This is a genomic window from Hyphomonas sp. KY3 (assembly GCF_017309975.1).
In the GTDB taxonomy this organism is placed as follows: Bacteria; Pseudomonadota; Alphaproteobacteria; order Caulobacterales; family Hyphomonadaceae; genus Hyphomonas.
Genome location: NZ_CP022271.1, coordinates 840,388 through 897,617, shown reverse-complemented (window position 1 = coordinate 897,617; position 57,230 = coordinate 840,388). Strand labels below are relative to the sequence as shown.

Annotated in this window: 54 protein-coding genes (2 of these 54 only partly in view); 21 read left to right on the top strand and 33 right to left on the bottom strand. The window is 59.6% G+C overall.

Going from position 1 to position 57,230, the window contains the following annotated elements:
- Together CFA77_RS04585 and CFA77_RS04580 are read left to right on the top strand one after the other, a co-directional pair.
- On the top strand, positions 1-267 hold the 3' portion of the coding sequence (locus tag CFA77_RS04585; protein ID WP_206992455.1) for an NUDIX domain-containing protein. Its footprint begins 159 nt before the window's first position; only the last 267 of its 426 coding nucleotides appear in the window; its start codon lies off the left edge, out of view; its stop codon occupies positions 265-267.
- 71 nt (positions 268-338) lie between these two features.
- Positions 339-959 carry an ElyC/SanA/YdcF family protein gene (locus tag CFA77_RS04580; RefSeq protein ID WP_206992454.1) on the top strand — a complete coding sequence of 207 codons (621 nt, stop codon included), beginning with the start codon at positions 339-341 and terminating at the stop codon, positions 957-959.
- Here the strand turns inward: CFA77_RS04580 and CFA77_RS04575 are convergent.
- Positions 956-1,936 (bottom strand): M48 family metallopeptidase, encoded by a 981-nt coding sequence (locus CFA77_RS04575; protein ID WP_206992453.1) that lies wholly within the window; start codon positions 1,934-1,936, stop codon positions 956-958. The genes CFA77_RS04580 and CFA77_RS04575 overlap by 4 nt on opposite strands.
- A gap of 109 nt (positions 1,937-2,045) precedes the next feature.
- Here CFA77_RS04575 and CFA77_RS04570 point away from each other — a divergent pair, with 109 nt between their 5' ends.
- The 7 genes from CFA77_RS04570 (at position 2,046) to CFA77_RS04540 (ending at position 9,745) form a co-directional block, all read left to right on the top strand.
- Positions 2,046-2,780 (top strand): MBL fold metallo-hydrolase, encoded by a 735-nt coding sequence (locus tag CFA77_RS04570; RefSeq protein ID WP_206992452.1) that lies wholly within the window; start codon positions 2,046-2,048, stop codon positions 2,778-2,780.
- Positions 2,781-2,880: 100 nt separating this feature from the next.
- Positions 2,881-3,219, top strand: a complete 339-nt coding sequence (locus tag CFA77_RS04565; RefSeq protein WP_206992451.1) for a YMGG-like glycine zipper-containing protein — start codon at positions 2,881-2,883, stop codon at positions 3,217-3,219.
- Between the two features lie 170 nt (positions 3,220-3,389).
- On the top strand, positions 3,390-3,851 hold the full coding sequence (locus CFA77_RS04560) for a nuclear transport factor 2 family protein (protein ID WP_206992450.1): 462 nt from the start codon (positions 3,390-3,392) through the stop codon (positions 3,849-3,851).
- 126 nt (positions 3,852-3,977) lie between these two features.
- Positions 3,978-7,250, top strand: coding sequence for a carbamoyl-phosphate synthase large subunit (carB, locus tag CFA77_RS04555; protein ID WP_206992449.1), 3,273 nt, complete (start codon positions 3,978-3,980; stop codon positions 7,248-7,250).
- Positions 7,251-7,317: 67 nt separating this feature from the next.
- A complete protein-coding gene (gene greA / locus CFA77_RS04550) occupies positions 7,318-7,791 on the top strand; it encodes a transcription elongation factor GreA (protein WP_206992448.1) in 474 nt (157 codons plus the stop codon).
- Complete coding sequence (locus tag CFA77_RS04545; protein WP_206992447.1) at positions 7,792-8,871, top strand: mitochondrial fission ELM1 family protein; 1,080 nt, start codon at positions 7,792-7,794, stop codon at positions 8,869-8,871.
- Between the two features lie 31 nt (positions 8,872-8,902).
- A complete protein-coding gene (locus CFA77_RS04540; protein ID WP_206992446.1) occupies positions 8,903-9,745 on the top strand; it encodes a DMT family transporter in 843 nt (280 codons plus the stop codon).
- Here CFA77_RS04540 and mnmA read toward each other — a convergent pair.
- The 8 genes from mnmA to CFA77_RS04500 form a co-directional block, all read right to left on the bottom strand.
- A complete protein-coding gene (gene mnmA / locus CFA77_RS04535) occupies positions 9,742-10,926 on the bottom strand; it encodes a tRNA 2-thiouridine(34) synthase MnmA (protein WP_034812624.1) in 1,185 nt (394 codons plus the stop codon). The genes CFA77_RS04540 and mnmA overlap by 4 nt on opposite strands.
- 83 nt (positions 10,927-11,009) lie before the next feature.
- Positions 11,010-11,852: a protein-glutamate O-methyltransferase CheR gene (locus CFA77_RS04530; protein WP_206992445.1), complete on the bottom strand. Its 843-nt coding sequence runs from the start codon at positions 11,850-11,852 to the stop codon at positions 11,010-11,012.
- A gap of 68 nt (positions 11,853-11,920) precedes the next feature.
- Positions 11,921-12,286 (bottom strand): PleD family two-component system response regulator, encoded by a 366-nt coding sequence (locus CFA77_RS04525; protein WP_034812625.1) that lies wholly within the window; start codon positions 12,284-12,286, stop codon positions 11,921-11,923.
- Positions 12,287-12,373: 87 nt separating this feature from the next.
- Complete coding sequence (locus tag CFA77_RS04520) at positions 12,374-13,015, bottom strand: histidine phosphotransferase family protein (RefSeq protein WP_206992444.1); 642 nt, start codon at positions 13,013-13,015, stop codon at positions 12,374-12,376.
- 82 nt (positions 13,016-13,097) lie between these two features.
- A complete protein-coding gene (locus CFA77_RS04515) occupies positions 13,098-13,358 on the bottom strand; it encodes a hypothetical protein (RefSeq protein WP_051607596.1) in 261 nt (86 codons plus the stop codon).
- A 36-nt stretch (positions 13,359-13,394) separates the two neighbouring features.
- Positions 13,395-13,745: a YdbL family protein gene (locus CFA77_RS04510; protein WP_242517487.1), complete on the bottom strand. Its 351-nt coding sequence runs from the start codon at positions 13,743-13,745 to the stop codon at positions 13,395-13,397.
- Between the two features lie 22 nt (positions 13,746-13,767).
- Positions 13,768-13,959 carry a YnbE family lipoprotein gene (locus CFA77_RS04505; protein WP_051607597.1) on the bottom strand — a complete coding sequence of 64 codons (192 nt, stop codon included), beginning with the start codon at positions 13,957-13,959 and terminating at the stop codon, positions 13,768-13,770.
- Between the two features lie 76 nt (positions 13,960-14,035).
- A complete protein-coding gene (locus CFA77_RS04500; protein ID WP_206992443.1) occupies positions 14,036-17,371 on the bottom strand; it encodes a YdbH domain-containing protein in 3,336 nt (1,111 codons plus the stop codon).
- Between the two features lie 179 nt (positions 17,372-17,550).
- Between CFA77_RS04500 and CFA77_RS04495 the strand changes: the two genes are divergently transcribed.
- Positions 17,551-18,933: a M23 family metallopeptidase gene (locus CFA77_RS04495; RefSeq protein WP_206992442.1), complete on the top strand. Its 1,383-nt coding sequence runs from the start codon at positions 17,551-17,553 to the stop codon at positions 18,931-18,933.
- A 42-nt stretch (positions 18,934-18,975) separates the two neighbouring features.
- Here CFA77_RS04495 and CFA77_RS04490 read toward each other — a convergent pair whose 3' ends face one another.
- The 10 genes from CFA77_RS04490 to CFA77_RS04450 form a co-directional block, all read right to left on the bottom strand.
- Positions 18,976-20,610, bottom strand: a complete 1,635-nt coding sequence (locus CFA77_RS04490; RefSeq protein ID WP_206992441.1) for a S9 family peptidase — start codon at positions 20,608-20,610, stop codon at positions 18,976-18,978.
- A gap of 21 nt (positions 20,611-20,631) precedes the next feature.
- The gene (locus CFA77_RS17195) at positions 20,632-20,766 is read right to left on the bottom strand and encodes a hypothetical protein (RefSeq protein ID WP_256434957.1); all 135 of its coding nucleotides are present in this window, start codon (positions 20,764-20,766) and stop codon (positions 20,632-20,634) included.
- A gap of 12 nt (positions 20,767-20,778) precedes the next feature.
- Positions 20,779-20,940, bottom strand: coding sequence for a hypothetical protein (locus CFA77_RS04485; protein WP_206992440.1), 162 nt, complete (start codon positions 20,938-20,940; stop codon positions 20,779-20,781).
- 55 nt (positions 20,941-20,995) lie between these two features.
- Positions 20,996-23,617: an ATP-dependent chaperone ClpB gene (gene clpB, locus CFA77_RS04480; protein WP_206992439.1), complete on the bottom strand. Its 2,622-nt coding sequence runs from the start codon at positions 23,615-23,617 to the stop codon at positions 20,996-20,998.
- A gap of 196 nt (positions 23,618-23,813) precedes the next feature.
- Positions 23,814-24,497 (bottom strand): DUF4167 domain-containing protein, encoded by a 684-nt coding sequence (locus CFA77_RS04475; RefSeq protein WP_206992438.1) that lies wholly within the window; start codon positions 24,495-24,497, stop codon positions 23,814-23,816.
- Between the two features lie 196 nt (positions 24,498-24,693).
- Positions 24,694-25,527, bottom strand: coding sequence for a peptide chain release factor N(5)-glutamine methyltransferase (gene prmC / locus CFA77_RS04470; protein ID WP_256434987.1), 834 nt, complete (start codon positions 25,525-25,527; stop codon positions 24,694-24,696).
- Between the two features lie 28 nt (positions 25,528-25,555).
- A complete protein-coding gene (gene prfA, locus CFA77_RS04465) occupies positions 25,556-26,629 on the bottom strand; it encodes a peptide chain release factor 1 (RefSeq protein ID WP_206992436.1) in 1,074 nt (357 codons plus the stop codon).
- Positions 26,630-26,689: 60 nt separating this feature from the next.
- Positions 26,690-27,118: an MAPEG family protein gene (locus CFA77_RS04460; RefSeq protein WP_206992435.1), complete on the bottom strand. Its 429-nt coding sequence runs from the start codon at positions 27,116-27,118 to the stop codon at positions 26,690-26,692.
- A gap of 42 nt (positions 27,119-27,160) precedes the next feature.
- A complete protein-coding gene (locus tag CFA77_RS04455; protein WP_206992434.1) occupies positions 27,161-28,465 on the bottom strand; it encodes a hypothetical protein in 1,305 nt (434 codons plus the stop codon).
- Positions 28,466-28,539: 74 nt separating this feature from the next.
- Complete coding sequence (locus tag CFA77_RS04450; RefSeq protein ID WP_206992433.1) at positions 28,540-29,394, bottom strand: LytTR family DNA-binding domain-containing protein; 855 nt, start codon at positions 29,392-29,394, stop codon at positions 28,540-28,542.
- Between the two features lie 181 nt (positions 29,395-29,575).
- Here CFA77_RS04450 and CFA77_RS04445 point away from each other — a divergent pair, with 181 nt between their 5' ends.
- Positions 29,576-30,784 (top strand): acyltransferase family protein, encoded by a 1,209-nt coding sequence (locus tag CFA77_RS04445; RefSeq protein ID WP_206992432.1) that lies wholly within the window; start codon positions 29,576-29,578, stop codon positions 30,782-30,784.
- Here the strand turns inward: CFA77_RS04445 and CFA77_RS04440 are convergent.
- The 6 genes from CFA77_RS04440 to CFA77_RS04415 form a co-directional block, all read right to left on the bottom strand.
- Complete coding sequence (locus CFA77_RS04440; protein WP_206992431.1) at positions 30,753-31,361, bottom strand: trimeric intracellular cation channel family protein; 609 nt, start codon at positions 31,359-31,361, stop codon at positions 30,753-30,755. The genes CFA77_RS04445 and CFA77_RS04440 overlap by 32 nt on opposite strands.
- 193 nt (positions 31,362-31,554) lie before the next feature.
- Positions 31,555-33,201, bottom strand: coding sequence for a DUF389 domain-containing protein (locus CFA77_RS04435; RefSeq protein ID WP_206992430.1), 1,647 nt, complete (start codon positions 33,199-33,201; stop codon positions 31,555-31,557).
- Positions 33,202-33,300: 99 nt separating this feature from the next.
- The gene (gene ispG / locus CFA77_RS04430) at positions 33,301-34,434 is read right to left on the bottom strand and encodes a flavodoxin-dependent (E)-4-hydroxy-3-methylbut-2-enyl-diphosphate synthase (protein WP_206992429.1); all 1,134 of its coding nucleotides are present in this window, start codon (positions 34,432-34,434) and stop codon (positions 33,301-33,303) included.
- Between the two features lie 65 nt (positions 34,435-34,499).
- Positions 34,500-35,453, bottom strand: coding sequence for a helix-turn-helix domain-containing protein (locus tag CFA77_RS04425; protein ID WP_206992428.1), 954 nt, complete (start codon positions 35,451-35,453; stop codon positions 34,500-34,502).
- Between the two features lie 92 nt (positions 35,454-35,545).
- Positions 35,546-37,810, bottom strand: a complete 2,265-nt coding sequence (gene ptsP / locus CFA77_RS04420; RefSeq protein WP_206992427.1) for a phosphoenolpyruvate--protein phosphotransferase — start codon at positions 37,808-37,810, stop codon at positions 35,546-35,548.
- 26 nt (positions 37,811-37,836) lie between these two features.
- Positions 37,837-39,084, bottom strand: coding sequence for an aspartate kinase (locus CFA77_RS04415; protein ID WP_206992426.1), 1,248 nt, complete (start codon positions 39,082-39,084; stop codon positions 37,837-37,839).
- Between the two features lie 93 nt (positions 39,085-39,177).
- On the opposite strand from CFA77_RS04415, the gene ubiG reads away from it, so the two are divergent.
- Positions 39,178-39,954: a bifunctional 2-polyprenyl-6-hydroxyphenol methylase/3-demethylubiquinol 3-O-methyltransferase UbiG gene (gene ubiG / locus CFA77_RS04410; RefSeq protein WP_206992425.1), complete on the top strand. Its 777-nt coding sequence runs from the start codon at positions 39,178-39,180 to the stop codon at positions 39,952-39,954.
- Positions 39,951-40,562 (top strand): DUF924 family protein, encoded by a 612-nt coding sequence (locus CFA77_RS04405; protein WP_206992424.1) that lies wholly within the window; start codon positions 39,951-39,953, stop codon positions 40,560-40,562. The genes ubiG and CFA77_RS04405 overlap by 4 nt, the downstream gene beginning before the upstream one ends.
- Here the strand turns inward: CFA77_RS04405 and CFA77_RS04400 are convergent.
- Complete coding sequence (locus CFA77_RS04400; RefSeq protein WP_206992423.1) at positions 40,559-41,929, bottom strand: MFS transporter; 1,371 nt, start codon at positions 41,927-41,929, stop codon at positions 40,559-40,561. The genes CFA77_RS04405 and CFA77_RS04400 overlap by 4 nt on opposite strands.
- A gap of 120 nt (positions 41,930-42,049) precedes the next feature.
- Between CFA77_RS04400 and CFA77_RS04395 the strand changes: the two genes are divergently transcribed.
- Positions 42,050-43,543, top strand: a complete 1,494-nt coding sequence (locus CFA77_RS04395) for a M20 family peptidase (RefSeq protein WP_206992422.1) — start codon at positions 42,050-42,052, stop codon at positions 43,541-43,543.
- Between the two features lie 63 nt (positions 43,544-43,606).
- Here CFA77_RS04395 and CFA77_RS04390 read toward each other — a convergent pair whose 3' ends face one another.
- Complete coding sequence (locus tag CFA77_RS04390) at positions 43,607-44,929, bottom strand: oxygenase MpaB family protein (protein ID WP_206992421.1); 1,323 nt, start codon at positions 44,927-44,929, stop codon at positions 43,607-43,609.
- Between the two features lie 163 nt (positions 44,930-45,092).
- Between CFA77_RS04390 and CFA77_RS04385 the strand changes: the two genes are divergently transcribed.
- The gene (locus CFA77_RS04385) at positions 45,093-45,653 is read left to right on the top strand and encodes a TetR/AcrR family transcriptional regulator (RefSeq protein WP_242517486.1); all 561 of its coding nucleotides are present in this window, start codon (positions 45,093-45,095) and stop codon (positions 45,651-45,653) included.
- Here CFA77_RS04385 and uvrC read toward each other — a convergent pair.
- The gene (uvrC, locus tag CFA77_RS04380; RefSeq protein ID WP_206992419.1) at positions 45,650-47,524 is read right to left on the bottom strand and encodes an excinuclease ABC subunit UvrC; all 1,875 of its coding nucleotides are present in this window, start codon (positions 47,522-47,524) and stop codon (positions 45,650-45,652) included. The two genes, CFA77_RS04385 and uvrC, sit on opposite strands and share 4 nt — an antisense overlap.
- A 39-nt stretch (positions 47,525-47,563) precedes the next feature.
- Positions 47,564-47,875, bottom strand: a complete 312-nt coding sequence (locus CFA77_RS04375; protein ID WP_206992418.1) for a hypothetical protein — start codon at positions 47,873-47,875, stop codon at positions 47,564-47,566.
- Positions 47,876-48,134: 259 nt separating this feature from the next.
- Between CFA77_RS04375 and CFA77_RS04370 the strand changes: the two genes are divergently transcribed.
- Positions 48,135-49,346: a pyridoxal phosphate-dependent aminotransferase gene (locus CFA77_RS04370; RefSeq protein ID WP_206992417.1), complete on the top strand. Its 1,212-nt coding sequence runs from the start codon at positions 48,135-48,137 to the stop codon at positions 49,344-49,346.
- 104 nt (positions 49,347-49,450) lie between these two features.
- On the top strand, positions 49,451-49,915 hold the full coding sequence (locus CFA77_RS04365) for a Dps family protein (RefSeq protein WP_034812667.1): 465 nt from the start codon (positions 49,451-49,453) through the stop codon (positions 49,913-49,915).
- A 348-nt stretch (positions 49,916-50,263) separates the two neighbouring features.
- Here CFA77_RS04365 and CFA77_RS04360 read toward each other — a convergent pair whose 3' ends face one another.
- The 3 genes from CFA77_RS04360 to CFA77_RS04350 form a co-directional block, all read right to left on the bottom strand.
- On the bottom strand, positions 50,264-51,172 hold the full coding sequence (locus CFA77_RS04360; protein ID WP_034812669.1) for a LysR family transcriptional regulator: 909 nt from the start codon (positions 51,170-51,172) through the stop codon (positions 50,264-50,266).
- A gap of 169 nt (positions 51,173-51,341) precedes the next feature.
- The gene (locus CFA77_RS04355; protein WP_206992416.1) at positions 51,342-52,133 is read right to left on the bottom strand and encodes an imm11 family protein; all 792 of its coding nucleotides are present in this window, start codon (positions 52,131-52,133) and stop codon (positions 51,342-51,344) included.
- A 182-nt stretch (positions 52,134-52,315) separates the two neighbouring features.
- Entirely contained in the window at positions 52,316-53,107 is a 792-nt protein-coding gene (locus CFA77_RS04350; protein ID WP_206992415.1) for a hypothetical protein, read from the bottom strand.
- Positions 53,108-53,355: 248 nt separating this feature from the next.
- On the opposite strand from CFA77_RS04350, the gene CFA77_RS04345 reads away from it, so the two are divergent.
- The 3 genes from CFA77_RS04345 (at position 53,356) to CFA77_RS04335 (ending at position 55,261) form a co-directional block, all read left to right on the top strand.
- Positions 53,356-53,970, top strand: coding sequence for a hypothetical protein (locus CFA77_RS04345; protein ID WP_206992414.1), 615 nt, complete (start codon positions 53,356-53,358; stop codon positions 53,968-53,970).
- A gap of 110 nt (positions 53,971-54,080) precedes the next feature.
- Positions 54,081-54,722 carry a carboxymuconolactone decarboxylase family protein gene (locus CFA77_RS04340; protein ID WP_206992413.1) on the top strand — a complete coding sequence of 214 codons (642 nt, stop codon included), beginning with the start codon at positions 54,081-54,083 and terminating at the stop codon, positions 54,720-54,722.
- Between the two features lie 2 nt (positions 54,723-54,724).
- Positions 54,725-55,261, top strand: coding sequence for a VOC family protein (locus CFA77_RS04335; RefSeq protein WP_206992412.1), 537 nt, complete (start codon positions 54,725-54,727; stop codon positions 55,259-55,261).
- Here the strand turns inward: CFA77_RS04335 and CFA77_RS04330 are convergent, their stop codons facing one another.
- Entirely contained in the window at positions 55,262-56,191 is a 930-nt protein-coding gene (locus tag CFA77_RS04330) for a D-Ala-D-Ala carboxypeptidase family metallohydrolase (protein ID WP_206992411.1), read from the bottom strand.
- 270 nt (positions 56,192-56,461) lie between these two features.
- On the opposite strand from CFA77_RS04330, the gene CFA77_RS04325 reads away from it, so the two are divergent.
- Positions 56,462-57,230, top strand: partial view of a murein L,D-transpeptidase gene (locus CFA77_RS04325; protein WP_206992410.1) — the 5' portion only. It continues 1,031 nt past the right edge of the window; the window shows 769 of its 1,800 coding nt (coding positions 1-769); it begins with the start codon at positions 56,462-56,464; its stop codon lies beyond the right edge, outside the window.

The window sequence follows — 57,230 nt, the reverse complement described above, 5'->3', positions numbered from 1 at the left end:
GCCCGGCGCGAAATCGAAGAAGAACTCGGTGTCACCATCGAGCTGACCGGCCTCGCCTGCATTGCCGAGACCATCGACAAGGGTGACGGGAAGCATTGGGTTGCGCCAGTCTATTCTGCGCGCATCGTGTCAGGCGAACCACGTGTCATGGAACCGGAAAAGCATGGCGGATGCGGCTGGTTTGCGCTGGACGACCTGCCAGACCAGATCACCACGCCTGTGAAAGATTATCTCGCCTCTCTGGAGCCGGCTGGCCCCACCGGCTGAAACTGCAAATATGTAGTCATTGTTGCGGCTCGGCTCTAGCAGGCCGGGGCCAGTTGGTGATTATAGCGGCTGTGATTCGACGCATCCGAACCTTGCTGATCTGGCTGGTCCTCGTGGACCTCGCCGCGACGCTTCTTTTCTGGGGCGTCACCCGGCTTTCAGACCAAACTGGCAAATTGGCGGGGGGACGCGGGATCATCTTCTATACAGACAATGTATCCGATGCCTCTGCGCGAGTCGACAAGGGCGTCGCCCTGCTGAAAGCGGGCAAGCTGGACCAATTGAAAGTCGTGGGGGGCCATCGCCCCCAGGAAGGCCGTCTCGGCAGCCAGGAGATGGCCTTGCTCGCGGCGCGCCGGTCCGGCCAGGCCGCGAAGGTCAGCGCCGATGTCGAGAGCCGCGATACGATTTCCGGCCTGGAAAGCCTCGCCAACACCACCAGCGCCTCGGAGAGTGGGAAGATCGTCTTCATCTCCAATTGCATGCATATCCTGCGCGCCAAGGCCGTCTATGCCAGCCATCCGGGCAAGCAGGCCAAGGCGCTCGCCGCCTGTCCCAATGGCGGGTACAATCCGCTCGATATCTGGCGTCGTGCACATTACGAGGCAGGCGCGTGGGCACTGTTCCTGATGCCGGAAAGCTGGCGGGATGCGATTATTGACCGCCTGCGCGGCGACGAGGACAGCGCCTAGCCCAGCGGTTCGCAGCGACGCTCATATTCCGCAATCGCCTCCGGCATCCATTTCCGGAAATTTTCGGCCCGGGTTTCGGACGCCGGATGCGTGGACATCCACTCCGGTGGACGCTGGCCACCACCAATCTGACCCATCCGCTCCCAAAGATCAGGTGCTTCGCGCGGGTCGTAACAGGCGCGAACCAGTAGATCGAGCCCGATCTTGTCGGCTTCCGTCTCATGCTTGCGCGAATAGGCGAGCATGCCACCCTGGGCCGCGATGCCGAAAGCCTGCATGATGGCGCGCTGTTGAGAGGCGTCCATGTCGCCAAGGCCCACGCCGACAGCGATCTGCCCGAACTGGACGACGCGTTGCTGGCTGACCCGCTCAGCACCATGATGGGCCAGGGCATGGCCAATCTCATGCCCCATCACCACGGCCAGCTTGTCGAGATCGCTGATATCCTCGGCGTCAACCTTGCCATCATAGTTTCCCGTAATGTCGAGAATGCCCGTGTAAATCGCAACATACCCACCCGGCAGGCAGAAAGCGTTCGGCGTATCGGAATCGACGACATAGTAGGTCCAGTCGAATTGGTCGGCGACCGGGGTGAAGGAGGCGCCTTGGCGCAGGAGATCCTGTTCCAGCTCGACTGCGGCGCGCTGGAGGCGTGCGCCAATCTCGCGAACGGCCTGAGTGTATTCCGCCTCCGTGCCTTCGCAATTGTTGCCATCTGCGCACAGGACGTCATTTCCCTGCTGCTGCTCCTGGTTCAGTATCTGGATATAGGACTGCTGGCCCAGCTGCACCTCTTTCTCGATCGGGACGGTGTTCAGTTGCTTGCGGCCCGAGAAAGGCACTTCGGTCTGGTTGGCTTGCCAATACAGAAACAGCAGGAACAAGCCGACAAGGATCAGGCTGAACCGGCTGCGCAAGAGGCCACCAATCCCGCTACTGCGGGTCTTGTGGCCATAGGCGTGTCGCGGCAGGCGCATGGGCAATCTCCGTCAAATCTGCTTGGTAAATCGTTTAAACCAAGAAGAACCGCGAGGGAAAGCACGCTTGCACCTTCACGAAACCATGTCGGGACGCTATTTCTGAGGCATGACAGACCAAGCTCCCCCGCCCAAGCTCGAAATTCGCATCATTCCCGTGACGCCGCTGCAACAGAACACGTCGATGATCTGGTCCACAGACACAATGGAAGGCGTCTTCATCGATCCGGGCGGCGAGGTCGACAAATTGATGGGCGCAGCAGAGCAGTTCGGTGTGAAGATCGTCGGCGTCTGGCTGACCCACGGCCACCTGGATCATGCCGGCGCGGCCACCGAAGTGTCGGAGCGCACGGGCTGCCCAATCATTGGCCCCCACGAGGACGATCAGTGGCTGCTGGATGAACTGGAAGCTCAAGGCGCCAAATACGGCATCACTGATGGCCGCAATGTGACTCCGGACAAGTATCTTCATGATGGCGACGAGTTGGAGCTGTCTGGTACGAAATTCGGCGTCGCACACTGTCCGGGCCATACGCCGGGCCATGTTGTGATCTATCAGAAAGAAGGCGCGCTCGCTTTTGTTGGTGACGTCCTGTTCAAGGGCTCCATCGGCCGGACCGATTTCCCGCGCGGGAACCATCAGCAACTGATCGACTCGATTACCGGCAAGCTCTGGCCACTTGGCAATGAAATGCGGTTTGTGCCGGGTCATGGTCCGCTGTCCACTTTTGGCCAAGAGCGTCAAACCAACCCGTTCGTGGCAGATACGACTACCGGATATCAAGGCGCCGCAAAGCAAGATGCAAGCTCGACCGACCAGAAACTTGCCAAGCGTTGGAGCTGACAAGCAAACGGTATTACCATCCCGTAAGCCTCGGAAATCCAACGGAACCAAGCCACCAAGGAGACGTTTCTGACCCGTACACAACGGAAAGGAATGTCTTATGACCGCTTATCTGAAACTCGCCGCTATCGGCGCCAGCGCCTTCGCTCTGGCCGCCTGCACCCAAACTGGCACCACTGAACGCAACGCTGCCTATGGCGCCGCTGCTGGCGCAGCCGCAGGTGCTGTGATTGGCAATAATGTCGGGGATGGTGACGCGCAACGCGGGGCTGCGATTGGCGCCGTTCTGGGCGGCACTGCTGGCGCAGCAAAGGGCTGCACGGAGTCGGAAGACTGCGATATGCCGGGCGTGAAAGACCAGGCTGACGAAAAAGACACCGACCGAGACGGTCGCGCGGACATCTATGACCGCTACCCGAATGACAGCACGCGCTGGTAAGCAGCCGAGGCACTAAAGTGATGGTGAGCCCCGCATCCATTGGATGCGGGGCTTTTTCTTTCGCGGCACAGTTTCGCCGCCAAATCACCCCGGTCTCTCCCCGCCCAAAATCGGAACGCCCTGCGCGACAACGCGTTTCCCTTTTACCTATGTTAAACAGGAGAGACTTCATGGGACGGGTAACGCCCCTTAACAAAACTGCTTCAGACGACCCGTGGATTGCGCCAGATGATCGCGCGATCCGTGAAAGGATCCGCGCCTGGTACAGCTGTTGGCCGCAAGGCCATGCCGACCGAGAAGCCATACCCCTCACAGGCTCTGGGTGTATCCGCCTGCTTAGTGATTTTGGCAGCGACGTCGCGATAAGCAAAAACCTTGCCCAATATCGTCAGCTTTGGCAGCCGGTTTTGGAAGACACGTTCAAGCGCTGGCATATCAGCATCGTATCCGCGATCAATTTGCGCCGCACCCAAGACATGGCCGCCGCAAACTTCTTCACCGAGCTGAGCGGCATCACCCATGAAGACGGGGTGATGAACCAGACGCAGGCAGTTTCTCAGGTCTGGGAGAAAATCACAGGTGGGTGGCACCTGGTTCATGAGCATTCGACGGTCCATAATGGAGCGCTCTGAGCTTGCAGCCTGATCGCCCCGCGACAGTCAATTGCAGCTAATAACGGAAACCCACCCCTTTAGTCTTGCCCCCGCCCCCGACTCCCAGCTATGGAGCAGCCGTTTGGCCGGTAGGAGAAAAGCAACATGCCGAAGCGCACGGATATCCGCTCTATCCTGGTTATTGGTGCCGGTCCGATCATCATCGGGCAGGCTTGCGAATTCGACTATTCCGGCGTGCAGGCGATCAAAGCGCTGAAAAGCGAAGGCTACCGGGTGATCCTGGTCAATTCGAACCCGGCAACGATCATGACCGATCCAGAGCTCGCTGACGCAACCTATATCGAGCCCATCCTGCCGGAAGTTGTCGAAAAGATTATCGAGGCTGAAAAGCCGGATGCCCTGCTCCCGACCATGGGTGGCCAGACCGCACTCAATTGCGCGCTGGACCTCCACTATGCCGGCATCCTCGAAAAGCATGGCGTGGAGCTGATCGGCGCGAAGGCCGAAGCCATCGAGATGGCCGAAGACCGCAAGCTGTTCCGCGAAGCGATGGATCGGCTCGGTCTCGAAAATCCCCGCGCCGCCATCATCGCGTCTCCGAAGAGTGAAGACGGCAAGTATGATCGGATCGAAGGCCTGAAGCGCGCCATGGCCGCGCTGGACGAAGTTGGCCTGCCCGCCATCATCCGCCCGGCCTTCACGCTCGGCGGCACCGGTGGCGGCGTTGCGTACAATGTCGAAGAGTATGAAGAAATTTGTCGGTCCGGTCTTGCTGCCTCCCCCATGGCGCAGATCCTGGTCGATGAAAGCCTGCTGGGCTGGAAAGAATACGAGATGGAAGTGGTCCGCGACACAGCGGACAATGCCATCATTATCTGTGCCATCGAGAATATCGACCCGATGGGCGTCCATACTGGCGACTCCATCACGGTCGCGCCGGCGCTGACGCTGACCGACAAGGAATACCAGGTCATGCGGAACGCCTCGATCGCGGTGCTCCGCGAGATTGGCGTAGAGACGGGCGGATCTAACGTCCAGTTCGCGGTCAACCCCGCGGATGGCCGCCTCGTCGTGATTGAGATGAACCCGCGTGTGTCGCGCTCCTCTGCGCTTGCCTCGAAAGCCACCGGTTTCCCGATTGCCAAGATCGCCGCAAAACTGGCCGTGGGATACACGCTCGATGAACTGGACAATGACATCACAGGTGTCACCCCTGCCTCGTTCGAGCCGACAATTGACTATGTTGTCACCAAGATACCGCGCTTTGCCTTCGAGAAGTACAAGGGCGCCGACCCCGTACTGACCACGGCGATGAAATCCGTCGGCGAAGCCATGGCGATTGGTCGCTCATTCCAGGAAAGTCTGCAGAAGGCCCTGTGCTCATTGGAGACCGGCCTGTCCGGGCTTGATGATATCGCATTCGACACAGAAGCTGATTTGCGCACGGCGCTCGGCGTGCCGACACAGGACCGCTTGCGCGTGGTGGCGCAAGCCCTGCGTCAGGGTCTATCCGTGGACGAAGTTCATCAAATCACCTCTATCGACAAATGGTTCCTGCGCCAGATCGCGGAACTGATGGAGGTTGAAGCTGGCATCCTGAAGGATGGCCTGCCTGACGACCATGAAGGCATGCTGCGCCTGAAGATGCTCGGCTTCTCTGACAAGCGCCTCGGCAAGCTGGCCGGCAAGGGCGAAGCGGAAATCCGCAATGCACGCCACGGCCTCGGCGTGCGCCCGGTCTACAAACGTATCGATACATGCGCAGCCGAGTTTGCCGCGAAGACCCCCTACCTTTACTCCACCTATGAACAGCCCGTGTTCGGCGCCGACGAAGCTGAATGCGAAGCGCTGCCATCAGATCGCAACAAGGCGATCATCCTTGGGGGCGGCCCCAACAGGATCGGTCAGGGCATCGAGTTTGACTATTGCTGCTGTCATGCCGCATTCGCGATGGATGACATCGGCATCGAGTCCATCATGGTCAATTGCAATCCGGAAACGGTGTCCACGGACTATGACACATCTGACCGGCTCTATTTCGAGCCGTTGACGGAAGAACATGTTCTGGAGATTATCCACAAAGAGCAATCGGCCGGCACGCTGAACGGGGTGATCGTACAATTCGGCGGCCAAACGCCGCTGAAACTCGCCAACACGCTTGACCACGAAAACGTGCCAATTCTTGGCACCAGCCCGGCCTCCATCGACCTCGCCGAAGACCGTGAGCAATTTGCAGCCCTGCTCGACGATCTTGGCATCCAGCAAGCACCGTCCCGCACGGCCCGCTCTGTCGAAGAAGCCGAAGTCAAAGCCAACGAGATCGGGTATCCGGTCATGCTGCGACCCTCCTTCGTGCTGGGCGGTCGGGCCATGGAAATCGCCCGCAATGATGAAGACCTGCGCAAATTTGCTGCCGAAGCCCTGAGCGTCGCCAAGGATTCCGGCGATGCGTCGCTATTCATTGACCGATATTTGTCCGATGCGATCGAGGTGGATGTCGACGCGCTGTGCGATGGCAAGAATGTGCACGTCGCCGGCATCATGGAACATATCGAAGAAGCAGGTGTGCATTCGGGCGATTCCGCCTGTGCCCTGCCGCCCTATACGCTTTCGCCTGCACTTCAGGGGCGCCTCGCCGAGCAAACGATTGCCCTTGCCCGCGCATTGAAAGTACGCGGCCTGATCAATATTCAGTTCGCCGTCAAGGATGACGAAATCTACGTGCTGGAAGCCAATCCCCGCGCCAGTCGGACCGTACCATTCGTTGCAAAAGCCGTTGGTGCCCCGATTGCCGGAATTGCGGCCAAGGTAATGGCGGGCATGAGCCTGACAGAATTCGACCTGACCCAGGCCAATCCTCGGCGCGTGGCGGTGAAAGAGGCGGTGTTCCCATTCGCCCGCTTCCCCGGTGTGGACCCGCAACTCGGCCCGGAGATGCGGTCGACCGGCGAAGTCATGGGCTGGGATGATGATTTCGGCATGGCCTTCCTGAAAAGTCAGCTTGGCGTCGGGGTCCATCTTCCAGACTCAGGAACGGTGTTCGTGTCTCTGCGAGATTCCGACAAGAAGGCCATCGTTCCGGCGATTCGAAAGCTTACGGAGTTCGGATTCTCGATCCTCGCCACCGCCGGAACAGCTGCCTTTCTGGAGGCTGAAGGCCTGAAAGTGAGCCGGATCAACAAGGTTCTCGAAGGCCAGCCGCACATTCTGGACGCCATGATCAATGGCAACGTGCAATTGGTTTTCAACACGACCGAAGGTGCAGCATCGCTTGCAGATTCCGCATCCATTCGCCGGACTGCCGTAAACCGCAAGATACCGTATTTCACAACTCTGGCCTCCTCGATTGCCTCGGTGCAGGCCATTGAGAGTATGAAAGACCGGGAAATCTCGGTGCGCGCCTTGCAATCGGCCTGATCAGCCCCACTTGACGCCATTACCAATTAAGACAACGATTTTGCCGCCAACAATAGAGGTGACACAGATGGAACGCATTCCCATGACCGCTGAAGGCCATGCTGCGCTTCAGTCAGAACTTAAGACGCTGAAATCCGTTGAGCGCCCGAATATTATCGCGGCGATCGCGGAAGCGCGTGCGCATGGTGATCTGTCCGAAAACGCTGAATATCACGCTGCCAAGGAGAAGCAGAGCTTCATCGAAGGCCGCATCGCCGAGATCGATGACAAGCTTGCCCGCGCGGACGTGATCGACGTCTCCAAGCTGGGTGGCAGCAAGGTGCGCTTTGGCGCGACTGTGACTCTGATTGATGTCGATACGGAAGAAGAGAGCACGTACAAGATCGTTGGCGAAGACGAAGCCAATGTGAAGGACGGCAAGATCTCCGTCACCTCGCCAATTGCTCGTGCAATGATCGGCAAGGAAGAAGGCGACGAAGCCGAAGTGGCCGCCCCGTCCGGAGCGCGCGCTTACGAAGTTGCCAAGGTCGAGTACCTGTAAATGGCAGAGGCGGGGTCGCTCGGACCATCCGTCTGGGCGGTCTCGGACGGCCGCGCAGGCAATGCCGCTCAGGTTCGCGCAGTGCTGCAGGCACTGGGTGATACGCGGCGGTGGATTCAGATTGCTCACATAAATGGTGAATCGCACCGCTCCGAACCTCTGACTCTGACTCCACGCTTGCCGTGGACCCTGTTGCCTGCGGACAAATGGCCGTCTCCCCTAGCTTCCCTGCCGAAGAATCAGCGCGACCTGCTATCCCCTCCATGGCCAACGATCTGGATTGCTGCGGGCCGTCGTTCAGCTGCCCTGACTCGTGCCGTGCGGGAACTGTCCGGCGGAAAAACGCTGACAGTCCAAATCCTCGACCCAAGGATTCCCTCAGAAAACTTCGACCTTCTGGTCACACCGGCGCATGACGAGACAAACGGCCCGAATGTCATTCAGACGATCGGTTCGCCATCCTATTTTGCCCCTGATCTGATCGAAGATGCGGGCCAATCCTTTGCCGATCTGGCCGACGAGCGCAACAAGAGCGCGATCGTCATTCTGGGGGGGAACTCCCGCACACATACATTTACCGATTCTGCTGCCGAGCGTCTTGAATCCCAGCTTCGCATCCTGGCGGGGCAAGGCTGGCGTCTGCGGATCACAACATCGCGCCGCACGCCTGTGCCGATTGTATCCAGGTTCCGTTCGATGGCGGATGAAGTCGGAGCTCGATTCTGGGCCGGCCCGGAAGATGGCGACAATCCCTATCTTGCATGGTTGGTCTTTTCCGATTGCGCCATCGTGACAGAGGACAGCGCCAACATGCTGTCCGATGCGGCCTGGCATGATCTGCCAATCCACATCGCGCGTCTGGAGGGTCGCTCCAAGAAATTCGACAGCTTGCACCAGAGCCTGATCGATCATGGCGCAGCTCGCTGGTTCGGGGGCACATTGGAAACATGGAGCTATCCAGCATTGCGTGAGGCAGACCGCGTTGCAGATGCAATCGTCGAGAAGCTTCTGGAGCGCCACCCCCAGCCAGACATGGGCGGCGATGGGTCGAAAGTCGCGCCGCCGGATTGGATGGAATGATACTTTGTCGACAGTGGCGGAGCGGTGCAGCATGAAGCTGTTCGCACTCACCCTGCTCGCCATGCTCGCCTTCGCTGCCAATTCGGTGCTCAACCGGCTGGCACTCGCGGGCGAGCTGATTGATCCAGCAAGCTTCGCAGTGATCCGCCTGTTCAGCGGCGCGATCATTCTCGGCCTGATCGTGCTCGCACAGTCTTCGACACGTCCGGCTCTCTTGTCTACAAAGCGGGGGGTCAGCGTCGCCGCCTTGCTCGCTTACATGCTCGGTTTCTCGTTTGCGTACTTGTCGCTCGATACGGGCGTCGGGGCGCTGGTCCTGTTCGGCGGTGTGCAAATCACCATGTTCGCTGGCGCCCTGCTGGCCAGAGAGCACGTCCCGGCCCTGAAATGGATCGGTGCACTCGTGGCGGCAGGTGGCCTGGCTTGGTTTCTTTGGCCGACTGACGCCGCTCCGGTCGACCCAGTGGGCGCGGCGTTGATGGGCATCGCGGCGCTCGGTTGGGGAATCTATTCACTCCTCGGTCGCGGTGCACAAAATGCCACCGAGGATACCGCAGCAAACTTCGCGCTGGCAGCTCCGCTCAGCCTGCTAGGTCTCTTCGCCATCGGGCCAGAGTTGACCCCAGTAGGCGTCTTGCTGGCCTGCCTGTCAGGCATTGTTACGTCTGGGCTCGGTTATGCACTCTGGTACGCTATCCTGCCCCGTATCACCTCAGCCACCGCGGCCATCGCACAACTCAGCGTCCCGATCCTCGCCGCGCTTGGCGGCATCGCGATGCTCGGCGAGGATCTGACACTACGCTTTGCAATTGCCGCGCTGATTGTACTCGGTGGTATCGGGCTGTCCGTGACCGGCGCCCGAAAGCCCCGCTAGGCAGCAACAACCCGCTCATCGGCCGGGATCGGCTTCAGAATAAAGCCGCCGCCCAGAATACGCGTGCTGCCTTCTGCGTCGTAGAGCACGGCGGCCTGGCCACGCGCGACACCCTCTTCCGGATCATCGAACCAGATCACGGGAACGCCATCACTCCACCCCAAACGGGCCGGCACGGGCGGACGCGTGGACCGCACACGGACGAGCACGGGCACCCCTGCATCAGCAGCCGCCTGGAGCGATCCTTCGCCCAGCCAATTGAGTTCTTCCAGCAACAGGCCGGACGTCATCAAGGCTTCACGCGGGCCAACAATGACCCGGCGGTTGGGCGCGTCGATCTTGACCACATAGAGCGGGTCACCCGTCGCAACCCCAAGCCCCCGGCGCTGGCCGATCGTGTAGTGGATCACGCCATTGTGCTGACCGAGCACGCGACCATCAAGATGTTCAATGTCTCCGCCCCGTCCGGCACCCGGACGCAACTTTTCCACAACCGTGGCATAGGAGCCTTCCGGCACGAAACAGATGTCCTGACTGTCCGGCTTGGAAGCCACCGGCAGATTGAACTGATCAGCCAGTTCGCGCACCTGCGTCTTCGGCAGGTCGCCGAGCGGAAAGCGCAGATAGTCCAGCTGCTCTGCCGTCGTTGCGAACAGGAAGTAAGACTGATCACGGCTCGCATCCGCGGCACGGTGAAGCTCCGGCCCATCGTCACCATCCGTGCGGCGGATGTAATGCCCTGTGGCAAGACAATCTGCCCCGAGATCACGGGCGGTTTTCAACAGGTCCGAAAACTTGACCGTCTGGTTACAGCGAATGCACGGAATCGGTGTCGAACCGGCCAGATAGGTATCGGCGAAGTCTTCCATCACCTGCTCGCGGAACTTGGACTCGTAGTCGAGTACATAGTGCGGAATGCCGATCTGGTCGGATACGTTGCGGGCATCATGGATGTCTTGCCCGGCGCAGCAGGCGCCCTTCTTCTCGATGGCAGCGCCATGATCGTAAAGCTGTAGCGTGATGCCAATCACGTCGTAGCCCTGCGCCTTCAGCATGGCGGCCACGACAGAGCTGTCGACTCCGCCCGACATGGCAGCGACGACGCGCGTTTCCGCGGGCGGTTTGGCAAATCCAAGAGAGTTCACACGGCCATCCCAGGCCGGCGGCAATTCATAAGTCATGTCTCACTCCAACCGGGTTAAAGGCCCGGAGCAGTTTCAGGAATGGGGGCATATAGCGCGAGACGCGCCAAATTGCGAGGGGGTCAGGCTGCAGATGCTTCAGCGTTGGCCGTTCCGGCAGCAACCCAACCGCCCCGGAAGTGGCGAGCCGGCTCCAGCTTGTCGGTCAGGCCGATGACACTTTCGCCACCACCGAGCAGAATCATGCCGCCGGGCATCATTTGTTTCGAGACGCTTTCAATCACCTTGGTACGGGACGCGCGCGCCATTCCGGACAATACATTCCGACAGAGGATAACATCGAAGTTTCCGAGCCCGTCTGCCCGCTCGAGCAGATTGTGCTGGCGAAAGCTCACGCGCGAACGCAAGGCTTCAGACGCTTCCCACTGGCCGGTTTCGAGACGGGTGAAGTGCTTGACGAGTCGGTGGATCGACAGCCCCTTCTGAACCTCGTAGTGCCCATAGCGCGCCACGCGAGCGGTCTCGGTGGAGACCTTGCAGATATCGGTCGAAAGAATATCGATCTTTGCGCCGCGCAGGCTGGCAGGCAATTCGTCTTCCAGCAGGATCGCCAGGGAATAGGCTTCCTGGCCCGTGCTGCCGCCGGCGCACCAGACTTTCAGACGGCCCGTATTGGACGCCTTCAGCCGTTTCGGCAGTACGTCGTCGACAACACGCTTTAGGGCGTCGCGGTCCCGGAAGAAGCAGGTGTCCTTGGACACCAACGCGGATGCGACTTCGGCCGCGAAGACCGGATTGGCGCGCGATTTCAGGCAGTGGACGAGATCCGCCATAGTGCCAAAGCCCTCGCGGCGGGCGATTGCCGCAAGCCGGGCTTCAATCAGATAGGATTTGGATTTCGGAATCGCCTGACCGGAGCCTTTCAGCGCCAGCTCAGCCAACTCGTTGAAGACCTCTTCCTGCATCTAACACTCCGAATCGGACATTCTGCCCATAAACCTTACCCATAGGGCTCGGTTTATTAAGAAATGCTTCAGACCAGGCCGACTTCCGCAAATTTGCTTTCCAGAATATCGGCGTCGAATGGCTTCATGATGAACTCGTCAGCGCCTGAACTCAACGCTTCATTTATGTGTTCAGCATCATTCTCAATGGAGCAGAACACGACAAGCGGATGTTTGCCGCCTTCTTCGCGGCGCAAGGCCCGCAGGAAGTCCAAGCCGTTCATGACTGGCATATTCCAGTCAAGCAGGATGGCATCGGGCATTTTCTGGCGACACTGGCGCATGGCGTCTGCTCCATCGCCGGCTTCCAGCACGTCAAACTTCAGGTCGCGCACAATGCGCGCCGCCACTTTCCGGACAACGCGGGAGTCATCAACGATCAGACAGGTTTTCATGATGTATCCTGTGCGCAGCGGTTCGGACTCGAATCTGGCCGACCCCGGTTAAGAAAGTCCTGCCAAAGTGTAAATTTCGGGCCAGCACTATCCCTCTGCGCGAATGCCCGCTGCCATGATGATGACCGTCTCTTCGCTTTCGCTGGCGGTCAACTCGCCGCCGAGACCATCGCAGATGATCTTCGAGAACAAGGGCTGAATGGTTTCCGGACGCCAGCCATCCTCTGGTTCGATTCCCTTGATACCATTGGCGATGTCAGGGCGCAGGCGCGCCCGATTGCCCTTGCAGGTCAGAGTGATCGTCAGGCCCACTTGCTCATTGCGAATGCGCACATGAATCACGCCGCCGCGCGGCAGACAGTCAATGCCCATCATTACGAGGTTCATCATCATCCGAACATGCGAGAAGCTCAAATGGTCGGTCTGGATATCGAATTCGATACTCGGCCGGTGGCTGGCCACGAAGTTCTCGGTGATCTTGCGCGCTTCATGAATGTCGGCCGCGCCCGCATTCAAGCCGATCGACCCAAAGGCGTAGCGCAGAAACTGAATCCGAGCGCCCGCCTTCTCGGCTCCATCATGCAGCAGGTCCTGGGCCTGCGCCTTCATTTCCATGTCACCCGGATCGTTCAACAGATCGAGCGCATTCGTGACCGAAGATACGGGCGAAACAAGGTCGTGGCAGATGCGTGATGCGATGTACGCGGATAGGCGTGCAGGATCGATCATGGGTAGTGGAGCCCCGTTCTAGAGTTCAGATTTTGCGCAGGATTGTGTGAGCCGCCCGGCGTGTCAATCAAGGCTGTATGAACTATTGGCGATATTCAACATTCTGCTCAGTTGCATCTTCCGGACGGTCGATATCGTCATAGCCGTGGCGCGCACTGTGGAAGGTGAGCAGAAACAGGCCAATCGACAGGCCAAGCGTCATGACGCCGCCCAGGACATAGGCGATCCAGCCATGCCCTGAGAGCCCGTCAGCATTGCTTTCCCAGAACAGCGAAATGCCCCAGAGCATCAGCCCCAGGAGCACGAAACTGGCTACAATCCAGAAGATCAGCTTGCGTGACATGTCTGATCACCTACGCCTGACGGCGCTGGAAACAAGCTATTTCTGCTTCCAGCTGCCGCTGGCATCCATGTACCATTGGCCAGGGCGCAGTTTGGAAATCTGCTTTTCGCCGGTGATGCGGGCGACTTCAGCGACCGTCGTGCCGGTTTCAGTAGCGACTTCCGCATATTTGGCGGCGCGCTTGTTGTTGATCTCCTGAACCTTGCGAATGAGCGACGGGTCAGCCGACCCGATAACGCCAAGGCGACCGTCAATGCGTTCGCCGACCTCACCCGCCTCAATGGCAGCATCAATGGCGGGATCACCCGCAAAGGCGGCTGGCGACATCGCGGCAAGGCCGAAGGCCAAGGCCAGGGCAGCGAAAAAAGTGCGAAGGGATTTCATCATCTCGTCTCCAGATTTCGCGAGTTTAGAACAAGTCTGGATTGTCCGCGATCAGGTCTTCGACTTCCTTGTCGAGGATCACGCGGACTTCCTGGGTAATATTGACATTCAAGTCGATCTTGATCGGCTTGTCGGACGGTTCGATGCGGACGGTCGGCGTGCAGGCGACCAGTGCCGCAATGCCCGCGCCAGCCAGCAAGGCTTTGGAATAATTCATCAGGATTCGCTCCTCAGGGTTCAATGGGGAACATGACACACGCCACCTTAACGTCAATGAAGTTGGCGGTTGTGTCCTATTCAGATTCATCCAGTCGTTTTGCTTTCACCTGCTCGACAACGGCGTTGGTCAGCCCCTTCTGGCTCGTATAGTATTGAGTGTTGCGCAAGAGTTCGCCGAGTGCCGAGTTAACCGTGATGTTGAACAGGAAGGGTTGCCCCGTCAGCACCTGATTTCCGTCACCATACGCGATCCCCTTCCGGCTCTTGCCCTCCAGAATGAGAGAAATGGTCATCCGATCGCGGACGTTGCCGTCAAGGCCAAGCTCAAGGACCGTGAAATCGAAATCCTTCAGCGCTTCAAAGGCCATTTTTGCGTTTTCGTCTGCTGCGCCAGCAGAGTCCGCAGCCGTGCCCAGATAGGAAATATAGCCCCCCTCCGCATCGGCTCTCAACCGAGCATCGCGGACCAGAATATCTGTGCCGTCAATGTCGATTGGAAAGCTGCCGGACACAGTGCCGGTCGCTCGTGTGTCGGGCAGTTTCAAAACCTCGACCAGTTTCGCGAGTTCGATTGCTTCTGCCGTAACTTCAATGTTCTGTTGCTCGCCGCCAAGCGACCAGACAAAGGGCGGCAATGCCAGTGTCCCCCCGGCGAAGGGGAATGCAGCCGACTCGACTTTGAACTGCGTACCCTCGACCAGCTGAAACGTGATTTGGCCATTCTCCAGCGGTACGCCGGGGTTGAGACGCTCGACGAGGATGGTCTGTCCTGGCTCGGTGGTCAGGGCCAGCAATTCGCGAAAGGCGACGGTGCCGTTGACCCCCTGCACCCGGCCAAGCCGTGTCGTCTGAAAACCGAATTCGGAAACCGAGACTTCCCCTGTCCCTTCGATCTTGCCTCCAACAATGTCAAACCGCGCCGCCGCAGCAAGACCGCCGCGCGCATCCGTGAAAACGCCCTGCAAACGGTCTGACAGGCGCCAAGGCTGCAGGGCACCGGGCTCGAATTGCAGGTCACGGCTCTCCAGCGCCGCCATGCCACTCAGCTTCGTCACGTCGAGGCGAAGCAGTGTGTCCGCAACGGTGATGCCGTTTGACGCAAGCCGCAAAGGCCCGGACATGCTGAAATCGGCACCGCTCAGAGTTGCGTCCAGGTCTGCTGTCAGCGGCTGGTAGAGGGGGTCATCGCGATAGTCGCGGATCATCACACCGTCGGCGCTCATACTCCCCTTCACACCACCCTCGCCCGTAGTGCCGTCGAAGCGGAAATCGCTGGAGCTGACATTGGCGGGCACAAGCGTTCCGTTGAACTTGGTTGCCCCCAGTCGCGCCGACAGAGCGGGCGCGGCGTTCAGACGGGTGGCAATGCCCAGCCTCAGTCCGTCGCCATCAATGCTGAGCGTCTCCTCACCGATGCCAAGGGCCAATGAGACAGAGTCTGACACCGCCGAGACGCTCGCAGTCTTTCCGCCCGTCCAGTCAATCTGTGCATTTGTGAAGCTGACCGTCCCGGCATTCGATGAGAAAGCGACCGGAACCACCAAGTCTCCGAGTTTCGTGGCCCCGGCAAATCCGGCGCCCGGTGAGATGAAATCTCTCCCCTCCGGGCATATCGGCGTGCGGAAAGCCCCGAGGCTGACCGATCCGAAACGCAAGCCCTGGCTGTCCAAGGACAGGCAGGACCGGTCCGGAGTGAATATCCGCCACCCCGCCTTGTCGGACGACACCAGCAACTGACCGGACAGGCTGGAAGAGTCGAGATCAAAGCCGGACACATTACCGACGACGCCGATCTTGCCAGATGTCTCAAGCGCTATCTCCCCTTCGCCGACGCGTTGATAGTCAATCCGTTTCAAATCCGCTGAGAGAGTCCTGCCACCTGCCGACCAGGAGGACAGTTTCAGATCCGTCGCGTTGAAATGCGACAGGCCCATTTCGGACATCTGGACCTGAAGGTCTGCCGTAAGGGCTGGCAAACCGCCGCCTTTCAAAGAGAGCTGACCTGCTACCGATCGATCACGGCCCATCCAAGAGAGCCATTTTCCGTTAGCGCCAGGCAAGATGTCTGCCGCCAGCCCTGATTGTGCGTTGAGCTGCGCCGACCCATCCGCCGAAATGGCCCATCCGTCCGCCTTGTGCTGAGCCTCGACCGTAACCGACGCATTGAAGGCCGTTAGCGCTCGACGCAGCGCGCTCGTGAGACTAGCTTCATGGGCCGCGAACATGTCGGGCAGATTGACCAAGTCGAGCAACTGGTCAGATGTCGCGGCAGTCAACGATGTCCCGGACGTCGATACATCGGCCTTGAAGCCGATGCCGTCCGCGACCGTCCTGTCCAAGTTTGCCCGGATCGACGCACGTTGCGTGCGGCCCTGAGGAACGTCCAGGTCGCTTGCAGAAGCCAGTACAGGGCCGATGACGTGCCCCGCTTCGCCCGCAAGATCGAACTCCAATTGCATGTCGCGACCGGCAAATGCGCTGCCGGAAACTTTCGACGCATCTGTCTCGGCAGAGGCCTCAACCAGCGCATTCAAAATCGAGTCGATCTCAAAGGATGGCAGACGATCCAAAATGGCACGCCCCCTACTCGATGCATTGGAAATTTCATATCCGCTCCAGGAGGCGCTGGCGACATGTCCGTCCCAGACAATTTGTGTGTCACCGGCTCCGTCTAGGGGGGAATTCAGCAACGCGTCGAGTTGAACGTTTCGCGCCTGAACGCCGCGTATATCGGCCTCGGCAAGATCCAGAAACGCCTCGCCTACCAGCTGGCCGTCGCTGGCGGTGACATCGACTCGCCCCTCCGACCAGACCAGCGTGCCGTCCGGACCGGACAGGGACACCGGGTCGAGTACCATCTGCAATGTGCCGGATTCGGGAAATTCGCCTTCCAGATCGACCGATGCCCCGATGTCGCCGGCGCTTGTGGCCAGCAAGACGCGGCCCTTGGTAATCTTCACTGGAGGCAGCGGGCTGCCACTGTCCCCGCCAGACCCGCCCAGATTTTCAAGCCCATGAAAGCGAATACCACGATCATCCAACGTGCCGTGCAATTCCGGCGCAATAACCGATACGGCACCGAGAGACGGCACCAGCCCCTTCCAGGATATGTCTGCAGTTACTTCGTCTGCCACGAAGGGCGTCTCGTCGCCGGATTTGATGCGCACCCCGGTAATCACCGCGCCACCAGGCCCAAGGCGCTTGAAATCAGCCTCGCAAGTCAGGGACTGGTCATGGCACCACTGCGCCAATGCCTGTTGGGCAATGTATTTGCGACCGAGCCAGCCGAGTGCACCAAAAAGCAGGATCAGGGTCAGGATCGCGACCAGCAGCCAACGCCCCCAATTCAGGCGGCGCGTGCCCGCCTTCGAGCCTTCAACCTCTAAATCTTTGTAATGTGGCGTATTCACTGACGGTTCCGGCTTGCTTCTTGCTTTGATTGGCTACTAGGATTTGTAGGAAAGCAAGAAGGCCAAATTGAGCAAGAATGTCGTTTCTTAACGTGTAAACGGTATAAAAGGTCCTTCTGACATTCACAGTCTTCAGAGACAGAGGTGCTGGGTGGCACTGGAGTGAGGGAGATCGCGCCATGGTGCATGACGTGAAAACAGTCGAAACGAACACTGCCGAGCCGGGCCGAACGGTCTCGCATGGCGTGAAGAGTCTGGTCGTATTGGGTCTGTTGGGATCGGTTTCGGCCATTCTGGGCCTTGTAACGGTCGGTCCATCCAATGAGCCGGTCGGAATGGGCGCCGCCCATGCATCGCCGGCCCCGCCGCCCCTCGCCACAACACTCTTGTCTGCAACCGAATTCGAGCCCGGCCTTGGCATTCCAAACCGCGTAAGCGGCACGCTGAAAAGCCGCGAAACGCTGACGGAACTCGTTACGCGCCTTGGGGCCGAGCCATCCGATGCTGCCGCTGCGCTGCACACGATTTACGAAAAGGAATTCCTCGATCCGCGGCGCCTTCGCCCCGGGGTCAAGGCCGACGCCTTCATTACCAATGGTCAATTGACCGCGCTCAACATCAAGGCGGACGCCGAACGCAATCTTTTCATCACGCGCTCAGCCGAGAGCGGCTGGACAGCCAGCGAGCTGAAAGCCCGCCTCAGCCCAACTTATCACCGCGTTGCAGCCCCAATTGAAACCTCAATCTATGAAGCCGCCCGCAAGCTGGGCGCCGGCGACCAGCAGGTTGTCGATTTTGCCAGCGCGTTTGCCTATGACGTGGATTTCCAGCGCGAGATCCATCCGGGCGATACCTTCGAAATGGTCTACGAGACCCAGGTCGATGAACGTGGCACACCGGTCAAGAATGGCGATCTGGTGTTCGCCAAGCTGAATGGCCGGGCCCTGACACGCGGCTTCTATCGCTTCACACCCAGCGATGACGGCGTAGCTGACTATTTCGACGAGAATGGCGAAAGCGCCACGAAATTCCTGATGAAGACTCCGATCAATGGCGCGCGTCTGTCATCCTCCTTCGGCAATCGGCGCCATCCGATCTCTGGCTATACGCGCCTGCACAAGGGCACTGATTTCGCCGCACCGTCCGGCACGCCGATCTATGCAGCGGGCAATGGCACGGTCGAGCGCGCCAGCCGCTATGGCGGCTATGGCAATTATGTCCGCATCAAGCACGCCAATAATTACAAGACCGCCTACGCCCACATGTCCCGCTACGGACCAGGCGTGCGCGCTGGCAAGCGGGTCCGCCAAGGCGACGTGATTGGCTATGTCGGCTCGACCGGTGCCTCAACCGGACCGCACCTGCACTACGAAGTCTACATCAAGGGCAAGCCAGTCAACGCGATGCGCCTGAAACTGCCGACCGGCCGCAAGCTGGCTGAGACGCCGGACATGCTTGCCGAATTCGAAGCCCGCAAGGCCGAGATCGACGCGATCCGCACAGCCCAGGGCGCCCAGCTCATGGCAGGCACCGGCTCGCTGACCAATCCACCCTCTCCGTAAAAGGAATGTCGCGGAGCTCCCGAGGCTCCGCGTATCCTGCGGCTATTGCACTGGGTGATGCGCCTCCAGAAATGTAAGCGTCCGATTCAACACATCCGAACGTGCGTACGTGGACTGCAGGAAATGATCCTCGCCTTCCATCTCCACAAAGGTGAAGTTCGGGCGGTTTCCGGTAGCTTCGCGCATCCGCGTGAACTGCCGGAAGGGCACGCGCGTGTCTTCGCGGCCATGCATGATCAGGATCGGCGCCGACATTGCCCCGGCCTGACGGACCGGCATGATGGCCGCGCGGCTGGCATCGTCTGAAAACCGGCCTGACCCGAGCATCAATTCATAGTCATTGTAAGCATCGCTGTCGGGTGTGTATTCCGACAGGCGCAGGATCGGATCCGTCACTCCGTTCACCGAGATAGCACATTTCACCCGTCCGGAATCCCGCGCGGCCACCATCAGGGCCGAATAACCGCCATAGCTGCCGCCAGCGATGCAATAACCGTCCGGCTTGGCAATGCCCTGCGCGATGGCCCATGCCGCACCGTCGATCACGTCGTCGACCATCTTGCCGCCATACTCGCCATATCCGGCGAAGCGATGCTCCGAAGTCGAACCGGTCGAGCCGCGATAGTTCGGGCGCAATACGGCATAGCCTGCCTCGGCATAGGCGCCGGACCACCAGTCGAACTCGGCCGTGTCATGGGCCACCGGGCCGCCATGCGGCAGGACGACCAGCGGAAACGGGCCATTATCCGACGTCTTGCCGGGCGGCAAGGTGACGAAACCCTGAATGGTGCGGCCATCGCGGGCCTCATACGAAATCGAAACGACATTTCCAACAGGGCGGTTCACCAGATGTGATCCGGCGCTGCCGATGCTCCCCATCGTGCCGGCGGCAGAGTCATAGACGAAATAGTCTGCCGGCCGCCCGGCCTCCGCCAGGGCGACAGAGACTTTCTTGCGGTCGGCCGTCCAGGAAGTGATCGTAACATGCTTGCCCGGCATGGCCGCCTCGATGGCGGACTGCGCAGCATCCAGTTCCGGCACGAGGAAAACCTGCTCATCCCATTCCCCACCATATTCGACCCCAACCAATGTGCCCGTATAGGGATCGATGATCGTCGCGGCGGCCCCGGCCCGCTTGTCTCCGATCATGACGGGAGACATCGATCCGTCGCGCAGCGACATGTAATTCAGGCCGCGGTTCTCACCCCTGTCGATCCAGACGATCAGGTCTCCAACGCTTTCTTCGAGCGCGATCAGGCGCAGATTACGAACATTCACATCATCTTCGAAGTAGATTTCATCCCGCCCGCGATAAACGGTCGACGTCCCGAGATTGATGTCGCGACGCAAACGGGCAACCTCTCGACCATACTGGTCGAAAACGACCTGATCTGTGTGTTTGGGGAACGTTTCAGCTTTCCGGGTCTTTCCGTTCTTCAGATTGACCGCAAATGTACGGGGCATCCAGCCCTTGTTGGATTTCGTCGGCATGATCGTACCCGAAGTCGCACCACTATCGTAAATCCATCCCATGATCAGGACCTTGCCCTCATCCTGGGGCAGCAGAGACACGATGTTCGACGTGTCCACCATGCCCCGCGTGTCGTTCATGAGTACGGTGGATTCGCCAGAGTTCACATCATACGAAACGGCCCGCCACGCCTCGAATTCCTGCATTCCGCTCTGAGTCTGCAGGCGCTAGAACATACCGAAACGAAAGATCAGGCGCGCTTCATCTACCCAGAAAAAATCTTTCAGGCGATACGTGGAGTCGAGGCCGATCAGAGCAGACTCCGTGGCCCCGGTCAGGTCGAACACACACAGCGACGGCAAGCCCTGCGGGGCTCATTCAATGGCCAGTTTCGTGCCTTGAGGAGAAAGCTGCGGCTCAGCAATTCCGTCCGCACGACCATAGAGTTCCGCGATCTCGTTCATGTCCGCGCGCGCACTCTGGCACGCGGCCGCCAGTGTCACCGCGAGCGCGGTCAATATCATTTTCAAATGCAAGATGGCCTCCCTGAGTGACAGAAAGGCCATCATAAAATTCTCGGTCGATCAACCTTTAGTTCAGGGCTGCAGCACCTTTGGCGAACCCGTTCGGGACGCCATTGATGGACAGCTGGTCGCCTTCGACCCCAATCTCGATGGTCTCGCCATCATGGATGCGGCCTTCCAGCAGGAGGCGGGCCAGAGGATCTTGCAATTCCTTCTGGATGACACGCTTGAGTGGCCTTGCCCCATAGACCGGGTCATAGCCCCGCGCGGCCAGCCAGTTGCGAGCATCGAGGCTCAACTGCAGCGTCATCTTCCGATCCTTCAGCAGCGCTTCCAGGCGCTCCATCTGGATATCGACGATATGGTCGATCTCGCCGCGGCCCAGCCGCTTGAAGAAGACGATCTCGTCGATCCGGTTGATGAATTCGGGTCGGAAATGCATGCGGATAGCGCCCATGACGGACTCTTTGGCTGCCTCCGACACCTCTCCCTCTTCGCCGCTCGCCAGCGCGTCTGCGCCGAGGTTCGACGTCATGATGATGATCGTGTTCTTGAAGTCGACCGTACGGCCCTGGCCATCGGTCAGGCGCCCATCATCGAGGACCTGCAACAACGTATTGAAAAGGTCCGGATGGGCTTTCTCGACCTCATCGAACAAGATCACCTGGTAGGGCCTGCGCCGCACTGACTCCGTCAGCACACCCCCTTCATCATAACCGACATAGCCCGGAGGCGCTCCAATCAAACGGGCGACGGAATGCTTCTCGGAAAATTCCGACATGTCGAGCCGAAGGATCGCGGTATCATCGTCAAACATGAACTCGGCCAGTGCCTTGGTCAGCTCGGTCTTGCCGACGCCCGTCGGACCGACGAACAGGAAAGAGCCAATGGGACGGTTCGGATCCTGCAAGCCAGCGCGTGCACGGCGAACAGCATTGGAGACGGCCTCCAGCGCAGCATCCTGACCCACGACCCGCTTGCGCAAATCGTCTTCCATCTTGAGCAGCTTCTCGCGCTCGCCCTCCATCATCTTGTCGACGGGAATGCCTGTCCACTTCGAGACCACGGCAGCAATATGCTCTGGGCGGACGACTTCGGAGACGAGTCCACCGTCTCCCTGATCATCCTCGCTGCCTTCGACTTCCGCAATGAGCTTTTCCAGCTGCGGGATTGTCGCGAACTTCAACTCAGACGCCTTGGTCAGGTCGCCTTGGCGCTGGGCTTCCGCCATGTCGGCATAGGCCCGGTCGAGCTGTTCTTTCGCGGAGGCAGCGCCCTTCAACTTGTTCTTCTCGGCCGACCATGTCGCCGTCAGCTCATCAGACTTTGTCTGCAGATCCGTAATCTCGCTCTCGATTGTCTTGAGGCGATCCACCGAAGCAGCATCCTTTTCTTTCTTCAGAGCCTCGGCCTCGATCCGCAATTGCAGGAGGCGGCGATCGATCTCGTCGAGTTCTTCGGGCTTGGAATCGACCTGCATGCGCAAGCGCGCAGAGGCCTCGTCCATAAGGTCGATGGCCTTGTCCGGCAGGAACCGGTCAGTGATATACCGGTTCGACAAATTGGCGGCAGAAACAATCGCGGCGTCCGACACGCGGATACCATGGTGCGCCTCGTAACGGCCCTTCAGGCCACGGAGAATAGAAATCGTATCCGCAACGGTTGGCTCATCCACGAAAACGGCCATGAACCGTCGTGCGAGGGCGGGGTCACCTTCAACATGTTTGCGATACTCGTCCAAAGTCGTCGCACCGATACAGTGCAGTTCGCCACGCGCCAAGGCAGGCTTGAGGAGGTTTGAGGCGTCCATTGCGCCATCACCCTTGCCCGCACCAACCAGCGTGTGCATCTCATCAATGAACAGGACAACGCCCCCTTCCGCCTGCTGAACTTCATTCAGCACGGCCTTCAGGCGTTCCTCGAATTCACCGCGGAACTTTGCCCCCGCAATCAGTGCGCCCATGTCGAGCGCAAGCAGGCGTTTGCCTTTCAGGCTTTCTGGTACGTCGCCATTAACAATGCGCAGCGCGAGTCCTTCGGCGATTGCCGTTTTACCCACACCGGGCTCACCAATCAGGACAGGGTTGTTCTTCGACCGGCGAGACAGGACCTGGATCGCACGGCGGATTTCTTCGTCGCGCCCGATAACCGGGTCGAGCTTGCCTTCCCGCGCATCCTTGGTCAGGTCGCGGGCGTATTTTTTCAGGGCTTCATAGCCTTCTTCGGCATTTTCACTGTCAGCGGTGCGACCCTGACGGAGTTCGGCAATGGCGCCTTCGAGGCCAGATGAGGTCACGCCCGCATTGGCCAGCACGTCAGAAGCCGGATCACCCTTCAGACTGGCGATTGCCAGCAACAGGCGTTCAACGGTGACAAAACTGTCGCCAGCTTTCTTTGCGTCCGCTTCGGCAGCCTGGAACAGCTGGGCTCCTGCCTGCTCGAGACGCAGGCCAGAGCTTGCGCCTTGCACCTTGGGCAGTTTGCCAAGCGCCGTGTCGATGCCTTGCGCAACCAGTTCCGGACGCCCCCCGCTTGCACGGATCAGGTTCACCGCGAGTTGGTCGCGGTCTTCCAGCATGGTCTTCAGGACATGGGCAGGCGTCAGAACCTGATGGCCATTTGCCAAGGCAGCGGTCTGTGCACCCTGAATGATCGCGCGAGCGCGCTCTGTGTATTGTTCAATATTCATCTACATCCCCTTTGAAAGGCAGATCATGGAAGTTGGTGGACAATGGCCCCGCTCAGCGGCAGCCGGTATCCGGTTCTTTCCTGATGTGGGAAGCCTTGATGGGTTTGCAACCGCCCGCACCGTCACGATACGCGCAAGAAAAAGCCCGGCCTGCAAGATGCAGCCGGGCGCTTCAAATCGGTTTGACGACTTGCAATCAGTCGGTGGTTTCGGCGGAAGCCTCTTCGGGCTGGGCACCATCATCCCCCTTCGGCGCAGCTTTACGGCGACCACGGGAGACGGTTTTCAGCACTCCATCGGTTTCAGCTTCTGGCGCATCATCGGCCTTTTCGCGCTTGGCGTAAGGCTTGCGGCGACTGCGCGGACGGGGCTTGTCAGCCTTGTCATCGCCATCATCGGACTTGTCTGAATTTTCTGACGCGTCGTCCTGGTTGGATTTCGCATCGCTGGATGAGTCAGAGTCCTGATCGGAACGGTCATCCTCGTTGCGGTTCTTGTTGCGCGATTCGACTTCGGCTTCCTGCTTGGACGAATTGTCGTCATCGGCATTGCTGTTGTCATTGTTGTCATTGCTATCGCGATCATCGCGGCGATTGTCGCGATTCTGATTGCGATTCTGCTGGGAGCGTTCTTTCGCTTCCGCCTGCTTGGCCACGATGCGCTGATAGTGTTCGGCAAACTGGTAATACGCCTCAGACAGGATCCGGTCGCCGCTGGTCTGGGCGTCACGGGCATATTGTTGGTATTTGTCCAGAACCTGCTGTGCAGAGCCACGAATCTTCACATCCGGACCGACGCTTTCATAGTGACGATTCGGATTGTTGTGGCTGTTCTGGTTGTTACCGCCTGAGCGACGATTGCGCCCGCGTGAACGTTTCATGCAGATCTTCCCGTTTCATGCGCCTGATCAGTTTTCAGGCAATTCCCAGCGCAATTGGCCTTCTGGATAAAGTGGCCCCAGCCCTTGATTTGCGCGAGTCTTGTGAGGGGGACATGCAATTACACCGTGTGTGGTCGCCGTCTCACGAGAATCTTCTAGCGTGACTTTCCCAATACGCCAAGAAGAAATGTAAGTATTACACAACAGGGTGTTGCGCGGCAATGGCCCGGTCATTTCCGCCTAAATCCTTCAGACAGGTGATGGCTTCAAATCCGGCCGTTTCCAGCAAGGCGCCGACGGATAGTCTCTGGTCATACCCGATCTCGAATACGAGCCAGCCGCCGGGCTTCATCCGACCCGCTGCAAGGCCAACGATTTCCCGATAGGCATTCAGGCCATCCGGGCCGCCATCAAGCGCTGCCGCCGGATCATGGTCACGAACTTCAGGCATGAGGCCTGCCATTTCCGCGCTGACAATATAGGGCGGATTGGAAATGATCAGGTCCGCTGCACCCCATTTCTGCCAATCGGACCATGGGCCGTTATGGATCGATGCGCGATCCGAAAGGCCGAGCCGGGACAGGTTTTCCTCCGCCAGTTCCGCTGCATCCTGGCTTGCCTCGACGCCCTCCCCGGTCGCCAGCGGTCGATTTGCGAGGATTGCGGACAACAGGCACCCACTCCCCGTTCCAAGATCAGCAATGAAGACAGGTGCATTGTCAGGGATGCGCGCAAGGGCCGCCTCAACCAAAATTTCGCTGTCCGGGCGTGGAATCAATGCGCGCCCATCGCTCAGGAATTCAAGACCGAAAAACTCCGTCGAGCCAATGATGTGTTGCAGAGGCTCGCGGGCGGCGCGGCGTAAAATACTGTTGGAATATGCAGAATTGATTTCATCTGAAACATTGCCTCCCCCTCGCGCTATAAGGTCTGAGGACTGACAGCCAGCCGCATGGGCCAGCAACCACCGCGCTTCAAGCCGCGATGTATCAATGCCGGCTTTGCGCAACTGCGCCGCGCCTTCTGCCAGTAAAGTGTCATATGTCTTCGCAGGCAGCTTAGTTCGCCTCCATCGCGGCCAGCTTGCGCGCCCGGTCTTCCGTAATCAGCGCTTCGACAACATCGTTCAGCTTGTCGCCCGTGATGATCTTGTCGAGCGAATACAGTGTCAGGCCAATACGGTGATCCGTGACCCGGTTTTCCGGGTAATTATAGGTCCGCACCTTCTGGCTGCGGTCGCCCGTGCCGATCTGGCTGGCGCGCGCCTCGGCGCGTTCAGCATCGCGCTCGGAGCGCTCTTTCTCGTAGAGGCGAATCTTCAGCTGTTCCATCGCCTTCTCGCGGTTCACGTGTTGGGACTTTTCCGAACTCGTCACCATGATACCGGTCGCAAGATGGGTGATACGCACCGCGGAGTCCGTTGTATTGACGTGCTGGCCGCCCGCACCGGAAGACCGCATTGTGTCGATACGGATGTCTTCGGGTTTGACTTCGATCTCGACATTCTCGGGCGCAGGCAAAACAGCCACAGTCGCGGCCGACGTATGAATGCGTCCCTGCGTTTCGGTCGCTGGCACACGCTGGACGCGGTGCACACCGCTTTCCCACTTCATGTGACCGAACACGCCGTCGCCAGCAATATTGGCGACGATTTCCTTATAGCCGCCGGCATCGCCTTCGGACGCGTCGACCACTTCGACTTTCCATCCCATCGTCTGCGCGTAGCGTGTGTACATGCGGTAGAGGTCGCCTGCGAACAGGGCGGCCTCGTCCCCGCCCGTTCCGGCGCGAACCTCCAGCACGATATTGGCCGCGTCATCGACATCCTTCGGCAATAGCAGGACCTGCATCTCCTGCTCCAGGTCCGGCAGGCGGTCCTTGATGTCCTCGATTTCCATCTGAGCCAGTTCAGCCATTTCGGCATCGCCAGAGGATGCCAGTGCCTGCGCCTCCTCCAGGCCCTTGCGCGCTGTCATCACTTCCCGCGCCTTGTCGACCACGGGTTTCAGTTCGGAATGCTCCTTGGACAGGGCGATGATTTCATCAGTTTCGGTCGTCGCGCCCATGCGCGCCTCGACCTGTTCGAAACGATCAACAACCTGCTGGAGCCGGGAAAGGGAAAGAGTAGCCATCCGCGCCCTTTAGAGCGCTTTTGGCCACCTGATAAGTCCCTTCGGCTGTGATTGCCTAAGTCAGAGGAGGATGCGGATCACTTCCTTACCGGCCAGCACGATCAGCGTGATCGAGGCGAGCGCGAAACACGTAAACCGCAAAACCACTTTCGGCGACAGGATCTGGACGAAGGAATGCAGAACGCGCAGGCCGACATAAATCCAGGCAATCAGCGTCGCGAGATGGTCCCCACCACCGGTCAAGGCCGCAAAGAACATCAGGGCATAGAAAATGGTCGGCTGTTCATGGAGGTGATTGTAATTGTCCGCCACAGACCGGACATTCGCCGGCAGTTTATCGCCATAGGTGCCTGGATGACGGGCGTCGTCCGGGTTTATCTGAGCCTTCTGCATGGCGGGGATACGCGTCGCGTACATCCACAACCAGAGGATCAGCGTCCATACGATAAGCGCAAGAACAGGATGGAGAAATTCGACATTGATTGGCATTTTGGCCTCCCACAGCTTTTTTAATTGAGGGGAACTTAGGCACTATTCTGCAGCATGAACAGCACTTTGCGTCCGAGAGGCTTCAGGAAACTGTGCGTGAACGAAAGCAATGAACGTGTCGATGTCTTCCGATACAATGCTGTGCCCGCCCGGCCTCAGCCACCACGCAATCCCCGCCTCTGGAACGAAATCCTGCTTCATGCCGCCCGCTGGCAATCCCGGCTCACCAGCCGCTTCATAAACGTCTGAGGCCGAAAGGGCTGCGCGAAAGGAGGAATTCGGATCGGACCAGACATCGCGGCGTCCGTTGCCTAGCAAGACGGGGGTTGGCGCCAACAGGCCCAGCAATTGGTGCTGATCCACCGGCAATTCGTCCAGCCGATCCAGCCAATCCCGTATCTCAGGCGCCAGCCAGTGCGGGTAGGATTCTGCCATACGCTTCAATCCTTCACCTGTTTCCGAACGCGAGAGCGATGCGCCAGCGAACCCGGCCTGGTGCGCAATGACCCCGTCAGTCCGCCGGTCCCAGGCGCCCGCGATCAGCGCAGCCTTGCCGAACCGCGAATGCCCGAACAGCACTATCGCGTCGGAATCGATCGCTTCGCGTCCCTCCAACGCGTCCATAGCGGCCGAATACCCGTAGGCCCAAGCCATCAACGTGCTGGTTGGATTGATCGGCCCGCCCAGATTGGCCATCACGCCCGGCGCTTCAGTGCGGCGATCCGGCACAAAATCCGACCCATAGAAACTCGCATAGGCAATGCCCGAATCCATGAAGCGGTCGAGCGGCACTTTGGCGATATATGTGCCGAAGATCTGGGTCGCGATGAAGCCGAATGTACCCTCCATCTCGCTGCCCTCGCAGATCGTTCCGTCGGTCGCGGTGACCGGGTAACCGGGAAAGGCCGCGCAGTTGGAAGAAAAGGTCTGGCTGATCACAAGCGGGAATGGCCCATCCCCGGCGGGAGTGGCTACAGCCAACCAGAATTGGCTCGCACCCTCACCTTCACCGATCGTGACAGGTATCTCTTCAAGCCGTCCTTTTCCGCCAAGCAAATTGGCATCGACCAGACGTGGCTCACCCCATTCGATCGGCAGTCCTTCCGGCCATGGCCCGTAGAGAACGTCCTCAAAGCCCTGCATAACGTCTGATCGGTAAGCTGGCTCATTTACAATCGCCGCCACATTAAGTTCAGGCTGGGGCACAGGCTTGTTGGCCGTCTCCAGGCTCGCATAATTCAGGCCCAGCATGGTGCAGCTGCTCATGATCAGCGCGGTCACAAAAATGAGCAACAAGAGCGGCACGCGGACAAGAAACCAGACAAGGGCACGAAACACGTTGAGCATGGACCTCTCCGAGAAAAATGTTCCGGCACCCTAGCGGCATTTATCCAGCCGCCTACCCCCTCACGGAAAAGTGGTCAGGCCGCCCGTTCCGGCTCGAACTGGGCGCGATACCGCCGCGAGCCCGGTACCTCGTCGCCCGTGTCCAGCCGCAGGGTCACATCCCCTTCGCCGGTAGGCTCAATTGCCTGCACATGGTCCAGGTTGACGATGTGTGAGCGGTGCACCCGCACATGCCGTCCGCCAGCGGCATCCAACAGACGTGACAGCTCTGTCAGCGTCAGGCGCGCCAGATAGGATTTGCCCTTGGTGACAACTTCGACGTAATTGCCCGCCGCCTTGGCCCAGATCACATCCGGGGCATTCACGAAATAGGAACGCCCACCGGATTTCAGCGTCAGCCGATGCAAATCAGTTGCGTCGCTTTGCGCCACCCGGGAATCAAGTGCGCGTTGCTCGACCAGTCGGTTCATCCAGAAGATCGCAGCGATCAGCGAATAGCTCAGCACATCCTTGCGGTATTCGTAGAGCCAGACCGAAACATTCGAGAGCCCGAAATCATACGGAATGCCGAACACAATCGGCGTGAGCAGTTTCCTCAGGGCCACCATGGCCAGGATATGTACGACCGAGAACAGTATTGTCGCCGCTGCATGCACCAGCAGATTGGTGCGCCACTGCCCCGCCGAGAGTGGGAACCGGCTGAGCATGAAAGTGATAAAGGGCGTCAATGCCAGGATCACGCCATGCGACGTCGCCTGGCTCAGCCATGGCAGGTTTGGGTACGGATCCCCAACCCGATTCAGCAAATGCTGATCTGACAAGGACTCCACGAGAAATGACGCGAACAAGAAGCATCCGAAATAGATCCACGTCTTCCGGTCTGCGCGACGGTCAGCTTCGATCTCGGGATGCAGCTTGCGAGGTTCCATGACCCGCTTCCTGCCACAAGCCGGGCTGGAGCTGGAACAGAAATCTCAGGATTTCGTCCCCAGGTACCGCCGCACACCCCTGGCAGAGGCCTTTCATCCCCCCGACACACCGATCGCCCCATCCGAGCTGACTTGGACCCGTGTCCCCAACAGGCTGGCGTCAAATCCACAGGAGAAACCCATGCCCAACGCTCCCGCCTTCCCGCGCCGATACGATCTAGACTGGCTGCGCATTATCGCGTTTGGCCTGCTCATTCTCTACCATTCCGGCATGTTCTACGTGACTTGGGGCTGGCACGTGAAAAGCGTGCATGCAGGCCCTGAGGCCGAATGGGCCATGATGTTGCTGAACCCGTGGCGCCTCGCGCTGCTTTTCTTCATCTCCGGTGTGGCGCTACGCTTTGCAGCCGACAAGCTGGGCGGCTCGAAACTGGCCCGGGAACGCGTCGTACGTCTGGGCCTGCCCATCCTGTTCGGTATGGCGGTCGTGGTCGCGCCGCAAAGCTGGCTGCAGCTGGTCGAATCCGGGGAGTTTTCAGGTAGTTTCTTAGCCTTCTGGCCTCAATACCTTGATTTCGGGTCGGATTTTTCGATCACAACCCCCACCTGGAACCATCTCTGGTACATTGTGTACCTGCTGGTCTACACGCTGATGCTGGCGCCATTTGCGGGTCGGATCGCACGCTTCATGGGCGGCACAGGTGCGCAGATTACAAAGCGTCTGTTCGGCGGAAAATGGGGGCCAGCCGCGGCGCTTGTCCTGCCCGTACTGCCCCACATACTCTACCGCATTACCCTCGATCCCTATTTCAAAACTACCCACGACCTCACCTGGGACTGGGCCAATCACGCTCACAGCCTGACCATGCTGATGATTGGTTTCCTGCTGGCCAAGGACGTCCATTTCTGGAGCGCAATCCGCCGCGTCTTGCCCTTTGCGGTCGGTCTGATGGTCGGTCTCGGCGCAGGCCTGTCTGTCCTCTGGGAAAACTGGGAAATGCTCAGCGAGGGCGGAGACTGGGACTGGATCATCTGGCCAGCCCGCATTGCGCGCCTCGCCTATGCCTGGATCACCATCGCAGCCCTGCTCGGCCTCGCCGAACGCTACCTCAACCGGCCCAGCCGCGCGCTGACCTACATGACCGAGGCGATCTTCCCCTGGTACATCCTGCACCAGACGCTGACCGTCATGCTCGGCTACTGGCTGACCCGGCAGGAACTGCCTGTCGGGATCGAAGCGCCGCTTGTCATCGGTGGCACATTTGCCGGATGTGCCCTGTTGCACGAATTGGTCATCCGCCGCGTCCGCTTTCTGCGGCCGCTATTCGGGCTGAAGCCCGCCAGCGCGTCGCCCGTCTCTAGAAAGGCGAGCGCGGCAGCGACAGTTTGAAAATGATCGCCAGCGCGCGGATCATGAAGGCTGCGAGGAGGCCGCCTCCAAAGGCAAAGGTCTCCTCGACGGCGCTCAACTTGAGCAGGAAATAGACGAGCGACCCCATCAGGGCGGCTGTTGCGTAAATATCCTTCTTGAGCAGCAGCGGCTCTTCATTGGCGACTACATCACGGAGCAAGCCGCCTGCACTTGCCGTCATCGTGCCCATGATCAGCACGACCGGCCAGCCAAAACCGAGCGACATGGCCTTCGCCGCGCCGGTCACCGCGAACAGCGCCATGCCGAACGCATCGGCCCAGCGCAGGGGCCGGAAATTCTCCAGCCAGCGATGAAAGAAGAACGCGGTAAAGCCCCCTGCGACCGCAAGCCCGAGGGTCTGCGTGTCCTCCAGCCAGAAGACTGGTTGGGACAGGATCAGGTCGCGCAGTGTGCCGCCGCCAATCGCTGGCAGGAAGGCCAGCACAATGACGCCGAACATGTCCATTTGCTTGCGCACGGCGACAATGCCGCCAGAGATCGCAAAGACGAACACGCCGATCCGATCGGCAAACAGGAGAAGAAGGTCAGGGGTCATTAAGCGATTAAGTCGGCTTTGGCCGCCGGATCAATGGCCGCGATGACATGATGGTGGGAGTCGCCATCAGACCGCGGGCCATCATAAGCCCCGTTGCGCTCCCAACAGGCGCAATCACCGCCCCGGGTGAAGGCTTCCCTTCGCCCGTGTATGCGCAAGCTTGAAGAGGCCACGTCCTTGGCCGTACACAGAGCTATTCAGGCCGGATCTGAACCGTCTGGAAGCGCTGATAGCCTTGCTGGCGCTCATCCTGGCGCTGGTTGACTACGCGATACTCACCCGTGACGCGGGCCACAAACCCCCGCTCCGCCAGCATGTTGGCCACCGCCTGGGCGCGCTGGTAGGCAAGCGCCTGGTTGTTGAAGCGCTGCAACTCCCCGGCCGTCGAAGCATAGCCCACAACCGCAATGTCCGTGGCGCCCCATCGCTGTAGGGCCCACACACAATCCTCGACCGTTTGCAGCGCGCCGTCTTCCAACTCCACGCCGCCCTCCCTGAAGGAGATCCGCGGAAGTTCGCCCACCGGAGGAACGATACGGACTGACCAGTCACCATATTGCCGGGCCAGGCCCTGCTCCAGCGCGCGATAGGTGGCAATGGTGAAGCCGGCTTCCGGTTCGGCGAAGAAGATGGCCTTGCGCTCGTCGGCATTTACATCTGCTGCTGAAACGGCAAATGGCGCGGCCTGGCGCATTTCGGCTTCACGCTCGCGAACCAGCGCCACCGATTCCAGTCGGGCCATCTGCGCCCGGAGCGGTGCGGCAATCGACGCATCCGCCAGTTGCAGCAATTCAGTCCGCTCCAGCGCCTTGTCTTCGTCGATCATGACTTGGTACAGGCTGACACTGATCGGACGACCAAGCCGCTCTTGCAGGAGGTCCCTGATCGCGGCCTCGGCATTTTCCACACGCTCCCGTGCACGGACCGTGGCAACCACTTCGACCGGCGCCTCGCGCGGAAATGTCACGACCAGGTCTGCCAACCGGGCCCGTTCATCCGCAAAAGGAGACAGGATCGTGTCCCGCACGGTCACCGTGGCCCGGGCCTCATAAGCAATGTCGCGCAGAGCCAGGCCGAGTGGAATCGAGAGGGCCGCGAACACGCCGACGACGAGTGCCGATCGCCAATAGCCGCGCTTGCCGCCCGCTTCCTCGTCACCAAACCCGTAAATCCGGGACAGGACGGTCACGGACAAGGCTATTGCAAGAAGATTGGTCATGAACAGGAAGAAAGCTCCGCCGGCCACAGCGAGCGAGCCGACAGCAATGCCGTAGCCTGTTACCGCCAGTGGCGGCATAAGAGCCGTCGCGATCGCCACACCAACAATCGTCTCCCCTTTCCTGTGGATCACGGCATAGCCGCCAGCCAAGCCGGAAAAGACAGCAACCAGAAGGTCAAAGAAATTCGGCCGGGTCCGGGCCACAATTTCCGGGGTCGGATCTGTCAGCGGCGAAAGCTTCACAATGAGTATAGAAATCAGGAGCGCGCTGAGCACACCCACGACCAGGGACACCGCAGACTTTCGCAGGAAGGAAAGTTTCAGTTCGCTGAGTGAAAAGCCAAACAGCATGATCGGCCCCATCAGCGGCGAGATCAGCATGGCGCCGATGATTACGGCCGGGGATGACAATAGCAGGCCCAGGGTCGCAATCGCGCAGGACATGACAATCATGAAGATATAGCGACCTGACAATTGTCCATCATCACGGACATGCGCGACCACATCTTCATGGTCTACCTGGCGGGAAATCAGGTGCTGGAATGCCCGAATACGGCGCAGTTCTCTATGGAAAACACTGGGCTTCCTGACCGTCTCGGTCCCTGAAAAACTATCCGGCATCACACATACTCCTCGACGCCCTGCAACGCAGGGCGGGTTCTTCTATGCGTTGAGACATGAAAACAGGGTTAGGAAACAATGCCGAAATGCAGTGACCGCCTACTCCGCTGCCACCTCGGCCGCCTCGCGCTCGCGGCGCAGGGATTCGGCTTTCTGCTCCACGAGACCGACAATGTGATCGACCATTTCGGCATTCGAGACATTATGGTCGGCGCGGCCGGAGACGAACATCTTGCCGCTTTCCTTGCCGCCACCGGTAAAGCCCAGATCGGTCAGGGCCGCCTCGCCCGGTCCGTTCACGACACAGCCGATAATCGACAGGCTGATCGGCTCGGAAATATGCGCAAGGCGCTGTTCGAGCAGTTCGACGGTCTTGATGACGTCAAAACCCTGCCGCGCACAGCTGGGACACGCCACGATGTTCACGCCGCGTGTCCGCAGACCGAGCGACTTCAGCATCTCGAAGCCGACCTTCACCTCTTCCACCGGATCGGCGGAAAGCGAGACACGGATTGTGTCGCCAATGCCCGCCCAGAGCAAAGCGCCCATACCGATAGAGGATTTCACGGTACCTGTGCGCAGACCGCCAGCTTCAGTGATGCCCAAATGTAGCGGCGCGTCAGTTGCCTCGGCCAGTTGCTGGTAGGCCGCCACGGTCAGGAACATGTCCGAGGCCTTTACCGAAATCTTATAGTCGTGGAAGCCGAGATCATCGAGGATACGGGCATGGTCCAGCGCGGACTCGACCATCGCATCCGGGCAAGGCTCACCATATTTTTCCAGCAGGTGGCGCTCCAGCGAGCCGCCATTGACGCCGATCCGGATGGAGCACCCATTGGCGCGCGCCGCTGCCACGACTTCCCTCACCCGGGCTTCAGACCCGATATTGCCGGGATTGATCCGCAGGCAAGCCGCGCCAGCGTCGGCGGCTTCGATACCGCGCTTGTAGTGAAAATGGATGTCCGCAACGATTGGCACGGGACTCGCCCGGCAAATTTCCGGCATCGCGGCTGTGGAGTCTTCCGTTGGACAAGAGACACGCACAATGTCCACGCCCGCTTCTGCGGCGCGCTCGATCTGCGCGAGCGTGGCGGCGACATCCTCGGTCGGCGTGTTCGTCATGGTCTGCACGGCAATCGGGGCATCGCCGCCCACAAGCACGTTGCCAACGCGGATCTGGCGGGATTTCCGGCGCTCGATATTGCGCCAGGGACGGATTGGATTATGCGACATGGGCGCGGGGTCCTGTCCGGTGAGTGTCCCGGATCACATGGCGGGTCCGGCGGCTCATGGCAAGCCTAGCGGGTCGCCTTGTTGCCACCATTGGCAGCCATGGCTGGGGCCGCCGCGTCGGTGGCACGACCAATCTGGTCATCAATGCTCGCCGAAAACACCTGGGCGCCTTCAGGGCCCAGAGGGCCGATCGTGACATCACCGACACGCCATTCAAAGGCGCCGCCATTGCGGGCAGACACGGTCCAGCCGGCCTGAAGGCGCGGAAAATAGCTTTCCCCGGCAGCCATTACGCGGCTGCGGAAAATCGTGCCATCAGCGCCGCGAACTTCCATCCAGCCCTGCTTCACCGCCACCAGTTCCAGCGGCAAATTCCTGGGGACAGGGCGATCGGATTTCGTGGATTCCGCGAACAGGCTGTCACGCGCACCATTTACGGAGACGACACCAGGTTCGGCGGAAAGTTCGACATTCGGGCGCACCAATTGCGACACGCCGAGCGCGCCTGCGCCCAGCGCAACCAAGACCGCGGCCGCAGCAACCGCGAGTGGCCATTTGGCCTTTTCCGGTGCGATCTGGCCAATCTTGGGGACCGGGGCGTCGCTGTGCACTTCTTCGACAGCGCCGCATTCCTGACTGTAAATCCGGATTACGTCCTTTTCCGGCAGCTGGAGATACTTGGCGTAAGTATTGAGGATCGCGGTCAAATAGCCGCCACGTGGAAGTTCGCCGACTTCCATGCGCTCAATCCACATCAGATAGTCTTTGCGCATCAATGTTGCGCGGGAAACGTCTGCGATTTCGAGGCCCAGAGCCTCCCGCACACGGCGCAGGACCTGGCCCATACGCAACGTCTCGCCATCAAACTCGCGTGCCTGGAAAATCTCCATGGCGCGTTCGCGCGGGGTCATTTCCGTCTCATTCGACTCAGATTCCGACACGCTCGCAGACGTGTCCTGCGATGCCGCAGGGCTCGCATCATCACGGTCGTGCTCAGGGGTCAGGTCGTCGTGTGCCATATTCTTCCAGCTCTTCGATACAGCGAGGGGGTCCCCTCCCTGCAGCGCAATTTCTGGTCCATGAATGTGGTTATTATATGGGCCAGTCCATATTAACCATCAGACAGCTCAATCCCATGATCGGCTGCCAAGGCTAATACTTGGTTACGGAAATCCTGCTTCGGGGCGTCCAGAGCCGCCAAAAAGTCGGGCCTGAATGCCTGCAAGTCGAATGACCTTATCATTTGCTTGACCGGTCCAATAGAGCCCGCCGACATCGACAATGTGGTAAATCCCAGTGCCACGAAGCAAAGCGCAGACAGGGTTGATCCCGTCGCTTCCCCGCACGCGGACATGCGTATGCCATGAGTTTTACAGGCGTCCGAGACCTCTTTCAGGAATCGCAAAGCGCTGGGTGACACCAGATCGTAGCGATCCGATACATGCGGCGTCATCCGGTCAGCCGCGAAGAAAAATTGCATCAGGTCATTCGTCCCGACCGACAGGAATTCCGCCTTGCCGGCAAGTTCCGGCAAACCATACGCCAAGGCTGGCGTCTCCAGCATCACGCCGACTTCCACGCGTGACGGTCGGCGGCCTGTGCGCTTTGCCGACCATTCAACTTCTGTCAGCAACAGATCTCGCGCTTCCTCGAATTCGGACGCCACCGTCACCATCGGAAACATGACGGTCAGCGGTCGCTCTCCAGCGGCGCGGACGAGCGCGCGCAATTGGCGTCGGAACAGGCCCTTATGGTCCAGCGCGAACCGGATCGACCGCCAGCCCAGCGCGGGGTTTTCTTCCCGTTGCAAGTTCAGCGCGGGCAACACTTTATCGCCGCCCAGATCCACGGTGCGGAAGATGACCGGCTTGCCATCGGCCTTGTCCAGAACGCGCTTGTAGAGGTCGATCTGGTCATTCAGCTTGGGCAGAGATTCCGAGACGAGGAACTGAAATTCAGTGCGGAACAGGCCTACGCCGTCAGCGCCTGCCTGTTTCATCATGTCCATGTCGAGGTCGAGCCCCGCATTCAGCATCAACGAGACTTCCGTGCCATCGGTCGTGCGGGCTGGCAGATCCTTCAGCGCTTCATAGCCTGCCTGACGTTCTGAACGCAGCGAAACCCGCCCTTTGTACGCATCGTACAGGGAGTCATCCGGGCGAATATGAAGCGTGCCATCCTCGGCATCGACGATGACCCAATCGCCCTGGTCGATGCGTGTGGTCAGGCCGGCAATGCCACCCAGTGTCGGGATACCAAGGGCGCGTGCAACGATGGCCGCATGAGACGAGGCGGCTGCCTCCTCCATCAGGATCGCCCTGAGGCCGGTGTTGGAGTATTCCAGCAGTTCTGCCGGTCCAAGCCGCCGCGCGACAAGCACGCTGCGCTCCTCGCTGATCTGGGGCTTGCCCTCTTCCCCGCCGAGAATGCGTAGCAGCCGGTTGTCGAGATCTTCGAGGTCGTGCAGCCGCTCGCGCAAATAAGGGTCGCGCGCACTTTGCAGACGTGCGCGGTGTTCGCGCCGCGCCCGGTCAACCGACGCCTCAGCGGAAAGCCCGGACTTCACGCCTTCCTGCAGCTTTTCGGCCCAGGACGGATCATGTGCCAGCAGACGATAGGTTTCCATCACATCGCGCGGGTCTTCGCCCAGCGCGGCGCCATCCAATGCCATCATGCGGTCGATAGAGGCCTTCAGCTCCGCCATGCCTTCGGATAGGCGCTTGCTTTCTGTCACCTGATCCGCCGCAAAGAATTTCGCGGCCGGCACGACCGGATCGTGCAACACAGCGCGCCCATAACCGAGGCCTTCGCAAAACACGCGTCCTGTCAAGGATGCCGTGTTGCGCTCTCGCTTCTCATTACCGCCATTGTTCAGCGCATCGGGATCAATCCGATCGACAATCTCGGCCAGCACCATGGCGATTGTCTGGAGGTTGTCGATTTCCTCATCATCATAGGCCCGCTCGGTCCGGTTCTGAACCGTAAGGACACCAATGACACGTCCGCCGCGCAGGATCGGGACACCGAGAAAGGCGTGGAACGGGTCTTCCCCGGTCTCCGGCCGGTAGGAGAATGAGGGGTGGCGCGGCGCGTCCTGAATGGCCATCGGCTCGGCGCGGCGTGCAACCAGACCGACAAGTCCCTCATTCACGCTGAGGCGTGTGGCCGCGACAGCATCGGCCTTGAGACCTTCCGTCGCGATGAGGAGCAGCGCGCCGCCCTGCAGTCTGAGATAGATGGAGCAGACATCTGCCACCATGGTGGAGGCAATCAGGCGGACGACCTTGTCGAGCCGAGACCGTGTTTCGCCTTCCTCCGCCATAACCTGGCGGAGCCGGTTCATCAGCAAGCGCGTCGCGGGCAGATTATAAGGCATGGTCAGCCCGTATGTCGCAGCCTCTATCAGGCAGCGTCAAGGCCGAATGCCGTATGGAGGGCCCGAACGGCCAACTCAGTATAGGCATCTCCAATCAGTACTGAAATCTTGATCTCCGAAGTAGAGATCACGTCAATATTGATGCCCTTCTCGTACAAAGCCTTGAACATTGTCTCTGCGACGCCGGTATGGCTACGCATGCCAACACCAACGATGGAAATTTTCGACACGTCGCGCACAACTTCGAGGCGCTCATAGCCAATTTCCTCATGCATGCTCTCAAGTGTGTCGCGTGCAATGGGGCTGTCCCGGTCGGTGCAGGTGAATACCATGTTGGCCTGTTCCGGCCCGCGCGCCTGCGCCTGGACGATCATGTCCACATTCACCCCGGCGCGGGCGAGGGCCGAGAAGATCTTGGCAGAGATACCCGGCTTGTCCGGTACTCCATAGAGCGTGACCTTGGCTTCATCCCGGGAATAGGCAACGCCGCTGACAACCTGTTTTTCCACGATTTCTTCCTCTGAGCAGACAATGGTTCCGGGGTTCGGCTCGCCCGGCTTCAGGAAACTGGACAGAACCCTTACGGGCACATTGTGATTCATCGCCATCTCGACAGACCGGGTCTGCAGAACCTTGGCGCCGAGGGATGCCAGTTCCAGCATCTCCTCAAACGAGATTTTCTCGATCCGCTGCGCCTTGGGCACAATCCGGGGATCGGTGGTGTAGACGCCGTCCACATCTGTGTAGATGTCGCACACACTTGCCTCAAGCGCGGCGGCAACCGCCACGGCGCTGGTATCCGAACCGCCCCGGCCAAGCGTGGCCACACGGTCATCGTCGGTCACACCCTGGAATCCAGCGATGACGGCAATCTCGCCGGCATCAATCGCGTCCGGCAGCGTGGAATCATCAAAGCCCATGATCCGCGCGCGGCCATGGCTCTTGTTTGTCTTCAGCCGCAATTGCCATCCGAGCCAGCTCCGCGCCTTCAGGCCCCGCCGGCGCAACGCCAATGCGAGAAGACCTGCCGTCACCTGCTCACCCGAGGCCACGACCACATCATACTCATCATCAAACTGCTCGCGCGGAAGGGCATCGCCCGCTGCGCCTTCGGCATAGCCCACCAGCTTGTTGGTCTCGCCCGACATTGCGGACACAACCACCGCCATGCGCTCGCCTTTTTCCGCACGTGCGGCGACGATGTCCGCCACATTCGCAATGCGATCAAGGTCAGCTACGGATGTGCCGCCAAATTTCAGAACCGTGCGCGCCATTTCGCCCCATATCCTGTCGTTTTCTTGGGATATCCCACTATATTCGCCCTCATAGTGGGTGTTCACGCCCGGATCAAACAGGTTTCTTGAACTATGACAGTAGCAAAAGACACGGCAGACCACGCGCCTGCCACACCCAGCATCGATCCGGACGAAGTTGCCAAGTTCTCAGCGATGGCTGCAGATTGGTGGAATCCCCGCGGCAAGTTTCGGCCGCTTCACAAATTCAACCCTGTGCGCTTGCGCTTCATCCGTGACCAAGCCGAGAAGCATTTTGGGATTGCACCGGAAGCCAAACGCCCGCTGGACGGCCTGAGACTGCTCGATATCGGGTGCGGCGGCGGGCTCGTCTGCGAGCCAATGAAACGGCTGGGCGCGTCGGTCACCGGCGTGGATGCCTCGGAGGCCAACATCAAGACAGCGATGACGCATGCCAGCGAACAAGGCCTCGACATCGACTATCGCGCAGGCACAGCCGAAGGCCTGATTGAAAGCGGAGAGCCCCTGTTCGACATCGTGCTCAATCTGGAAGTTGTCGAACATGTCGCTGACCCGCACCAGTTCCTGAAAGATACGGGCGGTCTCGTGAAGCCGGGCGGCCTGATGATTGTCGCCACACTGAATCGCACCGCCAAGGCGCTGGCGACCGCCGTGATCGGTGCCGAGTACGTGCTGGGCTGGTTGCCGCGCGGCACACATGACTGGTCGAAATTCGTGACGCCGGACGAGGCCGATGCCGGACTCACAGCCGCAGGCCTCGTCACCGAACCGGCCATCGGCGTCTCCTACAATCCGCTGGCCGACAGCTGGAAGCTCTCCGGCGATACCAAGGTGAACTACATGATCGTGGCCCGGAGACCTGCCGAATGACGAAAATACCCACCCCCGAAGATGTGCTGGCCTACTGGATCGGCGATACGCGCCATTCTGCCGAAAACCTGAAGGAAAAGCACAAGCTCTGGTTCGGCAAATCGGACGAGACCGATGCCGAAATTCGGGATCGGTTCCTGGGCCTGCTGGACGATGCTTCGCACATGCCCTTCGCCGATGATTGGGCGGCCGAGGGCCCGCGCGGACGGTTGGCCGCAATCATTGTGCTTGACCAGTTCAGCCGCAACCTGTTCCGGGGGGATGCGCGCGCATTCCATCAGGACTCGCTTGCCCTTCGTATGTGCAAGGACGGCCTCGCGCTGAATGAGCACAAATCCCTCAGCGAAACAGAGCGCGTTTTTCTCTGCCTGCCACTGGAACATTCGGAATCCCTGGAAGACCAGAAACATTGCGTCGAAATGTTCGAAGAACTGGTCGCGGATGCGCGTCCGGAGTTCAAGGATTTCGCGAAAAGCACGCTGGATTATGCCCACCAGCACTTGAAGGTGATCCAGGATTTTGGTCGGTTCCCGCACCGGAACAAGGCGTTTGGGCGTGAGACAACCGCGGAAGAAGCCGAGTGGCTGGCAGAAGGCGGCGGCTTCTAGTCCAGCATTTCCGGCCCGCGCGGATCCAGGCTCTTGCTGATATCCCGCTGCATGGCCCGGGTCAGCGTGTAGCGTGATGCGACAAGCGCCGCGAGGCCGTACAGGATCACCGGCAACACACAGAATACCAGAAGGAGGCCATGCAGGGCTTCGGGGGAGTTCTCCGCACCCGGCCGGAACCCGGCCACCCGTCCCAGCACGAAATAGCCAACACCGAACGCCAGGCTGCTGCCGATCTTGTAGGCACTTGTCAGGAGGGAATAGTAGATCCCGGCGCGGTTTTCCCCGGTTTTCGCTGCCTGATACTCCACCACATCGGCCGCCATGGAGCGCGCGATAACAACCGGGGCGCTGAAGGCGGCACCATTGACCAGCGCGCCGATCAGAAGCGCCCAGAAACCTCCGCCGAGACGTCCGGCAAGATAGTAGATCACATAGCTCGACATCCCCATGATCACCGCACACAGAAAAGCGGTGTTCTTCTCTGTCCGCGCCGAGAATTTGAGCCAGAAGGGCAACGCTGCAACAGCCGTAGAAAAGAAGATCATCAGCACGACGCTGGACATGGAATCCGACAAGCCAAAGACGTATTCTGCCACGAACAGATAGTTTGACGCCGTAATGGCCACGGCCGTCCCGACCAGCAGCTCCATGGACAGGACGACGCCGAGAAACCTGTTCCTGAGCGCCGCGATCATGGCTTTCAGATCAAACTTGGCTGCTTCGCCCTTGTCGCCGCGCATAGGCCTGTCCGGCACGAAGGTGCAGGCGAGGAAGGCCACGATCGGCAGGGAGATAAGCAGCGCCCAGCCCATGACCTCGACTTGCCCGAACCGGTCCACTTCGACACCAGCTGCAGCGAGGATCGCAGGGACGGCCAGCAGGGCCAGCATGGAGACGATGCTGAGCACCTCCGCCCAGGTAAAGAAACGCGACCGGTCGTCATAATCTGTTGCAATGGCCGGAACCCAGGCCGATCGCGCCGTCTGCAACAGGGTGAACCCGACATAGAACAGGATCATCCAGACCACGAAGTAGGCCGGCCCTGCCCCCCGTTCCGGCATGTAGATGAAATAGGTCGCCAGCCCCAGTATCGGCACGCTCAGTACGATCCAATGGCGCACACGGCCCCACGGGCTACGGTATCGGTCAACCACGAAGCCCATCACCGGGTCGGTCAGGATGTCCCAGAAGCGGAGCACCATGAACAGGAATCCTGTCAGCTCCAGCCCCAGCCCCACCTCGTTCGCATAAAGCGGTGCAAGATACACGGCCAACGGCAACCCCACCCCCGCCAGCGGGACGCTGAGTGAGGAAAAGGCGAGTACTCTCGGTAGGGACAGGCGCGGGCCACTTGCGTCAGTCATGTGCGCAGCCTGCCCGGTAAAAACGTGACGGCCAAGTCATTTTTTTATTGCCGGAACGGTTGACGTCGCGCCGGTCGGGCCTGACACCGGATAAAAGATGTGCCGGGAGGAAATGGGCCAATGCTGAAGAAAATCTTGTTCGGGGTCGTCGCGCTCATTGTGCTTCTGGTGGCGGTGATCCTGTTCCGCACATTCACATATGGCGGCGCGGCGACGGGCGAACGCGTAGAGCTTCCCCCTGTGCCCGAGGTCTCCGCAGATCGCGCCGCAAGCCATCTGAGCGAAGCCATCCAGTTCCGCACGATCACGGTCGCTTCCGGCGACCCGCGCGTCGGTCAGGAAGGCCCGTGGCTGGAATTGCATGACTGGTTGGAGACGACCTATCCCGCCGCGCACGCCGCCATGAACCGTGAACTCGTGCCCGGTACCCTGTCCCTGCTCTACACATGGGAAGGATCAGATCCCTCGCTCGACCCGTTGCTGCTGATGGCCCACCAGGACGTCGTACCGGTGAACATCGGCACTGAGGACGACTGGACCGGCGCGCCCTTCGCAGGCGAGATCGTCGACGGCTATGTCTACGGTCGCGGCGCGCTTGACGACAAGGGCAGCCTGGTCGCCCTGATGGAAGCGGCTGACGCGCTCGCCGCAAACGGGTTCCAGCCCAAGCGCACCGTCCTCATCATGTTTGGCCATGACGAGGAAGTGCTCGGCAATGGTGCCGAGGCTGGTATCGCCCTGCTGAAATCACGCGGCATCTCGCCGGTCATGGCACTGGACGAAGGCTTTGCGATTATTGACCCTTCCCCGCTGACCGGAAAGCCAATGGCCTATATCGGCGTCTCCGAGAAAGGCTATCTGACGCTCACCCTGACCGCGCTGGCCGAGGGCGGGCATTCATCCACACCGCCACGCGACTCTGCTGCGGTCCGTCTCGCTCGCGCCATTGTTGCGCTGGATGAGAATCAGATGCCAGCCGACTTTTCCAAACCTCCGGTGTCTGATCTTTTCCGCGTCTCCGCCCCGGACCTGCCCTTCATGCAGAAGATGGCCTTTGCCAATCTCTGGCTGTTCGCAGGCAGCGTGGATTCCGCCATGGCCGATATCCCGGCCGGCAATGCCATGATCCGCACGACCACGGCGCCCACCATGCTGGCCGGCTCTGCCAAGGAAAATGTTCTGGCCCAGCGCGCCATGGCGACCGTGAATTTCCGTGTGCACCCGAACAATACGGTCGAGGACGTGATCAAACACGTGAAAGACGTCACGTCTGACATCAAGGGGATTGAGGTGACGGTCTCCGACGGCGGCATCAGCGGCAGCGAAGCATCGCCAGTCTCGCCTACCGACAACAAGGCCTATGCCGTGCTCGCCAGCGTAGCCGAAGCGCAAGGCGGCGGCGCCGCAGTTGCACCCGGCCTGGTGCTGGGTGCCACGGATGCCCGCTATGCCAGCGCCATCACCGACAGCGTCTACCGCTTCGCGCCGTCCGTGCTGAACCCGACCGACCTTTCAGGCTTTCACGGCACCAATGAACGTCTCGCGGTCGAGAACATGAAACGCCTGTCGGAAGGCTATGCCCAGATCATTGTGGCAATGGATAGTGGGGACTAAAAAACGTTTGATGCCCCCCGCCCACCCGGGTCCCTCGGGGGGCACCAAACTCCCCTCCCACCGTCATGCAGCCACGGGGACTGCAGGACGGTAAGCTTCAGCATCTGATGTGAACTCGGCATGGCCGTAGCGTTTCAGCAACTTGCGGATACGCGCCGTCAGTCGCCGATCCGCAATGCCGCGTAATCCGGGCACGGAAAGGGCAAACCGGTACAGTGCCATCTTGGCCGAGATGTAAGGGAACAGGCCCATCGCCACCGCATAGTCCAGCGGCCCGACTGGCACGCCAATCTCACGCGCTTTCTGGCTGTCACCGCCAAGAAAGTGTTTCACCAGGACCAGCCGCGCGAGCCGCTTTTCCAGTGCGTTGAATATGCGGTGACCGAGCTTGCGGTCTGGTGGCAAATACGCCTCCAGCGTGGCGCGCACCAGTGTGCCACAAGTCTCGTCGTCAAAGCCCTGGCGGATGGACGCGCCCCGGGCATTCATGATGTCAACAATGCCCTGCGGCGTGTCCATCAGCAAATCTTCCGGCAGGCCGAGCAGGTAACAGCGATAGCGGCTGAACTCGACACGGGCGCGCTCATCCGCAGTGAACTCGGTACGCCCCTCATCCAACATCTGGTAGGCGAGCAGGAACACATCGATCAGGCCAGCTGGCATCTGGTCGACTTGTGGCACCGGAATGCCGTACACGGACACGTCCCAGCTTTTCATCTTGCGCAGGATGTTGAACCGGACCATGGAATGCATCAGCCGCACCATGGCAGCGGCCTTGAAGCCCTCGCCACGCGGCTCCAGCGCACCGGGCAGCGTGGTCACCGTAAAGAAAGTCGCCGTCTCGTTGACGCGGCGCGCAGACGTCGAGTAGCCGAGCGTGCCCGTAATCGCCATGGGTAGCGCGGTATACTTGTTCATGAAGGTTGCAAGGAACGCCCCCCGGATCATCCACGGGGACGTCACCGCCATGGGGAGGCGGTTCAGCGCCGCGCCCTTCCGCACCATGTCCATGTCCAACCAGTCCGGCCTGGTTTCCATTTCCGTGATCAGGGCCACCAGTTCCGGCGGCGCATCGGGCACAGCTTCCAGCCCCTCATCGCAAGCCGTCGTCAACAAATCCACGAGCCGCCTGAAACCATACTCACCCATCAGGGCCGCATAGGCATCAGCCGTCACATCCCCCAACATCGTATAGGCCTTGACCCGCGCAACCATATCCGCTGGAGGCGGCGCCATATTGTGCAGCGATGGCGGTAGTGAACTTTCCGCTACATCCTGAGTGTAGCGTTCTGGTGTCTGCGTGAAATCGACATCGCCATACATTTGAGGCAAGGCTGATTTCTGCAGCTCAATCCGGTCGTGAACCTGCGCGAGCGAGGGATGCATTCAGACGCCTCCTGTAGTGTTCTTGGCAGTCGCCGCCCTATAATGTAAGCAAAGCTCAGATATTCCACTCGCATCAGGATGTACGCAGGGTCAAGCAAATCGGAATGCACAAGTGACTGAAAAAAATAGAAGAAAACCAAGGCAAGCCCGAGCTCAGGCAACGGTGGAAGCCATTCTGGAAGCAACGTTTCAGCTTTTGGAATCGGATGGTCTCACAAATTTAACCACAAACCACATCGCTGAGCGCGCTGGCGTCAGTATTGGCACGCTCTACCAGTATTTTGCCGACCGGGAAGCCATCCTCTTTGCGCTCAGTCAGCGCCAAAGCGACAATGTCCGCAAAATGATCACGAAGATTGTTCTGGATTCCCCTGAGACATCACCCGTACGTGCTGTCATCCGGGCACTGATGCATGGCCCCACAGGTTCGCCTCAAACACGGCTCATCCTCTCAGACGTCCTGTTTCGCTCTGGCGGCAGCGATGTCATGAGCCGTCAGCATTTTGCCTTCCTTGAATCCATCAGTGGGCAGCAAAGTTTCGATTTCCCCCACGGCCGGGAAGCGGCTTTCATCCTGACACACACTGTCGTGCAATTGCTGAGAGCGGCTGCCGCAGAACCGGAATTGGAACTCGATGCGAACATTCTGGAAGATGAACTCGTCCATCTGGTGGAAAGCTATATCGAAAGCCTGATGACACGCACCACTGCGCGGTCAGCTTAGCCGCTATTGAAATGGCCCCAAATGCGTTCGGCCAAAGCTTCGTTGACGCCGTCCACTTCCATCAAGTCGGCGACCTTCGCGCGCGAGACGCCCTTGGCCGATCCGAAATGGTGAAGCAGAGCCTTCTTCCGCGTCGGACCGACCCCTTCGATCTCGTCCAAGGGTGAGGTCTTGATTGCAGCAGAGCGTTTTGCCCGATGTGCGCCAATCGCCCAGCGATGGGCCTCGTCGCGCAGGCGCTGAAGGTAATAGAGCACTGGGGCGGTTTCCGGCAACTTGAAGGGCGCGCGGCCCGGCCGGAAGAATTGTTCCCGTCCGGCATTCCGGTCCACGCCCTTGGCGATGGAGACGAGGTTTACATCTTCCGGGGTCACGCCAATTCCGGCCAACGCCTCGATCACGGCGTTCAATTGCCCCAACCCACCATCAATCAGAACAAGGTCTGGCCAGTTTGTGCCATTGCCCTCTTCGCGCTCTTTCAGGGCGCGGGAAAACCGCCGTCGCATCACCTCGCGCATCATGCCGTAATCATCGCCCGGCTCGATGCTCGTATCCTTGATATTGAACTTGCGATACGCGTTCTTGATGAAGCCTTCCGGACCGGCAACCACCATTCCGCCCACGGCGTTTGTACCCTGAATGTGAGAATTGTCGTAGATCTCGATACGCTCCGGAGGAGTCTCCAGCTCGAACACTTTCGCCACTTCGGCCAACAGGCGCGTCTGGCTGGCCGTCTCGGCCAGCTTGCGCGACAGGGCTTCCCCCGCGTTGCGCGCGGCCTGGGTGACAAGGTCCTTCTTGCTGCCCCGTTCGGGACGACGCACTTCCACCTTGCGCCCGGCTTTCAGCTCAAGCGCGTCAGCGATCAGTTCGGCCTGGTCCGGTAATTTGTTCACAAGGATCAGCTTTGGCGGCGGGCGCTTGTCATAGAATTGCACGAGGAAGGCCGACAGCACTTCTTCCGGTGTCTGCTCACGCTCATGGCGTGGATAGTGCGCGGTCGCCCCCCAGTTCTGTCCCGCCCGGATGAAGAAGACCTGCACACAGGAGACCCCGCCATCCATCTCGATGGCGAACACATCTGCCTCTTCGATGTCTTCCGGGTTCACATCCTGACTGGCACGCACATGGGCCAGCGCCCGGATCCGGTCGCGCAACCGCGCCGCACGTTCAAATTCCATGTCATCTGCCGCCGCTTCCATATCGGCAGCGAGACGCTTTTGCAGGTCGGCCCCCTTTCCGCGCAGGAAGTCTGCCGCCTGATCGGCAAGGGCCTGATAGTCCTCGGTCTCGATCAGCCCGACGCAGGGCGCCGCACAGCGCTTGATCTGGTGCAACATGCAGGGCCGCGTGCGCACACTGTAGACACTGTCCTCACAGGTGCGCAGCAGGAAGGCTTTCTGCAATGTGTCCAGCGTCCGCATGACAGACCCGGCACTGGCGAACGGACCGAAATAGTCGCCCTGATCCATCTTGGACCCGCGATACTTCTTGATCTGGGGCGCTTCATGGTCCCGGCGGATCAGGATGTAGGGAAACGATTTGTCGTCACGCAGCAATACGTTGAAACGCGGCTTAAGGCTCTTGATGAGACTCGCTTCCAGCAGCAGCGCTTCGGTCTCCGTCTCGGTGACCACGAACTCCATCCGCTTGGTCATGGAGATCATGCGGGCGATCCGCTGGGTATGACCGCCGAGCCGCGCATAGTTCGAGACCCGCGCCTTCAGGTCGCGCGCCTTGCCCACATACAGGACATCGTCATGCTCACCGAACATGCGATAGACGCCCGGCTTTGCAGGCAGTCGTTTGAGATTGTCCTTGATGACGTCAATGCCCCGTAGGGACGCTGCGCCGGAATCAGTCGGGTTCATGCCTCAACAGATAGTCCGGCTTGGCCGGGGATGCGAGCCTCAGAAGAAGTTGATTACATCCTGAACGTCAAACCGGGAATCAATCATCCATCCCGCACCGAAGCTGAACAGCATCACCAGGACGATCGACGAGACGAAGGATCGCCCCCGTGCCGGGTCGGCCTTGCGACGCCCTGCCCGCACCAGGATCAGCATGAACAATATCAGAATGAACACGACCATGAAGAACAGCTTCTCCATGTCGTCGAGACGATCGACCCAACGTGAGAATTCGAGATAGGCCTCATTGGCCACTTCGGCGACCTTGTCCAGAACCCGATTCAACAGGTCCATACTCGATGAAATGCTCATGGCTCCGTATCACTGATCCCTTTTCGGGACCGCCTTTCGACTGGGTTGCATAATCCTGCATCATGCCAAAACAAGGCTAATAGTCTGGCCCAAGCGCGCAGGTGATTTGGGGAATGTTGTTAAGGCCTCAGAAAGGCTTTGAGGCCGGCCCTTGAGGCCCGTGCGTCAGAATTACCCTCGCCCTCCCCTTGCGGGCCGGGGCCCTCAGGATTAAGCGAAGGCAAACGCCGCCGCGCGTGACACTTCACGGGAAAACCTCATGTCCGACACCTTCCACTTCTCCGATGCCCTCGACCGCGTAAAGCCATCTGCCACCATCGCCGTCACCACCAAGGCCAATGAGCTGAAACGGGCCGGACATGACGTGATTGGTCTTGGCGCGGGCGAGCCGGACTTTGACACGCCGGACAATATCAAGGACGCCGCCATCCAGGCGATTCGCGATGGCAAGACCAAATACACGCCCGCCGATGGCATCCCGGAGCTGAAGGAGGCGATCTGCGCCAAGTTCCAGCGCGAGAACGACCTCACCTACACGCCCAGCCAGATCCACATTGCGCCGGGTGGCAAGCCGGTCATCTACAATGCCTTCCTCGCCACCCTGAACCCCGGCGACGAAGTCATCATCCCGGCCCCCTATTGGGTGTCGTATCCAGACATGGTCCTGCTCGCCAGCGGCACGCCCGTCGCCATCGAATGCGGCCCGAATGCCCAGTACAAACTGACACCCGAAGCCCTCGAGGCCGCCATCACCCCGAACACCAAGTGGCTGCTCCTGAACTCGCCATCCAACCCGACCGGCGCCGCCTATACCGAGGCTGAGCTGCGCGGCCTCGCCGATGTCCTGCTGCGCCATCCGCATGTCTGGGTTCTGACCGACGACATGTACGAACACCTCGTCTATGACGACTTCAAATACTTCACGATCGCCCAGGTCGAGCCCGCCCTGTACGAGCGCACGCTCACCGTAAATGGCGTCTCCAAGGCCTATGCCATGACCGGCTGGCGCATCGGCTATGCGGGCGGCCCGGAAAAATTGATCACCGCCATGCGCAAGGTGATCAGCCAGACCACATCCAATCCCTGCTCGATCAGCCAGTGGGCCGCCGTCGAAGCGCTGAACGGCCCACAGGATTTCCTGCCCACACGCCGCGCCGTCTACCAGCAGCGCCGCGATATGGTGGTCGCCGGCCTCAACGCCGCCGAAGGAATCACCTGCCCCACGCCGGAAGGCGCCTTCTATGTCTATCCGTCCTGCGCGGGCGTCATCGGCAAGACCAGCCCATCCGGCAAGAAGATTGAAAGCGACAAGGATTTCGCTGCCGAATTGCTGGAGCAGGAAAAGGTGGCCATCGTCTTCGGCGAGGCGTTCGGCCTGTCCCCGGCCTTCCGCGTGTCCTATGCCACCTCAACCGAGGCGCTGCAGGAAGCCCTCACGCGCATCCAGCGTTTCTGCGCAAATCTGACATAGGAAACTGCTATAGAACAATCCTATATCCGGCCTTCCCCCTATTGATTGGCATGGAACGATCGGGGCTCTTACGTCTTTGATAAGAGAGACAAAGGAGTTACCCCATGCCTGTAGATATCGGTTTGAACGACGAAGCCCGTAATACGTCCGCTGACGCCCTGCGCGTTCTGCTGGCGGAGACTTATGCACTCTATTCCAAGACCCACGGATATCACTGGAATGTCACCGGTCCGCGCTTCAACAGCCTGCACACCATGTTCGAGACACAGTATAATGAACTGTGGATGGCGCTGGACGAGATTGCCGAACGCATCCGCGCGCTGGGCCATTTCGCCCCGACATCACCTGCAGAAATGGTAGAGCCAGCCACGATCAAGCCCGACAATGGCATTCCGGATGCCGACACGATGGTCGAGAATCTGGTCAAAGGGCATGAAGCCGTCAGCCGCGCTGGCAAGGCAGGCCTGAAAATTGCCGAAGACAATGGTGACGCGGTAACCGCAGACCTGATGACGCAGCGCGCGGCGATCGCAGAAAAAACAGCCTGGATGCTGCGCGCGAACCTCTGATCCGCCCGCCAATACTGGATTGGCGCATCCTGCATATTGCACTGCACAACACTTGCCGTGCCTCATGGGCTTGACCGCGCCCATGAGGCGCGGCAATCTTGCATTCAGTTAATGAAAAAGCGGCCGTTAGAGCCCTGAATTCAAGGCAAAAAAAGGCCCGGCAGCGAATGAACGCGCCGGGCTGTAAGTATCGGGCCCCGTAGGGGGGAGGAAACGCCCAATCGGAGGAATGATTGGGTTAATGCCCGAGGCCCTTGGCATGCGTGGTAGATAACCTCTCCCCCGATGATTACAACCAACATGACAGCAAAGCTTTCATGCACTTATGCATGGATGTCGCATTTCTGACTAATTCTGACGCATAGCCGGACGGCGCAGGATCTCGGTCTCTGCGGTGATGAAGTCCCGGAAGGCCGACACGCGCTTCGAGCGGCGCAGATCGCTCGGATAGATAAAGTAGAGATCGAAGATCGGGCCGACCGTCTCCGGCAACACTTTCACAAGCCGCGGCATGGTCCCGGCCATATAGTCCGGCACGTCGGCAATCCCCAGCCCGGCATCCACGGCCCGCAACATGGCGAACACATTGTTCACCTTCAGTGCGGCCTGGCGCGGCGGGCTGTCATCCCGGCCCACACGGCAGGCAAAGCTCATCACATCCAGCATCGAGCTTTCATCGCCATAGGCAATGATCCGGTGATTATCGAGGTCCTGCGGCGTGCGTGGCATGCCATAGGCTTTGAGATATTCCGGCGAGGCATAGAGATTGGTCGCCACCGTGCCCAGCTTGCGCTGGATCAGGTCCGCCTTGTCCGCCGCCCACAGGCGGATGGCGCATTCGGCCTCCAGCTTCAGCAGGTCATATTCGCGGCTGTCATCAAGGCGCAGGTCGAGATTCATGTCCGGATGCTTGCGGGCAAACCCGCCCAGGCGCGGCACCAGCCAGGTCGAGCCGAACGCCACCGGCGCCGCCACGATCAATTCGCCCTGTGGGGTCTCCTGCTGGTCCTTCAGCAAGGCATTGGCCGACTGCGCCGCCGTCGCCATTTCCATGGTTGAGCGGAACAGCGTGTGGCCACTATCGGTCAGCACCAGGCCGCGCGCATGCCGCTGGAACAGGGAGACGCCCAGCGCCTCTTCCAGCGCCGCAATCTGGCGCGAGACGGCCGACTGCGAAATGCCCAGCCGCTCGCCGGCAGACGTCAGGCTGCCCGCTTCGGCCGCCGCGTGAAATGATTTCAGCTTACCCCAATCCATGGGGAGCGTTTGTGACGCCTAAATGACCCCACGGCAAGCAGAGAATGCGGGCGGCGGCAGCGGCGCAACCTGTAAGGCGGATTGAGCCAAGCGATACCCGCCAGATGGTGAACGCCTTTGAGGTTTCTGGTGGAGAGGCAATCGCATTGGGCAATTCTGCATACAAAAATCACCACTGCAAAATGGAGGACTCAGGGACATATCCTGCGACCAGGGTCTTGAATCTGATGTTTGGGGACACCGCCTCAAGTTCAGGAAATACAGACTTGGCAACGCACACCTTGTGCTCCGCCCGACCAAGCCGGAACAGAAGCTGATCTTTCGTCACCTCTGGTCGAAGATGCATGCTCTTGAACTTATTGACCAAAAAATAGCCATTGCCGAGCTTCTCAATACTGTAAGACGAACGCTCCAGATCAATCGCATCCAGAACAACTGTAACGTCCATCGCCGTCAGTTGCGGCGCTATGTCATTCAGCAAGGCCTCATCATATGTGGCCTCACGAACACTTAACTGGTCTTCGAAAAGGCTCAGAAGCTTCCGGGTGCCCTCCGGGCGCGCAAGCAGGCAATTCCTCAAATCTATGATGGTGATCGGGTCATGCCGAAAATACTCGTCGGCCTCTTCCTGCGTGTCGAAAAATTCGGCGTCCAAGCGAAGGACAAGCGACGCCTCCTTTACACTCTCAAAGCCCTTTCCCGGACTTGGCCACTGCTGGCGTAATGGATCAAGATCTGTGGGCATCAACGCGTTCAAAAAACACTCATCCATCCCGGGGGAAAGCAAACAGAAGTCAGCTTCATCTTCCGTTGCCAAATTGTCCGGCACGAAAATTGTGACAGCTTCCTGGTCAAGCGCGGCAGGGTGGGTCTGCCAGACCGGCATATCTCGCACGAGATCCTGGACCACGCCCGGTAATCTATCGAAATGCACCATGCGCGACATGTCGTAATCACTCATGGGGTGCGGATCGCTGGGATCCGGAATGGGACGCCTCATATATCACAGACCTTGTTTGAGATACTTCCTACAGCAAGCGTTCGTATAGGATGGATTGAGCAAAGCGATACCCGCCAGATGGTGAACGCCTTTGAGGTTTCTGGTGGAGAGGCAATCGCATTGGGCAATTCTGCATACAAAAATCACCACTGCAAAATAGTGGACTCAGGGAGATATCCTGCGACCAGGGATTTGAATCCGATGTTTGGGGACACCGCCTCAAGTTCAGGAAATACGGACTTGGCAACGCACATCTGGTAGCGCTGCCGATCAGGCCGGAACAGAAGCTGACCTTTCGTCACCTCTGGCCGAAGATGCATACTCTTGAACTTACTGAGAAAAAAATAGCCATTGCCGAGCTTCTCAATACTGTAAGACGAACGCTCCAGATCAATCGCATCCAGAACAACTGTAACGTCCATCGCCGTCAGTTGCGGCGCTATATCATTCAGCAAGGCCTCATCATATGTGGCCTCACGAACACTTAACTGGTCTTCGAAAAGGCTCAGAAGCTTCCGGGTGCCCTCCGGACGGGCAAGCAGGCAATTCCTCAACCTCGCAATGGTAATTGGATCGTCCCGGAAATACTCGTCGGCCTCTTCCTGCGTATCGAAAAATTCGGCGTCCAAGCGAAGGACAAGCGACGCCTCCTTTACACTCTCAAAGCCCTTTCCCGGACGTGGCCACTGCCGGTGTAATGGATCAAGGTCTGTGGGCATCAACGCATTCAGAAAGCATTCTTCCGTCATGGGGTGAAGCAAACAGAAGTCAGTTTCATCTTCCGTTGCCAGATTGTCCGGCACGAAAATTGTGACAGCTACCCTGTTGAGCGCGGCAGGGTGGGTCTGCCAGACCGGCATATCTCGCACGAGATCCTGGACCACGCCCGGTAATTTATCGAAATGCACCATGCGCGACATGTCGGAATCACTCATGGGGTGCGGATCGCTGGGATCCGGAATGGGATCTCTCATATATCACAGACCTTTCTTCTTTTGTGCATCACCGCTCTCGGCCTGCTTCAGAGAAACTTCTCCCTCGGCAACCTCTATGCAGTAATCATTCGTACTGCTGGAGGATGTGAACCTCAAGCCTGACAATTGCGCTTGAGCTGGCCAAGCAGGAGAGACACCCGAACTTAAATCCCTATCCGTCTGATAGCCCCTTCCCCCATACTTCCCGCATGGATGCGCAGACCGACATTCTCAAACGCGGGTTGGAACACGCTGCCCTTGCCGTGATGGGTGCGTCGGCGCTGGCGAACCTGCATCTGGGGCCGAAGCGGATCGGGCGCGGCCTGGCGCAGCGCGTCTCCGGCCGGCTCCGCATTCTTGAGACAATCGTCCGCCGTCTGATCCTTGTCATGGCGCTCAGCCTGTCCCCCGCCCCGACCCTGCCGCGACCGGCCAATCCCGCACCAGAGCCCGACCTGCCCGAAGGCGTCGAACTGGCCATCTTCCCGCGCCTCTCCCCCAGACGGCTAAAACTGCTGCCCGCGCGCCAGGCCTTTGAAGGCCCCGGCGGCTTTCCGGACATTTCCGGTACCAGTTATGGACCCGTTTCCCCCCACAAGCTGATGGCCCGCATTGCTGCGCTCCGGCGCGTGATTGCCGCGCCCGAAGCGCACGCGACCCGCCTCGCCCGCACCCTCAACCACCTGCAGAAAAACGGCGAGCCCAAGCCAACGGTCGGCGCAGCAACGCCCGCCTTTCGCCTCTCGCCTGAGCTTGGCGCGCTGGCCGCCATGTTGCCCGCGCAGATCAGCGCCGGGCTGGAAACATGGGAAAGCTCTGGCTGACTCCCCCTGAAAACCTGCCCTGTTCGCCCGTTTCCCTCGCGTGACGGCCCCTTGTCATGCCTGTCATTCTTTCCGCGTGGTGGTACACTCCCGACCGGGAGGATACGCGTATGCCACGACTGAAACAGGCGGGCCGCGAAGCCGGAAATCCGTTCGCGAACCAGATTTTCGATTTGCTGTTTGAAGACCGGGACCCGATTGCCGAGCCCGGCACCGCAACCGGAACGCCCGGAAACTGGTGGACAGTTTTCAACATTGTGCCGGATGCCTTCAAGCACACGACCGAAGGCTTTCAGTTCTACCGCTCAAAGAACCGCAAACTCGATCCGAAACTGCGCGAACTCGGCCAGATCCGCGCCGGCTTTGCCGTCGGCTCACAATTTGTCTTCTCTCAGCATTGCAAGGCCAGCCGCGATGCCGGCCTGACCGAAGATCAGATCGCCGCCATTCCCCACTGGCAGGTCGCAGACTGTTTCAGCCCGCTGGAACGCGCCGTGCTCGCCTATACGGACGGCCTGGTCCTGCAACGCGGCCGCGTGCCCGATGGTGTGTTCGAGGCCCTGAAAGCGGAATTGTCAGACGAGGAAATCCTAGAATTCACCTACATCACCTGCACCTATATGATGCACGCCATCATGAGCCGTGCACTGAAACTGGAATATGATGATGTGGATGAACGCGTCGTCGAAATCGCTGCGCCGGATGGATCGGATACAGATGTCATGTCGATGGTCGACAAGGGAGGAAACTGAACATGGCCTATCATCATCTCGCGCTCGCCGCGAAAGACATGAAAGCCACGCATGCATTCTATGAAGGCATCATGGGCTTTGAACTGGTCAAGGTCGAAGTCGCCCCAATCATGGGCGGCGGCTGGGGCAAGCATTTCTTCTATCGGATGGATGGCGATGACAGCCGCTTCATCGCCTTCTGGGAATTGCACGAGACCGATGGTAGCGACGATTATGTCTACGACATCAACGCCGCCGCCAAACTCCCGCCGGGTACAAATCATTATTCTTTCTCGGTGGATACGAAGGAAGAACTGGAAAGCTGGAAACAGAAATGGCTCGCCGCCGGGCTCGACGTGTTCGAGATCGACCATAATTGGTGTCACTCGATCTATACGAAGGACCCGAACGACAATGCAGTGGAATTCTGCCTGACCTCCGGCACCTTCACCGAGGCCGACCGCCAACGCGCGCTGGACGCCTTGTCGGAAACCGAGTTCAAACCCTCTCCGCCGCCGGCCTTCATGCAAATGTGGAATGCCGAGAAAACCGTCAGCTAACTACCAGCGCGCCGAATAGCCTCTCGTATCGACATGCACGAACGGCCCATGCGCCGCATTCGATCCATAGGCCGATGCGCCGCCCACGACCCAACCTTCGGGCTGCTCGGCGGCAAGTTCGTCAATCAGCTTGACCAGCGCGCGGGCATCTTCCTTGTCGATCCGGCCATTGCCGTCGAGATCATCCATCTGCCCGTCCCGGTCCTGATCAATATAGATATCGGCGGCATCACCATACAAATGGCGCGATGAAGTCGTCGTATTGCCAATGGCCGCATTATAGAACGGCGTGCGATAGCCACTCATCACGAAGAAAGTATCCGCTTCCCAGCCCTTCTCATTGGCAGCGGCAAGAAGGGTTTCGAGCTTCACCAGCATTTCCGGCTGCATCAGCAGATAGGTCGGCTCATGTCCCGGCTGCTGCTTGCAGCGGAACTGGCCGAGCTGGAAATTGGGCGAAACGCGCAGATCCTCCGACATCGCCGTCAGGTCGATAAACCCCTTGGGCACGGCATAGGAAGGAAGGTCCCGCAACGGTCGGGCATACATTCCAATCCGATAGCCATTCAAGCTGTCATCCACGCCATTCTCGAACGGCGTCAGCACCAGCAGGTTCAGGCGGGTTTCAGCGCCGCGATGGGAGATCTTCATGTCGGCCATCCCCGGCGCCTCCGGAGCGGTCCAGGCAATCTCCGCCGCGTCACGGCTCAATTTTCCATCAGAAATCTCAATACGGGCATCTTCGGGAATGGCCAGCCTGATCTCCTCCCCCGGCATGGCGGAAACAGAGATCAGCGGCAGCGCAGAGCGTGTTCCGTTTACGGTAATCTCGACGCCAGCACCTGTCTTGACGGTCTCAGTCTTGTCGACCGGCTGGACCGGGTGCAGCTCCGCCGATGCGATGATCCAGGGCAGGAAGATGAATTTCATGAACGCGGAAAATATGGGTCTGGTCCTCTTGTCTGGTCTGAGCAGGCACGCATCACTTTAACCATTACGCATGCCCCCTCAAACGCATCAGAGCGCAAATAGTGCCATACTTTTTCTGATGTTTTTCAGAGCCGTAATTCGGAACCGGAACGGGCGCGATCGGTTTATCCAGCAACACCGCGAAGAGTTCCGCCAGTCTTCCCGACCGGCCAGGCCAGCCTGCTGCGGCGGCCGCGCTCTTCTCTAACAAGAGTATTTTGGAGATTATTTATGCGTACGCATCGCCGACTTCTTGCATCAACCCTCCTCGCGACCGCTGGCCTGCTGACCGCCATTCCCGCCAGCGCCCAGCATGCCGCGCCCGCCGATACTGTGCAGCTGGCCGACCTGAGCGAGAAAGAGGCCATGGGCGGCGAACTTGAAGCGGAAAAAGCCTCTGCCATCCAGACCCTGATCCTGAATGACTGGCTGGAGCGCGAATTGGGCAGTGAGACCGAAGCTGGTGTCCTGACCACAGTGCGCGCCGCCTATGCTCAGAATGTCTTCAAGCCGATCTGGACCGAGAAAGGGATCCGCTCGCTGAAGCGCGCGCGCAGTGATCTCTTCTCATACGGCCTCGTCCCATCCGACGTCTCGAAAGCCAACCTCAACAAGATCGCAGCCAAGCGCCTGAAAGGCGACAGCGACGAGATTCGCGCCACAGCCGATCTGCAACTGACCGCAGCCTGGATCCGCATGGCCTCTGCCGTAAGCGGAGGATTGTCCGATAATGGCGAAGCGGCAAAATCGAAGACCGATGCGCCCTCCAAATCCACTGTGCAGAAAAGCCTGATCAAGGCGGCGCGGGGCGATGCCGACGACATCCTTTCCGAGCTCGAACCTGTGCACCCCCAATATAATCGTCTCAAGAAACAGCTGAAACAGTATCGCGAAATCCGGTCGGAGGGCGGCTGGCTCGCCATCCCGGATGGGGAAGCGATTGAACTGGACGACGAAGACCCACGTATTCCGGCCCTGCGCGACCGCCTGGAAGCGGAAG

Coding starts and splice junctions, on each gene's coding strand:
- CFA77_RS04575 (WP_206992453.1), bottom strand. CDS start 1,936: ATGCGCCTGCCGCGACACGCCTATGGCCACAAGACCCGCAGTAGCGGG.
- CFA77_RS04570 (WP_206992452.1), top strand. CDS start 2,046: ATGACAGACCAAGCTCCCCCGCCCAAGCTCGAAATTCGCATCATTCCC.
- CFA77_RS04565 (WP_206992451.1), top strand. CDS start 2,881: ATGACCGCTTATCTGAAACTCGCCGCTATCGGCGCCAGCGCCTTCGCT.
- CFA77_RS04560 (WP_206992450.1), top strand. CDS start 3,390: ATGGGACGGGTAACGCCCCTTAACAAAACTGCTTCAGACGACCCGTGG.
- carB (WP_206992449.1), top strand. CDS start 3,978: ATGCCGAAGCGCACGGATATCCGCTCTATCCTGGTTATTGGTGCCGGT.
- greA (WP_206992448.1), top strand. CDS start 7,318: ATGGAACGCATTCCCATGACCGCTGAAGGCCATGCTGCGCTTCAGTCA.
- CFA77_RS04545 (WP_206992447.1), top strand. CDS start 7,792: ATGGCAGAGGCGGGGTCGCTCGGACCATCCGTCTGGGCGGTCTCGGAC.
- CFA77_RS04540 (WP_206992446.1), top strand. CDS start 8,903: ATGAAGCTGTTCGCACTCACCCTGCTCGCCATGCTCGCCTTCGCTGCC.
- mnmA (WP_034812624.1), bottom strand. CDS start 10,926: ATGACTTATGAATTGCCGCCGGCCTGGGATGGCCGTGTGAACTCTCTT.
- CFA77_RS04530 (WP_206992445.1), bottom strand. CDS start 11,852: ATGCAGGAAGAGGTCTTCAACGAGTTGGCTGAGCTGGCGCTGAAAGGC.
- CFA77_RS04525 (WP_034812625.1), bottom strand. CDS start 12,286: ATGAAAACCTGTCTGATCGTTGATGACTCCCGCGTTGTCCGGAAAGTG.
- CFA77_RS04520 (WP_206992444.1), bottom strand. CDS start 13,015: ATGATCGATCCTGCACGCCTATCCGCGTACATCGCATCACGCATCTGC.
- CFA77_RS04515 (WP_051607596.1), bottom strand. CDS start 13,358: ATGTCACGCAAGCTGATCTTCTGGATTGTAGCCAGTTTCGTGCTCCTG.
- CFA77_RS04510 (WP_242517487.1), bottom strand. CDS start 13,745: ATGATGAAATCCCTTCGCACTTTTTTCGCTGCCCTGGCCTTGGCCTTC.
- CFA77_RS04505 (WP_051607597.1), bottom strand. CDS start 13,959: ATGAATTATTCCAAAGCCTTGCTGGCTGGCGCGGGCATTGCGGCACTG.
- CFA77_RS04495 (WP_206992442.1), top strand. CDS start 17,551: ATGGTGCATGACGTGAAAACAGTCGAAACGAACACTGCCGAGCCGGGC.
- CFA77_RS04490 (WP_206992441.1), bottom strand. CDS start 20,610: ATGCAGGAATTCGAGGCGTGGCGGGCCGTTTCGTATGATGTGAACTCT.
- clpB (WP_206992439.1), bottom strand. CDS start 23,617: ATGAATATTGAACAATACACAGAGCGCGCTCGCGCGATCATTCAGGGT.
- CFA77_RS04475 (WP_206992438.1), bottom strand. CDS start 24,497: ATGAAACGTTCACGCGGGCGCAATCGTCGCTCAGGCGGTAACAACCAG.
- prfA (WP_206992436.1), bottom strand. CDS start 26,629: ATGGCTACTCTTTCCCTTTCCCGGCTCCAGCAGGTTGTTGATCGTTTC.
- CFA77_RS04460 (WP_206992435.1), bottom strand. CDS start 27,118: ATGCCAATCAATGTCGAATTTCTCCATCCTGTTCTTGCGCTTATCGTA.
- CFA77_RS04455 (WP_206992434.1), bottom strand. CDS start 28,465: ATGCTCAACGTGTTTCGTGCCCTTGTCTGGTTTCTTGTCCGCGTGCCG.
- CFA77_RS04450 (WP_206992433.1), bottom strand. CDS start 29,394: ATGGAACCTCGCAAGCTGCATCCCGAGATCGAAGCTGACCGTCGCGCA.
- CFA77_RS04445 (WP_206992432.1), top strand. CDS start 29,576: ATGCCCAACGCTCCCGCCTTCCCGCGCCGATACGATCTAGACTGGCTG.
- CFA77_RS04440 (WP_206992431.1), bottom strand. CDS start 31,361: ATGACCCCTGACCTTCTTCTCCTGTTTGCCGATCGGATCGGCGTGTTC.
- CFA77_RS04435 (WP_206992430.1), bottom strand. CDS start 33,201: ATGCCGGATAGTTTTTCAGGGACCGAGACGGTCAGGAAGCCCAGTGTT.
- ispG (WP_206992429.1), bottom strand. CDS start 34,434: ATGTCGCATAATCCAATCCGTCCCTGGCGCAATATCGAGCGCCGGAAA.
- CFA77_RS04425 (WP_206992428.1), bottom strand. CDS start 35,453: ATGGCACACGACGACCTGACCCCTGAGCACGACCGTGATGATGCGAGC.
- ptsP (WP_206992427.1), bottom strand. CDS start 37,810: ATGCCTTATAATCTGCCCGCGACGCGCTTGCTGATGAACCGGCTCCGC.
- CFA77_RS04415 (WP_206992426.1), bottom strand. CDS start 39,084: ATGGCGCGCACGGTTCTGAAATTTGGCGGCACATCCGTAGCTGACCTT.
- ubiG (WP_206992425.1), top strand. CDS start 39,178: ATGACAGTAGCAAAAGACACGGCAGACCACGCGCCTGCCACACCCAGC.
- CFA77_RS04405 (WP_206992424.1), top strand. CDS start 39,951: ATGACGAAAATACCCACCCCCGAAGATGTGCTGGCCTACTGGATCGGC.
- CFA77_RS04400 (WP_206992423.1), bottom strand. CDS start 41,929: ATGACTGACGCAAGTGGCCCGCGCCTGTCCCTACCGAGAGTACTCGCC.
- CFA77_RS04395 (WP_206992422.1), top strand. CDS start 42,050: ATGCTGAAGAAAATCTTGTTCGGGGTCGTCGCGCTCATTGTGCTTCTG.
- CFA77_RS04390 (WP_206992421.1), bottom strand. CDS start 44,929: ATGCATCCCTCGCTCGCGCAGGTTCACGACCGGATTGAGCTGCAGAAA.
- uvrC (WP_206992419.1), bottom strand. CDS start 47,524: ATGAACCCGACTGATTCCGGCGCAGCGTCCCTACGGGGCATTGACGTC.
- CFA77_RS04375 (WP_206992418.1), bottom strand. CDS start 47,875: ATGAGCATTTCATCGAGTATGGACCTGTTGAATCGGGTTCTGGACAAG.
- CFA77_RS04370 (WP_206992417.1), top strand. CDS start 48,135: ATGTCCGACACCTTCCACTTCTCCGATGCCCTCGACCGCGTAAAGCCA.
- CFA77_RS04365 (WP_034812667.1), top strand. CDS start 49,451: ATGCCTGTAGATATCGGTTTGAACGACGAAGCCCGTAATACGTCCGCT.
- CFA77_RS04360 (WP_034812669.1), bottom strand. CDS start 51,172: ATGGATTGGGGTAAGCTGAAATCATTTCACGCGGCGGCCGAAGCGGGC.
- CFA77_RS04355 (WP_206992416.1), bottom strand. CDS start 52,133: ATGAGTGATTACGACATGTCGCGCATGGTGCATTTCGATAGATTACCG.
- CFA77_RS04350 (WP_206992415.1), bottom strand. CDS start 53,107: ATGAGTGATTCCGACATGTCGCGCATGGTGCATTTCGATAAATTACCG.
- CFA77_RS04345 (WP_206992414.1), top strand. CDS start 53,356: ATGGATGCGCAGACCGACATTCTCAAACGCGGGTTGGAACACGCTGCC.
- CFA77_RS04340 (WP_206992413.1), top strand. CDS start 54,081: ATGCCACGACTGAAACAGGCGGGCCGCGAAGCCGGAAATCCGTTCGCG.
- CFA77_RS04335 (WP_206992412.1), top strand. CDS start 54,725: ATGGCCTATCATCATCTCGCGCTCGCCGCGAAAGACATGAAAGCCACG.
- CFA77_RS04330 (WP_206992411.1), bottom strand. CDS start 56,191: ATGAAATTCATCTTCCTGCCCTGGATCATCGCATCGGCGGAGCTGCAC.